56 protein-coding genes are annotated in these 53,636 nt (G+C 61.1%); 33 read left to right on the top strand and 23 right to left on the bottom strand.

Going from position 1 to position 53,636, the window contains the following annotated elements:
• Nucleotides 1-71: 71 nt before the first annotated feature.
• On the bottom strand, nucleotides 72-1,229 hold the full coding sequence (locus tag B348_RS0125115; RefSeq protein ID WP_017738785.1) for a hypothetical protein: 1,158 nt from the start codon (nucleotides 1,227-1,229) through the stop codon (nucleotides 72-74).
• A gap of 235 nt (nucleotides 1,230-1,464) precedes the next feature.
• Here B348_RS0125115 and kdgD point away from each other — a divergent pair, with 235 nt between their 5' ends.
• The 5 genes from kdgD (at nucleotide 1,465) to B348_RS0125090 (ending at nucleotide 8,083) form a co-directional block, all read left to right on the top strand.
• The gene (gene kdgD / locus B348_RS0125110) at nucleotides 1,465-2,376 is read left to right on the top strand and encodes a 5-dehydro-4-deoxyglucarate dehydratase (protein WP_017738784.1); all 912 of its coding nucleotides are present in this window, start codon (nucleotides 1,465-1,467) and stop codon (nucleotides 2,374-2,376) included.
• Nucleotides 2,377-2,430: 54 nt separating this feature from the next.
• Nucleotides 2,431-3,876 (top strand): aldehyde dehydrogenase family protein, encoded by a 1,446-nt coding sequence (locus B348_RS0125105; protein ID WP_017738783.1) that lies wholly within the window; start codon nucleotides 2,431-2,433, stop codon nucleotides 3,874-3,876.
• 166 nt (nucleotides 3,877-4,042) lie between these two features.
• Nucleotides 4,043-5,407 (top strand): MFS transporter, encoded by a 1,365-nt coding sequence (locus B348_RS0125100; RefSeq protein WP_017738782.1) that lies wholly within the window; start codon nucleotides 4,043-4,045, stop codon nucleotides 5,405-5,407.
• 11 nt (nucleotides 5,408-5,418) lie between these two features.
• Complete coding sequence (gene garD, locus B348_RS0125095) at nucleotides 5,419-6,972, top strand: galactarate dehydratase (RefSeq protein WP_017738781.1); 1,554 nt, start codon at nucleotides 5,419-5,421, stop codon at nucleotides 6,970-6,972.
• 169 nt (nucleotides 6,973-7,141) lie between these two features.
• Nucleotides 7,142-8,083, top strand: a complete 942-nt coding sequence (locus B348_RS0125090; protein ID WP_017738780.1) for an AEC family transporter — start codon at nucleotides 7,142-7,144, stop codon at nucleotides 8,081-8,083.
• Between the two features lie 109 nt (nucleotides 8,084-8,192).
• Here the strand turns inward: B348_RS0125090 and B348_RS0125085 are convergent, their stop codons facing one another.
• The 6 genes from B348_RS0125085 to gatC all read right to left on the bottom strand — a co-directional run bounded on the left by B348_RS0125085 (nucleotide 8,193) and on the right by gatC (nucleotide 13,391).
• A complete protein-coding gene (locus B348_RS0125085; RefSeq protein ID WP_017738779.1) occupies nucleotides 8,193-8,576 on the bottom strand; it encodes a carboxymuconolactone decarboxylase family protein in 384 nt (127 codons plus the stop codon).
• Entirely contained in the window at nucleotides 8,573-9,619 is a 1,047-nt protein-coding gene (locus B348_RS0125080; RefSeq protein WP_026137051.1) for a calcium/sodium antiporter, read from the bottom strand. Before B348_RS0125080 ends, B348_RS0125085 begins: the two co-directional genes overlap by 4 nt.
• 57 nt (nucleotides 9,620-9,676) lie before the next feature.
• A complete protein-coding gene (locus tag B348_RS0125075) occupies nucleotides 9,677-10,048 on the bottom strand; it encodes a septal ring lytic transglycosylase RlpA family protein (protein WP_026137050.1) in 372 nt (123 codons plus the stop codon).
• A gap of 131 nt (nucleotides 10,049-10,179) precedes the next feature.
• Nucleotides 10,180-11,625 (bottom strand): Asp-tRNA(Asn)/Glu-tRNA(Gln) amidotransferase subunit GatB, encoded by a 1,446-nt coding sequence (gene gatB, locus B348_RS0125070; RefSeq protein ID WP_017738776.1) that lies wholly within the window; start codon nucleotides 11,623-11,625, stop codon nucleotides 10,180-10,182.
• A 10-nt stretch (nucleotides 11,626-11,635) separates the two neighbouring features.
• Nucleotides 11,636-13,087 carry an Asp-tRNA(Asn)/Glu-tRNA(Gln) amidotransferase subunit GatA gene (gene gatA, locus B348_RS0125065; RefSeq protein WP_017738775.1) on the bottom strand — a complete coding sequence of 484 codons (1,452 nt, stop codon included), beginning with the start codon at nucleotides 13,085-13,087 and terminating at the stop codon, nucleotides 11,636-11,638.
• Nucleotides 13,088-13,103: 16 nt separating this feature from the next.
• Complete coding sequence (gatC, locus tag B348_RS0125060) at nucleotides 13,104-13,391, bottom strand: Asp-tRNA(Asn)/Glu-tRNA(Gln) amidotransferase subunit GatC (protein WP_017738774.1); 288 nt, start codon at nucleotides 13,389-13,391, stop codon at nucleotides 13,104-13,106.
• A gap of 210 nt (nucleotides 13,392-13,601) precedes the next feature.
• Here gatC and mreB point away from each other — a divergent pair, with 210 nt between their 5' ends.
• The 8 genes from mreB (at nucleotide 13,602) to tldD (ending at nucleotide 24,786) form a co-directional block, all read left to right on the top strand.
• Nucleotides 13,602-14,639, top strand: a complete 1,038-nt coding sequence (gene mreB / locus B348_RS0125055; protein WP_002555108.1) for a rod shape-determining protein MreB — start codon at nucleotides 13,602-13,604, stop codon at nucleotides 14,637-14,639.
• A 139-nt stretch (nucleotides 14,640-14,778) separates the two neighbouring features.
• Nucleotides 14,779-15,909: a rod shape-determining protein MreC gene (mreC, locus tag B348_RS0125050; protein ID WP_081609286.1), complete on the top strand. Its 1,131-nt coding sequence runs from the start codon at nucleotides 14,779-14,781 to the stop codon at nucleotides 15,907-15,909.
• Nucleotides 15,909-16,397, top strand: coding sequence for a rod shape-determining protein MreD (gene mreD / locus B348_RS0125045; protein WP_017738772.1), 489 nt, complete (start codon nucleotides 15,909-15,911; stop codon nucleotides 16,395-16,397). The genes mreC and mreD overlap by 1 nt, the downstream gene beginning before the upstream one ends.
• A 50-nt stretch (nucleotides 16,398-16,447) precedes the next feature.
• On the top strand, nucleotides 16,448-17,044 hold the full coding sequence (locus B348_RS0125040) for a nucleoside triphosphate pyrophosphatase (RefSeq protein ID WP_017738771.1): 597 nt from the start codon (nucleotides 16,448-16,450) through the stop codon (nucleotides 17,042-17,044).
• A 70-nt stretch (nucleotides 17,045-17,114) separates the two neighbouring features.
• Entirely contained in the window at nucleotides 17,115-18,572 is a 1,458-nt protein-coding gene (rng, locus tag B348_RS0125035) for a ribonuclease G (RefSeq protein ID WP_017738770.1), read from the top strand.
• A gap of 42 nt (nucleotides 18,573-18,614) precedes the next feature.
• A complete protein-coding gene (locus B348_RS0125030) occupies nucleotides 18,615-22,430 on the top strand; it encodes a YhdP family protein (RefSeq protein WP_017738769.1) in 3,816 nt (1,271 codons plus the stop codon).
• A gap of 48 nt (nucleotides 22,431-22,478) precedes the next feature.
• Nucleotides 22,479-23,327, top strand: a complete 849-nt coding sequence (locus B348_RS0125025) for a carbon-nitrogen hydrolase family protein (RefSeq protein WP_017738768.1) — start codon at nucleotides 22,479-22,481, stop codon at nucleotides 23,325-23,327.
• A gap of 16 nt (nucleotides 23,328-23,343) precedes the next feature.
• Nucleotides 23,344-24,786 carry a metalloprotease TldD gene (tldD, locus tag B348_RS0125020; protein WP_017738767.1) on the top strand — a complete coding sequence of 481 codons (1,443 nt, stop codon included), beginning with the start codon at nucleotides 23,344-23,346 and terminating at the stop codon, nucleotides 24,784-24,786.
• Nucleotides 24,787-24,833: 47 nt separating this feature from the next.
• Here tldD and yjgA read toward each other — a convergent pair whose 3' ends face one another.
• Nucleotides 24,834-25,355, bottom strand: coding sequence for a ribosome biogenesis factor YjgA (yjgA, locus tag B348_RS0125015; RefSeq protein ID WP_017738766.1), 522 nt, complete (start codon nucleotides 25,353-25,355; stop codon nucleotides 24,834-24,836).
• Nucleotides 25,356-25,463: 108 nt separating this feature from the next.
• On the opposite strand from yjgA, the gene pmbA reads away from it, so the two are divergent.
• The 6 genes from pmbA (at nucleotide 25,464) to B348_RS0124985 (ending at nucleotide 30,736) form a co-directional block, all read left to right on the top strand.
• Nucleotides 25,464-26,810 carry a metalloprotease PmbA gene (gene pmbA, locus B348_RS0125010; protein ID WP_017738765.1) on the top strand — a complete coding sequence of 449 codons (1,347 nt, stop codon included), beginning with the start codon at nucleotides 25,464-25,466 and terminating at the stop codon, nucleotides 26,808-26,810.
• A 150-nt stretch (nucleotides 26,811-26,960) separates the two neighbouring features.
• Complete coding sequence (locus tag B348_RS0125005) at nucleotides 26,961-27,356, top strand: hypothetical protein (protein WP_017738764.1); 396 nt, start codon at nucleotides 26,961-26,963, stop codon at nucleotides 27,354-27,356.
• Nucleotides 27,349-28,725: an aspartate ammonia-lyase gene (locus tag B348_RS0125000; RefSeq protein WP_017738763.1), complete on the top strand. Its 1,377-nt coding sequence runs from the start codon at nucleotides 27,349-27,351 to the stop codon at nucleotides 28,723-28,725. The genes B348_RS0125005 and B348_RS0125000 overlap by 8 nt, the downstream gene beginning before the upstream one ends.
• A gap of 27 nt (nucleotides 28,726-28,752) precedes the next feature.
• Entirely contained in the window at nucleotides 28,753-29,196 is a 444-nt protein-coding gene (locus tag B348_RS0124995) for a hypothetical protein (protein WP_017738762.1), read from the top strand.
• Nucleotide 29,197: 1 nt separating this feature from the next.
• Nucleotides 29,198-29,809, top strand: coding sequence for a superoxide dismutase (locus B348_RS0124990; RefSeq protein WP_017738761.1), 612 nt, complete (start codon nucleotides 29,198-29,200; stop codon nucleotides 29,807-29,809).
• 33 nt (nucleotides 29,810-29,842) lie between these two features.
• Nucleotides 29,843-30,736 (top strand): ZIP family metal transporter, encoded by an 894-nt coding sequence (locus tag B348_RS0124985; RefSeq protein ID WP_017738760.1) that lies wholly within the window; start codon nucleotides 29,843-29,845, stop codon nucleotides 30,734-30,736.
• 37 nt (nucleotides 30,737-30,773) lie between these two features.
• Here B348_RS0124985 and B348_RS0124980 read toward each other — a convergent pair whose 3' ends face one another.
• The 10 genes from B348_RS0124980 to B348_RS0124935 form a co-directional block, all read right to left on the bottom strand.
• Nucleotides 30,774-31,046: an HPr family phosphocarrier protein gene (locus tag B348_RS0124980; RefSeq protein WP_017738759.1), complete on the bottom strand. Its 273-nt coding sequence runs from the start codon at nucleotides 31,044-31,046 to the stop codon at nucleotides 30,774-30,776.
• 16 nt (nucleotides 31,047-31,062) lie between these two features.
• Nucleotides 31,063-31,920: an RNase adapter RapZ gene (gene rapZ, locus B348_RS0124975; RefSeq protein ID WP_017738758.1), complete on the bottom strand. Its 858-nt coding sequence runs from the start codon at nucleotides 31,918-31,920 to the stop codon at nucleotides 31,063-31,065.
• 2 nt (nucleotides 31,921-31,922) lie between these two features.
• Nucleotides 31,923-32,387, bottom strand: coding sequence for a PTS IIA-like nitrogen regulatory protein PtsN (ptsN, locus tag B348_RS0124970; protein WP_017738757.1), 465 nt, complete (start codon nucleotides 32,385-32,387; stop codon nucleotides 31,923-31,925).
• Nucleotides 32,388-32,399: 12 nt separating this feature from the next.
• On the bottom strand, nucleotides 32,400-32,705 hold the full coding sequence (hpf, locus tag B348_RS0124965) for a ribosome hibernation-promoting factor, HPF/YfiA family (RefSeq protein WP_010170586.1): 306 nt from the start codon (nucleotides 32,703-32,705) through the stop codon (nucleotides 32,400-32,402).
• Nucleotides 32,706-32,780: 75 nt separating this feature from the next.
• Nucleotides 32,781-34,274 carry an RNA polymerase factor sigma-54 gene (locus tag B348_RS0124960; RefSeq protein WP_026137049.1) on the bottom strand — a complete coding sequence of 498 codons (1,494 nt, stop codon included), beginning with the start codon at nucleotides 34,272-34,274 and terminating at the stop codon, nucleotides 32,781-32,783.
• A 185-nt stretch (nucleotides 34,275-34,459) separates the two neighbouring features.
• On the bottom strand, nucleotides 34,460-35,185 hold the full coding sequence (lptB, locus tag B348_RS0124955) for an LPS export ABC transporter ATP-binding protein (protein ID WP_004372092.1): 726 nt from the start codon (nucleotides 35,183-35,185) through the stop codon (nucleotides 34,460-34,462).
• Nucleotides 35,185-35,718 (bottom strand): lipopolysaccharide transport periplasmic protein LptA, encoded by a 534-nt coding sequence (gene lptA, locus B348_RS0124950; RefSeq protein WP_026137048.1) that lies wholly within the window; start codon nucleotides 35,716-35,718, stop codon nucleotides 35,185-35,187. Before lptA ends, lptB begins: the two co-directional genes overlap by 1 nt.
• A complete protein-coding gene (gene lptC, locus B348_RS0124945; protein WP_017738754.1) occupies nucleotides 35,705-36,277 on the bottom strand; it encodes an LPS export ABC transporter periplasmic protein LptC in 573 nt (190 codons plus the stop codon). Before lptC ends, lptA begins: the two co-directional genes overlap by 14 nt.
• Before the next feature lie 8 nt (nucleotides 36,278-36,285).
• Entirely contained in the window at nucleotides 36,286-36,810 is a 525-nt protein-coding gene (locus tag B348_RS0124940; protein WP_017738753.1) for an HAD family hydrolase, read from the bottom strand.
• Nucleotides 36,811-37,785 (bottom strand): KpsF/GutQ family sugar-phosphate isomerase, encoded by a 975-nt coding sequence (locus tag B348_RS0124935; RefSeq protein ID WP_017738752.1) that lies wholly within the window; start codon nucleotides 37,783-37,785, stop codon nucleotides 36,811-36,813.
• A 298-nt stretch (nucleotides 37,786-38,083) separates the two neighbouring features.
• Here B348_RS0124935 and B348_RS0124930 point away from each other — a divergent pair, with 298 nt between their 5' ends.
• The 10 genes from B348_RS0124930 to hisC all read left to right on the top strand — a co-directional run bounded on the left by B348_RS0124930 (nucleotide 38,084) and on the right by hisC (nucleotide 46,043).
• Nucleotides 38,084-38,893, top strand: a complete 810-nt coding sequence (locus B348_RS0124930; RefSeq protein ID WP_017738751.1) for an ATP-binding cassette domain-containing protein — start codon at nucleotides 38,084-38,086, stop codon at nucleotides 38,891-38,893.
• Nucleotides 38,893-39,690: a lipid asymmetry maintenance ABC transporter permease subunit MlaE gene (mlaE, locus tag B348_RS0124925; protein WP_017738750.1), complete on the top strand. Its 798-nt coding sequence runs from the start codon at nucleotides 38,893-38,895 to the stop codon at nucleotides 39,688-39,690. Before B348_RS0124930 ends, mlaE begins: the two co-directional genes overlap by 1 nt.
• Nucleotides 39,690-40,157 carry an outer membrane lipid asymmetry maintenance protein MlaD gene (mlaD, locus tag B348_RS0124920; protein WP_003171814.1) on the top strand — a complete coding sequence of 156 codons (468 nt, stop codon included), beginning with the start codon at nucleotides 39,690-39,692 and terminating at the stop codon, nucleotides 40,155-40,157. The genes mlaE and mlaD overlap by 1 nt, the downstream gene beginning before the upstream one ends.
• Nucleotides 40,158-40,168: 11 nt before the next feature.
• Nucleotides 40,169-40,819: a phospholipid-binding protein MlaC gene (locus B348_RS0124915; RefSeq protein WP_017738749.1), complete on the top strand. Its 651-nt coding sequence runs from the start codon at nucleotides 40,169-40,171 to the stop codon at nucleotides 40,817-40,819.
• Complete coding sequence (locus B348_RS0124910; RefSeq protein WP_017738748.1) at nucleotides 40,816-41,121, top strand: lipid asymmetry maintenance protein MlaB; 306 nt, start codon at nucleotides 40,816-40,818, stop codon at nucleotides 41,119-41,121. Before B348_RS0124915 ends, B348_RS0124910 begins: the two co-directional genes overlap by 4 nt.
• 114 nt (nucleotides 41,122-41,235) lie before the next feature.
• Nucleotides 41,236-41,475 (top strand): BolA family protein, encoded by a 240-nt coding sequence (locus B348_RS0124905; RefSeq protein ID WP_003188597.1) that lies wholly within the window; start codon nucleotides 41,236-41,238, stop codon nucleotides 41,473-41,475.
• Nucleotides 41,476-41,498: 23 nt separating this feature from the next.
• Nucleotides 41,499-42,764, top strand: coding sequence for a UDP-N-acetylglucosamine 1-carboxyvinyltransferase (gene murA / locus B348_RS0124900; RefSeq protein ID WP_017738747.1), 1,266 nt, complete (start codon nucleotides 41,499-41,501; stop codon nucleotides 42,762-42,764).
• A 142-nt stretch (nucleotides 42,765-42,906) separates the two neighbouring features.
• Complete coding sequence (gene hisG, locus B348_RS0124895) at nucleotides 42,907-43,542, top strand: ATP phosphoribosyltransferase (RefSeq protein ID WP_010213102.1); 636 nt, start codon at nucleotides 42,907-42,909, stop codon at nucleotides 43,540-43,542.
• A 128-nt stretch (nucleotides 43,543-43,670) separates the two neighbouring features.
• Entirely contained in the window at nucleotides 43,671-44,987 is a 1,317-nt protein-coding gene (gene hisD, locus B348_RS0124890; RefSeq protein WP_017738746.1) for a histidinol dehydrogenase, read from the top strand.
• A gap of 3 nt (nucleotides 44,988-44,990) precedes the next feature.
• The gene (hisC, locus tag B348_RS0124885; protein WP_017738745.1) at nucleotides 44,991-46,043 is read left to right on the top strand and encodes a histidinol-phosphate transaminase; all 1,053 of its coding nucleotides are present in this window, start codon (nucleotides 44,991-44,993) and stop codon (nucleotides 46,041-46,043) included.
• Between the two features lie 113 nt (nucleotides 46,044-46,156).
• On the opposite strand, the gene B348_RS0124880 is transcribed toward hisC, so the two are convergent.
• Nucleotides 46,157-47,431 carry a uracil-xanthine permease family protein gene (locus B348_RS0124880; RefSeq protein WP_017738744.1) on the bottom strand — a complete coding sequence of 425 codons (1,275 nt, stop codon included), beginning with the start codon at nucleotides 47,429-47,431 and terminating at the stop codon, nucleotides 46,157-46,159.
• Between the two features lie 2 nt (nucleotides 47,432-47,433).
• On the bottom strand, nucleotides 47,434-48,072 hold the full coding sequence (upp, locus tag B348_RS0124875; RefSeq protein ID WP_017738743.1) for a uracil phosphoribosyltransferase: 639 nt from the start codon (nucleotides 48,070-48,072) through the stop codon (nucleotides 47,434-47,436).
• Between the two features lie 164 nt (nucleotides 48,073-48,236).
• Between upp and B348_RS0124870 the strand changes: the two genes are divergently transcribed.
• The 3 genes from B348_RS0124870 to B348_RS0124860 all read left to right on the top strand — a co-directional run bounded on the left by B348_RS0124870 (nucleotide 48,237) and on the right by B348_RS0124860 (nucleotide 49,833).
• A complete protein-coding gene (locus tag B348_RS0124870; RefSeq protein WP_017738742.1) occupies nucleotides 48,237-48,794 on the top strand; it encodes a hypoxanthine-guanine phosphoribosyltransferase in 558 nt (185 codons plus the stop codon).
• A gap of 63 nt (nucleotides 48,795-48,857) precedes the next feature.
• Entirely contained in the window at nucleotides 48,858-49,337 is a 480-nt protein-coding gene (locus B348_RS0124865; RefSeq protein WP_017738741.1) for a hypothetical protein, read from the top strand.
• A 208-nt stretch (nucleotides 49,338-49,545) separates the two neighbouring features.
• Entirely contained in the window at nucleotides 49,546-49,833 is a 288-nt protein-coding gene (locus tag B348_RS0124860; RefSeq protein ID WP_017738740.1) for a PA4642 family protein, read from the top strand.
• A gap of 102 nt (nucleotides 49,834-49,935) precedes the next feature.
• Here the strand turns inward: B348_RS0124860 and mqo are convergent, their stop codons facing one another.
• Both mqo and B348_RS0124845 read right to left on the bottom strand, forming a co-directional pair.
• On the bottom strand, nucleotides 49,936-51,444 hold the full coding sequence (gene mqo / locus B348_RS0124855) for a malate dehydrogenase (quinone) (protein WP_017738739.1): 1,509 nt from the start codon (nucleotides 51,442-51,444) through the stop codon (nucleotides 49,936-49,938).
• A gap of 727 nt (nucleotides 51,445-52,171) precedes the next feature.
• Entirely contained in the window at nucleotides 52,172-52,405 is a 234-nt protein-coding gene (locus tag B348_RS0124845) for a hypothetical protein (RefSeq protein ID WP_017738738.1), read from the bottom strand.
• A 193-nt stretch (nucleotides 52,406-52,598) separates the two neighbouring features.
• Between B348_RS0124845 and B348_RS0124840 the strand changes: the two genes are divergently transcribed.
• On the top strand, nucleotides 52,599-53,186 hold the full coding sequence (locus B348_RS0124840; RefSeq protein WP_017738737.1) for a YajG family lipoprotein: 588 nt from the start codon (nucleotides 52,599-52,601) through the stop codon (nucleotides 53,184-53,186).
• A gap of 57 nt (nucleotides 53,187-53,243) precedes the next feature.
• On the opposite strand, the gene B348_RS0124835 is transcribed toward B348_RS0124840, so the two are convergent.
• The gene (locus B348_RS0124835) at nucleotides 53,244-53,453 is read right to left on the bottom strand and encodes a hypothetical protein (RefSeq protein WP_017738736.1); all 210 of its coding nucleotides are present in this window, start codon (nucleotides 53,451-53,453) and stop codon (nucleotides 53,244-53,246) included.
• Nucleotides 53,454-53,636: the final 183 nt, after the last annotated feature.

The following is a 53,636-nucleotide window of genomic DNA, read 5'->3' as shown; positions in this document are numbered from 1 at the left end:
GCATCAGCCAGCAACTATTGAGCTGACCCGCCGCCATCGCAGGCAAGCCAGCTCCCACATTTGATCTGCGTTTAAGCAGCTGGCTGATTCGGCTTGTAGTCCTTGAGCAGCAGATACGTACTCCACCCCCACCAATCATCCGTCCAGCGCTTGTCGTTCAAGTCATTCACGTCCTTGCGCCGCAGCACCTTGTCGCCTTCCATCTTGAACAACGGTGAGAAGTTGTTCGCCGGGTTTTGCGCGGCGTTCAAGTCCGGGACATGCAACGGCGCCTTGAAGTTGGCCGGGGAGGGCGCCACGCCGCTGATAAAGGTTTCGAAGATTTCATCCGCCGAAGCCTGTACCGCACGCTTGACCTGCACCCGATTGTCCGCATCGATGGCATCGAAGTAGCGTTTATCCCCATAGGCATGCCATTGATCCCCCAGGGCGTTGCGCACCTTGAGCCCGAACTTGCTGTCCTCATCGTGCATGAAGCGGCTGATCAGCGAGCCCAGTTCCCCCGGCGTCACCACCGCTGCCAACTGTTTGCGTGGCACCCGCAAGTGTCCGGCGGAAAACAGGTCGGTCAAAAAGTGATCAGCAAAGCTATTCATGGCATACGCCAGTTCCAGCGCTTGGTCGGTACCGGTTTGATGCGCCACCACGGCCTGTTGCAGGGCCGCCGTATGCCCGGCCAGGTACGCCGACAGTGCCCATTCACCAAAGTGGTCGGCATTGTCCGCCGCCAGTTTCAAGTAGCGCCCCAATGGCACCAGCGCCGAAACCGCACTGCCGCCACCGGTGATGCGGTTCCACTCCTCGGACAACGTATCACCCAGCGCGTCGTAGGCTTCGTGGGCCTGCTTGCCGTCCCTGATCGCCTGGTTGACCGCGTTGATCTCCTTTTGCATCACCGCGAGGATCTTGCGCGCTTCTTCCCGCGACGCCGGCAGAACCGCCAGCGAATTGAACGCGGCAGTAAAACGTTGCACACGGTCGGCAGGCGACGCGCCATCGCTGATGGGTTGGCCGGGAACGCCGTAGAAATCGCCGCCCAGGGCAATCACCTGGCCGTAGGTCAGCGCCAGGCCGTTGGGCAGGTGCAGCTCGACTTGGCGGGCGGGGATTGCGGGGGCGTCGTTGGCGAAACGCAACAGGGTGTCGTCGCCGATGGCGGTGTGCTCGCCGCCTTCGAAGCGCAGGATCGGTTGGTTTTTTGCGGGTGCTGCGAGTTCAAGACCTGGCATGTTAGCTCCTTGCTATGTCGTAGGAATCTTCCTTAATAACTGTATGTTTATACAGTTATTGACAGCATAGAGGAATAATTTCCTACGTCAAGAAGCCAGGTCATACAGCGAACCCTGGACGCACCTCGACGAATTGCAGTTGACGAATCTTTTTATAGTTGTACGATGACGTACGACATCACCAAAACCAACAACAACCTTTCGACAGAAAGTCTTCGCCCAGGGTGTTCGAATAATGAATCCACAAGAACTGAAGTCCATCCTCTCCCACGGTTTGCTGTCTTTCCCCGTGACCGATTTCAATGCGCAGGGTGACTTCCACCAGGCGGGCTACATCAAGCGCCTGGAATGGCTGGCTCCTTACGGCGCCAGCGCCTTGTTCGCCGCCGGCGGTACCGGTGAGTTTTTCTCCCTTGCCGCCAGCGAATATTCCCAAGTGGTGAAGACCGCTGTTGATACCTGCGCCACCAGCGTGCCCATCCTCGCCGGTGTGGGCGGTTCGACCCGCCAGGCCATCGAGTACGCCCAAGAAGCCGAGCGCCTGGGTGCCAAAGGCCTGTTGCTGCTGCCGCACTACCTCACCGAAGCCAGCCAGGACGGGGTTGCCGCCCACGTTGAAGCGGTGTGCAAGTCGGTGAAGATCGGTGTGGTGGTGTACAACCGCAACGTCTGCCGCCTCACCGCGCCACTGCTGGAACGCCTGGCCGAGCGCTGCCCGAACCTGATCGGCTACAAGGATGGCTTGGGCGATATCGAGCTGATGGTCTCGATCCGCCGTCGCCTCGGTGACCGTTTCAGCTACCTCGGCGGCCTGCCGACTGCAGAGGTTTACGCCGCTGCCTACAAGGCCCTGGGCGTGCCGGTGTACTCCTCGGCGGTGTTCAACTTCATCCCGAAAACCGCGATGGATTTCTACCACGCCATTGCCCGCGAAGATCACGCCACCGTCGACAAGATCATCGACGACTTCTTCCTGCCGTACCTGGACATCCGCAACCGCAAGGCCGGCTATGCCGTGAGCATCGTCAAGGCGGGTGCCAAAATCGTCGGCTACGACGCAGGCCCGGTGCGCACTCCGCTGACCGACCTGCTGCCGGAAGAATACGAAGCCCTGGCCGCGCTGATCGACAAGCAAGGCGCGCAATAACTTATCTACAAGGCCGCTGAGAGATCAGCGGCCTTTTGCGTCAGGAGAAGATTCGTGTCCCAAGCCCAGCGTTTTGAAAACTACATCAACGGCCAATGGGTGGCCGGTGCCGACTATTGCGTCAACCTCAATCCGTCGGACTTGTCCGATGTGATTGGCGAATACGCCAAGGCCGATGTCGGCCAAGTCAACGCCGCCATCGAGGCGGCACGCGCCGCGTTCCCGGCCTGGTCCACCTCCGGGATTCAGGCGCGCCACGATGCCCTGGATAAAGTCGGCAGCGAAATCCTCGCCCGCCGCGAAGAGCTCGGCACCTTGCTGGCCCGGGAAGAGGGCAAGACCCTGCCCGAAGCCATCGGCGAAGTGACCCGCGCCGGCAATATCTTCAAGTTCTTTGCCGGTGAATGCCTGCGCTTGTCCGGCGACTACGTGCCGTCGGTGCGCCCGGGCGTCAATGTGGAAGTGACCCGCGAAGCCCTCGGCGTGGTCGGCCTGATCACCCCGTGGAACTTCCCGATTGCGATCCCCGCGTGGAAAATCGCCCCGGCCCTGGCCTACGGCAACTGTGTGGTGATCAAACCGGCCGAACTCGTGCCGGGCTGCGCCTGGGCGCTGGCGGAAATCATCTCTCGCGCCGGCTTCCCGGCTGGCGTGTTCAACCTGGTGATGGGCAGCGGTCGTGTGGTCGGCGATGTGCTGGTCAACAGCCCGAAAGTCGATGGCATCAGCTTCACCGGCTCCGTTGGCGTCGGTCGTCAGATCGCCGTCAGCTGTGTGTCGCGCCAGGCCAAAGTGCAGTTGGAAATGGGCGGCAAGAACCCGCAGATCATCCTCGACGACGCCGACCTCAAGCAGGCCGTCGAGCTGTCGGTACAGAGCGCGTTCTACTCCACCGGCCAGCGTTGCACCGCCTCCAGTCGCCTGATCGTCACCGCCGGGATTCACGACCAGTTCGTCGCGGCGATGGCTGAGCGCATGAAATCGATCAAGGTCGGCCATGCGTTGCACAGCGGCACCGACATCGGGCCGGTGGTTTCCCAGGCCCAGTTGGATCAGGACTTGAAGTACATCGACATCGGCCAAAGCGAAGGCGCGCGGCTGGTGAGCGGTGGTGGCCTGGTGACCTGCGACACCGAAGGTTACTTCCTGGCGCCGACGCTGTTTGCCGACAGCGAAGCCGCCATGCGTATCAGCCGCGAGGAGATCTTCGGGCCGGTGGCCAACGTGGTGCGCGTGGCGGACTACGAAGCGGCACTGGCCATGGCCAACGACACCGAGTTCGGTTTGTCGGCGGGCATTGCCACTACGTCGCTGAAATACGCCAACCACTTCAAGCGCCACTCCCAGGCCGGGATGGTGATGGTCAATCTGCCGACCGCCGGTGTGGATTATCACGTTCCATTCGGTGGCCGTAAGGGCTCATCCTACGGTTCGCGTGAGCAAGGTCGCTATGCGCAAGAGTTCTACACCGTGGTGAAGACCAGCTACATCGGTTCGTAACACGCAACACCTGTAGGCACCGGTTCCTGTGTGGGAGCTGGCTTGCCTGCGATGCAAGCACCTCGGTGATGCTATCGCAGGCAAGCCAGCTCCCACATAGAGCGGTCCTCAGTGGCAACAACAAATAATTACCCGCAAAAAAAATAATTAGTGGGAGTACTTCTTTATGCAAGCGACCAAGCCAACCCACGTCCGCTATTTGATATTGCTCATGCTGTTCCTGGTGACCACGATCAACTACGCCGACCGGGCCACCATCGCCATCGCGGGCTCCAGCCTGCAAAAAGACCTCGGCATCGACGCGGTCACCCTCGGTTACATCTTCTCTGCATTCGGTTGGGCCTACGTGGCCGGGCAAATTCCCGGCGGCTGGTTGCTGGACCGGTTCGGCTCGAAAAAAGTCTATGCCCTGAGCATCTTCACCTGGTCACTGTTCACCGTGCTGCAAGGCTATGTCGGTGAGTTCGGTGTCTCCACCGCTGTGGTTGCGCTGTTTATGCTGCGCTTCATGGTGGGCCTGGCCGAAGCGCCGTCGTTTCCCGGAAACGCCCGTATTGTCGCGGCGTGGTTTCCTACGGCCGAGCGCGGCACGGCTTCGGCGATCTTCAACTCGGCGCAATACTTCGCCACGGTGTTGTTTGCACCGCTGATGGGCTGGATCGTCTACAGCTTCGGCTGGCAGCACGTGTTTATCGTGATGGGCGTGATCGGCATCATCTTCTCGCTGATCTGGCTGAAAGTTATCCACAGCCCGCGCCAGCACCCGCTGATCAACGAAGCCGAGTTCAACCACATTGCCGCCAATGGCGCGATGGTGGACATGGACCAGGACAAGGGCAAAGGTAAAAAAACTGACGGTCCGAAGTGGGATTACATCCGCCAGTTGCTGACCAACCGCATGATGCTCGGCGTGTACCTGGGCCAGTACTGCATCAATGGCATCACCTACTTCTTCCTGACCTGGTTCCCGGTGTACCTGGTGCAGGACCGTGGCATGACCATCCTCAAGGCCGGTTTCATCGCCTCGTTGCCGGCGATCTGCGGCTTTATCGGCGGCGTGCTCGGCGGGGTGATTTCCGACTACCTGCTGCGCAAGGGCCATTCGCTGACCTTCGCCCGCAAGGCGCCGATCATCGGTGGCCTGCTGATTTCCAGCAGCATCGTGGCCTGCAACTACGTGGATATCGAATGGATGGTAGTGGGCTTCATGGCCCTGGCCTTCTTCGGTAAAGGCGTTGGCGCACTGGGTTGGGCGGTGGTGTCCGACACGTCGCCGAAACAAATCGCCGGCCTCAGTGGCGGCTTGTTCAACACCTTCGGTAACCTCGCGTCGATCACCACGCCGATCGTCATCGGCTACATCATCAGCACCACCGGCTCGTTCAAATGGGCCTTGGTGTTCGTCGGCGCCAACGCGCTGGTGGCGGTGTTCAGCTACCTGGTCATCGTTGGCCCGATCAAGCGCGTGGTGCTCAAAGAGCCGCCAACCAAGGGCCCAGAGCTGACCCAACTTACCGAAGCGCACTCCTGAGGGGCGATGTAATGCAGTTGATTGAACATGCCGACTCGCCGCGCTCCATTCGTTTGCACGAGCGCGACAACGTAGTGATCGTGGTGAACGACCAGGGCGTTCCGGCCGGGACCGAGTTCCCGGACGGTCTGGTGACCGTGGATTTCATCCCCCAGAGCCACAAGGTGACCCTCGAAGATATCCCCGAGGGCGGTCAGATTATTCGCTACGGCCAGACCATCGGTTACGCCTTGGCGCCGATTCCGCGCGGCAGTTGGGTCCAGGAAGATCAACTGCGCATGCCCACTGCGCCACCGCTGGACAGCTTGCCGCTGTCCACCGAGGTGCCGCAAACCCAGGCGCCGTTGGAGGGGTTTACCTTCGAGGGTTATCGCAATGCCGACGGCACCGTGGGCACGCGCAATATCCTCGGCATCACCACCACGGTGCAGTGCGTCACGGGGGTGCTGGACCATGCCGTCAAGCGTATCAAGGACGAACTGCTGCCCAAGTACCCCCATGTCGATGACGTGGTGGCGCTGACCCACAGTTACGGCTGCGGCGTGGCCATTACCGCGACGGATGCCTACATCCCGATCCGCACGGTGCGCAACCTGGCACGCAACCCGAACCTGGGCGGCGAAGCCCTGGTGATCAGCCTGGGCTGCGAGAAATTGCAGGCCGGGCAGGTGATGCACGACAACGACAGCTCGGTGGACCTGAGCGAGCCGTGGTTGTATCGATTGCAGGACTCCAGCCACGGCTTCACCGAGATGATCGAACAGATCATGGAACTGGCCGAGACGCGCTTGAAGAAGCTCGACCAGCGCCGTCGCGAAACCGTGCCGGCGTCGGAGCTGATCCTGGGCATGCAGTGCGGCGGCAGTGATGCGTTTTCCGGCATCACCGCCAACCCGGCGCTGGGTTATGCCTCGGATTTGCTGCTGCGGGCCGGGGCGACGGTGATGTTTTCCGAAGTGACTGAAGTCCGCGATGCGATCTACCTGCTGACTTCACGCGCCGAGAGCAAGGAAGTCGCCCAAGAGCTTGTCAGGGAAATGGACTGGTACGACCGTTACCTGGCCAAGGGCGAGGCCGATCGCAGTGCCAACACTACGCCGGGCAACAAGAAGGGCGGGTTGTCGAACATTGTCGAGAAGTCCTTGGGCTCCATCGTCAAGTCCGGCAGCAGCGCGATCAACGGCGTGCTCGGCCCGGGCGAGCGTTTCAAGGGCAAGGGCCTGATCTTTTGCGCCACGCCGGCCAGTGACTTTGTGTGCGGCACCTTGCAGTTGGCGGCGGGGATGAACCTGCATGTGTTCACCACCGGGCGTGGCACGCCGTATGGGCTGGCGATGGCGCCGGTGGTGAAGGTGTCGACGCGTACGGAGTTGGCGCAGCGCTGGCCGGATTTGATCGACATCGATGCCGGCAGGATTGCCACCGGACGTGCGAGCATTGAGGAGTTGGGGTGGGAGTTGTTCCACTTCTACCTGGATGTGGCCAGTGGCAAGAAGCAGACCTGGGCGGAGCGGCATAAGCTGCATAACGACATCACCCTGTTCAACCCGGCGCCCATCACCTGAAGTGGACGCGGACTCTGTGGGAGCAGGCAAGCCAGCTCCCACATTTGAAGGCATTCACAAATCAAAAATGTGGGAGCGGGCTTGCCCGCGAAGGCGTCTTGACAGGCGCTACAGGTCAGCATGGCTTATCATTAGCCACCTAACGACGCTCACCAAGGTTCTCCCCGGCATGCTGGCAATCTTCCTCACCACCCTGTCCATCACCGCGCCGGTGTTTGCCATGCTGTTTCTTGGTGTGCTGCTCAAGCGCATCGATTGGATCAACGACAACTTCATCCACACGGCGTCGTCCCTGGTGTTCAACGTCACCATGCCGGCGCTGCTGTTCCTGGGCATCCTGCATGCCGACCTGCACTCGGCGCTCAAGCCAGGCTTGCTGATCTACTTCGCCGTCGCCACCTTGCTCAGCTTCGCGTTGGCCTGGGGCTGGGCGATCTGGCGTTGCCCGCGTGAAGACCGCGGCATCTACACCCAAGGCGCGTTTCGCGGCAACAACGGCGTGATCGGCCTGGCACTGGCGGCGAGCATGTACGGTGATTACGGCATCTCCCTCGGCGCGATCCTCGCCGCGCTGGTGATCCTGTTCTACAACACCCTCTCGACCATCGTGCTGGCGGTGTACAGCCCGGTGATCAAGTCCGATCCGTGGAGCATCTGCAAAAGCGTGGTGGCCAACCCGTTGATCATCAGCGTGATCGCTGCCACGCCGTTCGCGGTGTTCCAGATCGGCTTGCCCGGTTGGCTGGAGTCGTCGGGGCGCTACCTGGCGGACATGACCTTGCCGCTGGCGCTGATCTGCATTGGTGGCACCTTGTCGCTGGCGGCATTGCGCAAAAGCGGCGGCATGGCCTTGAGTGCGAGCCTGGTGAAGATGATCGGGTTGCCCCTGGTGGCCACGCTGGGCGCCTGGCTGCTGGGGTTCCGCGGGCCGGAGTTGGGGATTCTGTTCCTGTACTTCGGCGCACCGACGGCGGCGGCGAGTTTTGTGATGGCCAGGGCGGCCGAGGGCAATCATGAGCTGGCGGCGGCGATTATTGTGATCACGACGCTGATGGCGGCGGTGACCACCAATATCGGGATTTTTGTGTTGCAGGCAGGTGGGTGGATCTGAGTTTTGTGGTGTCTGTGAGGGCCAATCGCAGGCAAGCCAGCTCCCACATTTTGAAAGTGTTCACAATTCAAGTGTGGGAGCTGGCTTGCCTGCGATAGCTATCTGACAGTCACTGCTGATCCGCCTGATACGCCTCAATCACTTCCTGCGCCGCGCGAAACGCATCAATCGCCGCCGGCACACCGGCATACACCGCACAATGCAGCAGCGCCTCGCGAATTTCCTCCACGGTACAGCCATTGTTCAACGCGCCGCGCACGTGGCCCTTGAGTTCCTGCGGGCACTTGAGTGCAGTGAGGGCGGCGAGGGTGATCAGGCTGCGGGTCTTCAGCGGCAGGCCTTCGCGATTCCATACGCCGCCCCACGCGTGTTCATTGACGAAATCCTGCAACGGCTGGGTGAACGCGGTGGCATTGCCCAGGGCGCGGTCAACGAACACATCGCCCATGACCTGGCGACGCATCTCAACCCCGGACTTCTTCTGATCGGTCATTGCGATTCCCTCTTCTGTTGGCGGCGCCAGGCTCGCAGCGTGCTGAACAACAGAAAAGCCACCAGCACTGGCAGGACGTAATAGAGCATCAGGTGTTCAAGCTTGGTGGCCAGGGGCATGCCGGTGGTGAACGACATCACATGCAGCCCGTACGCCAGATAAAGTCCCAGCAGCACCAGACCTTCGGCGCGGGTCACGCGGTAGCCGGTGTAGAACACCGGCAGGCACAACACCAAGGCGGCGAGCATCACCGGCAGGTCGAAGTCCAGGGCGTTGGGCGAGACCGACAGCGGCGTCGGCGCCACCAGCGCGGTAAATCCCAGCACGCCGAGCAGGTTGAACAGGTTGCTGCCGATCACGTTGCCCACGGCGATGTCCCGTTCGCCGCGCAGGGCGGCGATCAGCGAGGTGGCCAGGCACGGCAGGGAAGTGCCGACGCCGATCAGCGTCAGGCCGATCACGCGCTCCGACAGCCCCAGATCGCCGGCCACATCCACCGCCGCGCCCAGCAGCAAGTGCCCGGCCAGCACCAGCACCAGGAACCCGCCGAGTAACAGCAGCACACTGCTCAGCCAGGGTGCCTTGGCCACCGTGTCCAGGGTGCGCGGGCGGCGGGAGTGGCGGGTCTGGTAGTGCAACACGCCGAGGTAAGCGAGCAGGGCCACCAGCAGCAGCAAGCCGTCGGCGGGCGTGAGCGCTTCATTGGCGGCCAGGGTAAACACCAGCAAGCCCGCGATGATCATCACCGGGATATCCAGGCGCACCAGCTGGCGCGAGACCCGCAGCGGAATGATCAGCGCCGACAGGCCCAGGGTCACCAGGACGTTGAAGATGCTGCTGCCGATCACGCTGCCCACGGCGATATCGGTGTTGCCGGCCAGGGTGGCTTGCAGGCTGACGGTCATCTGCGGTGCGCTGCTGCCGAAGGCGACGATGGTCAAGCCGATGATCAACGGCCGCACCTTGAGGCTGGCGGCCAGGCGCACGGCGGCACGCACCAGGATTTCCGCGCCGGTGATCAGCAACAGCAAGCCGCTGACCAGTTCCAGCAGGCTCCAGGGCGAGAGGGCAGTTAATCCGAAAATGGCCAGGGCTCCGTGTCAGTTGCTCAGCGCTTGCACGCGCACCCGCGCGGTGCCGCTGCTGAGCATGCCGAGCTGCTCGGCAGCCTTGCGGGAAAGGTCGATCAAGCGCCCACGGGTATGCGGGCCGCGATCATTGATGCGCACCACTACGGATTTGTCGTTGGCGAGGTTGGTCACCTTGACCTGGGTGCCGAACGGCAATTGCCGGTGGGCGGCGGTCAGGGCGTTCTGGTTGAAGGGTTCACCGCTGGCGGTTTTTTTGCCGTGGTGCTTGGCGCCGTAATAGGAAGCGGTGCCGGTTTCGTCGTAGCCGTTGGGGTTGACGAGGCCGCTGGCGCAGCCGGTCAACAGGGAAAAAAGAGCCAGGAGGCCGAGTAGACGCTTCATGCAAGGTATCCCCGTATCAAATGTGGGAACTGGCTAATGTGGGAGCTGGCTTGCCTGCGATGGCGGTGGTGGCTGACACACCGCTATCGCGGGCAAGCCCGGCTCCCACAGAAGCCGGGTCCTACATGTGCTCAGCCTTCGAGCTTGCTTTTCAGCAATTCGTTCACCTGTTGCGGGTTGGCCTTGCCTTTGGAGGCTTTCATCGCCTGGCCCACAAAGAAGCCGAACATCTTGCCGCGCTTGGCTTCGTCGGCCGCGCGGTATTGCTCGACCTGCTCGGCGTTGGCCGCGAGCATTTCATCCAGCACGGCCGAGATCGCGCCGCTGTCGGTGACTTGCTTGAGGCCGCGCTTGTCGATGATCTCGTCAGCGTTGCCTTCGCCTGCGGCCATGGCTTCGAACACGGTCTTGGCGATCTTGCCGGAGATGGTGTTGTCCTTGATACGCAGCAGCATGCCGCCCAGTTGCTCGGCCGTGACCGGGGCTTCGTCGATTTCCAGGCCCTGTTTATTCAACAGGCTGCCCAGCTCAACCATCACCCAGTTGGCCGCCAGCTTGGCGTCACCGGCAATGCTCACGACTTTTTCGAAGTAGTTGGCTTGTTCGCGGCTGGAGGCCAGGACGCTGGCATCGTAGACCGACAGGCCGAACTGCTCCTGGAAGCGCTCGCGTTTCTGCTGCGGCAATTCCGGCAGGGTGGCGCGCACGTCATTGAGGAACGAGTCCTCGATAACCACCGGCAACAGGTCCGGGTCGGGGAAGTAACGGTAGTCGTTGGCTTCCTCCTTGCTGCGCATGGCGCGGGTTTCGTCTTTGTTCGGGTCGTACAGGCGGGTCTGCTGGATGACCTTGCCGCCGTCTTCGATCAGTTCGATCTGGCGACGCACTTCGCTGTTGATCGCCTTCTCGATGAAGCGGAACGAGTTGACGTTCTTGATCTCGCAGCGGGTGCCGTACTCGGCCTGGCCCTTTGGACGGATCGACACGTTGCAGTCGCAACGCAGCGAACCTTCGGCCATGTTGCCGTCGCAGATGCCCAGGTAGCGCACCAGCGCGTGGATGGTCTTGACGTAGGCCACGGCTTCCTTGGCGCTGCGCATGTCCGGCTCGGAAACGATTTCCAGCAGCGGCGTGCCGGCACGGTTGAGGTCGATACCGGTGGCGCCCGGGAATTCTTCATGCAGGCTCTTGCCGGCATCTTCTTCCAGGTGCGCGCGGGTCACGCCGACGCGCTTGATGGTGCCGTCTTCCAGGGGGATGTCCAGGTGGCCCTTGCCGACGATCGGCAGTTCCATCTGGCTGATCTGGTAGCCCTTGGGCAGGTCCGGGTAGAAGTAGTTCTTGCGCGCGAACACGTTGTGCTGGCCGATCTCGGCGTCAATCGCCAGGCCGAACATCACCGCCATGCGCACCGCTTCCTGGTTCAGCACCGGCAAGACGCCGGGCATGCCCAGGTCGACCAGGCTGGCCTGGGTGTTGGGCTCGGAGCCGAACGTGGTGGCGCTACCGGAGAAAATCTTCGATTGGGTGGCGAGCTGGGTATGAATCTCCAGCCCGATCACGACTTCCCATTGCATAGTGTTCTCCTCAGAAGCCGGTAGGGGTGCGGGTGTGCCAGTCGGTGTGCAACTGGTACTGGTGCGCCACATTGAGCAGGCGGCCTTCCTGGAAATACGGGGCGAGCAATTGCACGCCCACCGGCAGGCCATCGACGAAACCGGCAGGCATGGACAAGCCCGGCAGGCCCGCGAGGTTGGCGGTGATGGTGTACAGGTCTTCGAGGTACGCAGCCACCGGGTCGCCATTCTTGGCGCCAAGCTTCCAGGCCGGGTTTGGCGTGGTTGGGCCGAGGATCACGTCGACTTCTTCAAAGGCCGCCATGAAGTCGTTCTTCACCAGGCGACGGATTTTTTGCGCCTTGAGGTAGTACGCGTCGTAGTAGCCGGCCGACAGGGCGTAGGCACCGACCATGATGCGGCGTTGTACTTCGGCACCGAAGCCTTCGCCACGGGAGCGCTTGTACAGGTCGGTGAGGTCTTTCGGGTTTTCGCAGCGGTAGCCGAAACGCACGCCGTCGAAACGCGACAGGTTGGAGGAGGCCTCTGCCGGCGCGATCACGTAGTAGGCCGGAATCGCGTGCTGATTGTTCGGCAGGCTGATTTCCTTGATCACGGCGCCGAGCTTTTCCAGCTCCTTGACGCTGTTGTGCACCAGTTCGGCGATGCGTGGGTCGAGACCGGCGCTGAAGTATTCCTTCGGCACGCCGATGCGCAGGCCCTTGATCGAGGTGTTGAGGCTGGCGCTGTAGTCCGGCACCGGCTCATCGATGCTGGTGGAGTCCTGTTTGTCGAACCCGGCCATGCCTTGTAACAGAATCGCGCAGTCTTCCGCAGTGCGTGCCAACGGGCCGCCCTGATCGAGGCTGGACGCGTAGGCGATCATGCCCCAACGGGAAACGCGACCGTAGGTCGGCTTCAGGCCGGTGAGGTTGGTGAACGCCGCTGGCTGGCGGATCGAGCCGCCAGTGTCGGTGGCGGTGGCCGCCGGCAGGAAGCGCGCCGCCACGGCTGCAGCCGAACCACCGGACGAACCGCCCGGTACGTGCTCCAGGTTCCATGGGTTTTTCACCGCGCCGTAGTAGCTCGATTCGTTGGCCGAACCCATGGCGAATTCGTCCATGTTGGTCTTGCCCAGGGTCACGGCCCCGGCGGCAGCCAGCTTGGACACCACGGTGGCGTCGTAGGGCGCCTTGAAGTTGTCGAGCATCTTCGAGCCGCAGCTGGTGCGAATGCCCTGGGTGCAGAACAAATCCTTGTGGGCAATGGGAGCACCCAGCAACGCGCCTTTTTCACCGTTGGCGCGACGTACGTCGGCGGCCTTGGCCTGGCTCAGGGCCAGTTCTTCGGTGAGGCTGATGAAGCTGTTGACCTTGGGATCGTGCTCGGCGATACGCGCCAGCAGGGTCTTGGTCAGCTCTTCGGAAGAAAACTTTTTGTCGGCGAGACCGCGGGCGATCTCGGCCAGAGTCATGTGATGCATGAAAGGCTCTTTCCCTTTAGTCGATGACTTTCGGAACCAGGTACAGGCCGTTTTCGACCGCTGGCGCGATGGACTGGTAGGCCTCGCGATTATTACTTTCTGTTACGACGTCTGCGCGCAGGCGCTGGCTGGCTTCCAGCGGGTGCGCCAGGGGCTCGATGCCGTCGGTATTCACGGCCTGCATTTGGTCAACCAGCCCGAGAATGCTGTTCAGGGCTGCGGTAATCGGTGGAAGATCGGCTTCAGCCAGGCCCAGGTGGGCGAGGTGAGCGATTTTTTCCACGTCGGAGCGGTCAAGCGCCATGGGATTCTCCAGTGGAAAACAGAACGGAGGGCGTCCGTGTGTTAGATTGTCGGAACACTACCGCATTTCTACGGTCATATGGCCGCGATTGTGGGGGTTGGTGCGTAGAAAGTCGGCCAATTTAGCACATTGGCGCCTTGCCCAAAATCCCTGTCGTTGTTAGAGTTTGCCGCACTTTTTTACCCACGCGTTGCCTAGGGTCCTTTCCCCATGTTCAAGAAACTGCGTGGCATGTTTTCCAGCGATCTTTCCATTGACCTGGGCACTGCCAACACCCTTATTTACGTGCGCGAGCGCGGTATCGTTCTGAATGAGCCATCGGTTGTGGCCATTCGGACCCATGGTAATCAGAAAAGTGTCGTTGCCGTCGGCACCGAGGCCAAGCGCATGCTCGGCCGTACACCAGGCAATATTGCTGCCATTCGTCCGATGAAAGACGGCGTGATCGCCGACTTCAGCGTCTGCGAGAAGATGCTGCAGTACTTCATCAACAAGGTTCACGAAAACAGTTTCCTGCAGCCCAGCCCTCGTGTGCTGATCTGCGTTCCATGCAAATCCACCCAGGTGGAGCGTCGTGCCATCCGTGAATCGGCCCTTGGCGCCGGTGCCCGTGAAGTGTTCCTGATCGAAGAGCCAATGGCTGCTGCGATCGGTGCCGGTCTGCCAGTTGAAGAAGCGCGCGGTTCGATGGTGGTGGATATCGGTGGTGGTACCACTGAAATCGCCCTGATCTCCCTGAACGGTGTGGTGTATGCCGAATCCGTACGCGTGGGCGGCGACCGTTTCGACGAAGCGATCATCACTTATGTGCGTCGCAACTACGGCAGCCTGATCGGTGAATCCACCGCAGAGCGCATCAAGCAGGAAATCGGTACCGCTTACCCAGGCGGCGAAGTGCGCGAAGTCGATGTTCGCGGTCGCAACCTGGCCGAAGGCGTTCCACGTGCCTTCACCCTGAACTCCAATGAAGTGCTGGAAGCTCTGCAAGAGTCCCTGGCTACTATCGTTCAGGCTGTGAAGAGCGCCCTGGAGCAATCGCCGCCGGAACTGGCGTCCGACATCGCCGAGCGTGGCCTGGTGCTGACCGGTGGTGGCGCCTTGCTGCGCGACCTCGACAAGCTGCTGGCCCAAGAGACTGGCCTGCCGGTGATCGTCGCCGAAGACCCGCTGACCTGCGTAGCCCGTGGCGGTGGTCGTGCACTGGAAATGATGGATAAACACACCATGGACCTGCTCTCCAGCGAATAAGCTGGGTTGAGCGGTACAGGCTTGGCCAACAGGCAGCACTTTGCAGTGCTGCCTGTTGGCGTTTATCTTCTTCAATCTGCATCCAGGCCGGTTAGAAGCCGTATGAATAAAGAAAACATTTGCCTGGGAGGAGCGGCTTATTAAACCGCTTTTTGCCAAAGGCCCCTCATTGGGCGTGCGCCTGCTGGTGCTGGTCGTGCTTTCGGTCGCGCTGATGGTGGTCGATGCCCGCTTTGCACTGCTCAAGCCCGTGCGCAGCCAGATGTCGCTGGTGTTGATGCAGACCTACTGGATCACCGACCTGCCGCAACGTCTCTACCAGGGCGTGGCCAGCCAATTTGGCAGCCGCACCGAACTGGTCGCCGAGAACGAAAAACTCAAGACTGAAAACCTGCTGTTGCAGGGGCGCATGCAAAAGCTCGCGGCCCTCACCGAGCAGAACGTTCGGCTGCGCGAGTTGCTCAACTCTTCTGCGCTGGTCAACGAGAAGGTCGAAGTCGCCGAGTTGATCGGCATGGACCCCAACCCCTTCACCCATCGCATCATCATCAACAAGGGTGAGCGCGACGGTGTGGTCCTTGGCCAGCCGGTGCTCGACGCCCGCGGCCTTATGGGCCAGGTGGTCGAGTTGATGCCCTACACGTCGCGGGTATTGTTGCTGACGGACACGACCCACAGCATTCCGGTGCAGGTCAACCGTAACGGCTTGCGTGCGATTGCCAGTGGTACCGGCAACCCTGAGCGCCTGGAATTGCGCCATGTGGCCGATACCGCGGATATCAAGGAGGGCGACCTGCTGGTCAGCTCCGGCCTGGGTCAGCGGTTCCCGGCGGGTTATCCGGTCGCGACGGTCAAGGAAGTGATCCACGATTCCGGCCAGCCGTTTGCCATCGTTCGCGCCGTGCCGACGGCCGCCCTGAACCGCAGCCGCTACCTGCTGCTGGTGTTCAGCGACAATCGCACGCCGGAAGAGCGCGCCAATGAGGCCGCCCAGGCCCAGGAAGCAGAAGACAAGCAGAACGGCGCCGCGCCGATTGTCCCGGCAACCGTGCCCAAGCCTGCCGCTGCCACACCAGCCACACCTGCGCCCGTTCCCGCGCCTGTTGCGACGCCAGTCAAGCCGGCTGCGCATCCGGTCAAACCAGCGGCCACCAAGCCACCGGCTTCAACGCCTGCCACAGCAACACCGGCGACTAAACCGCCTGCTGCTGCCCCGGTTGCCCGCCCAGCGGCAACGGCTCCGGCAACCACGCGGCAGAGGGAGGAATAATGGCCGGTACTCATTCGCGCAATGGCTGGATCGTCTGGCTGACCTTCGCGGTCGGCTTGCTGCTCAGCGTTTCACCCTTGCCGCAATTCATGGAAATCCTGCGCCCGTTGTGGCTGGCATTGCTGCTGGCCTTCTGGGCGTTGAACCTGCCGCATAAGATCGGCATGGTCACCGCGCTGTTTCTGGGCTTGGCGGAAGATGTGCTGTATGGCACCTTGCTGGGCCAGAACGCGTTGATTCTCACGCTGATCACGTTCCTGGTGCTGTCGTTGCAGCAACGTTTGCGTATGTTCCCGATGTGGCAGCAGTGCCTGGTGATCCTGGTGATCTTTGGCCTGGCGCAGCTTGTTCAACTGTGGCTCAGTGCCTTGACCGGCAATCGCCAGCCAACCCTGGCGCTGGTGTTGCCGGCGTTGGTGAGTGCCCTGCTGTGGCCATGGATCAGTTTTGGCCTGCGTGGGTTACGTCGTCGCTATAAAATCAATTGAATGGATTGCGAGGCTCTGCCTGGTTATCGAGCCCTACAGGGAGAGTCTGCATGAATTCGCTATATCTGGCCTCGGGCTCTCCGAGGCGGCGTGAACTGCTGAGCCAGATCGGGGTGCCTTTCACCCCTGTCAGCGCCGCCATTGATGAAACCCCTCTTATAAATGAATCCGCCGTTTCCTACGTCGAGCGCCTTGCGAGCGGCAAGGCAGCGGCGGGTTTGGCTGCGCTCGAAACTACCACCGGCGCCTGCGTGCTGGGCGCCGACACGGCGGTGATCGTGGACGGCAATATCCTCGGCAAACCGGTGGATCAGGCGGACGCCCTGGCGATGTTGATGGCCCTGGCGGGGCGCGAACATGAAGTCCTCACCGCCATTGCGCTCACCGACGGCGCGCGTTGTGAAACCGTTTGTGTAAGCAGTCGTGTACGTTTTCGCGCTATTACTGTCGAGGAAGCTACAACCTACTGGCACAGTGGCGAACCCCAGGACAAGGCGGGCGGCTATGCTATTCAAGGGCTTGGATCGGTGTTTGTCGCCGGGCTCAATGGCAGCTATTCCGCCGTGGTAGGCCTGCCGGTGTGCGAAACCGCGCAACTGCTCGACCAATTCGGCATACCCTGTTGGCAAAACCTTACCGCGCGCTGAACGCCCGACTCCAGCGCCCAGCCATAAGCGATCGGTCACTATTGTGAAAACGCCTGAACGAGACCCAGCCATGAGTGAAGAGATTCTGATCAATATCACGCCGATGGAATCGCGCGTGGCGGTGGTAGAGAACGGTGTTCTGCAAGAAGTGCACGTCGAGCGCACCCAGAAGCGCGGGATCGTCGGCAATATCTACAAGGGCAAGGTGGTACGCGTACTGCCGGGGATGCAGGCGGCATTCGTCGATATCGGCCTGGATCGCGCTGCGTTTATCCATGCCTCGGAAATTTCCCTGCGCGAAGGCCCTGCGGTGGAAAGCATCAGCGCGTTGGTGCATGAAGGGCAGAGCCTGGTGGTGCAAGTCACCAAGGACCCCATCGGCTCCAAAGGCGCACGCCTGACCACGCAGCTGTCGATTCCATCGCGTTACCTGGTGTACATGCCGCGTACCGCCCATGTCGGCATTTCCCTGAAGATCGAAGACGAAGGCGAGCGTGAGCGCCTGAAGAAGGTGGTCAGCGACTGCGTGGCCGCCGAAGGCATCAAGGAAGCCGGCGGTTTTATCCTGCGCACGGCAGCCGAAGGTGCCGGCGGCGATGAAATCCTCATGGACATTCGCTACCTGCGACGCCTGTGGGACCAGATCGGCGCCCAGATCAAGACCATCGGCGCGCCGAGTGTGATCTATGAAGACCTCGGCCTGGCCCTGCGTACGCTGCGTGACCTCGTCAGCCCGAAGATTGAGAAAATTCGCATCGACTCGCGGGAAACCTTCCAGCGCACCACGCAATTTGTTGCCGAGCTGATGCCGGAAATTGCTGATCGCCTGGAACACTACCCTGGTGAGCGGCCGATCTTCGACCTGTATGGCGTCGAAGATGAAATCCAGAAAGCCCTGGAGCGCAAGGTGCCACTCAAGTCCGGTGGTTACCTGGTGGTCGACCCGGCAGAAGCCATGACCACTATCGACGTCAACACCGGCGCGTTCGTCGGGCATCGCAACCTCGAAGAAACCATCTTCAAGACCAACCTCGAAGCCGCCACCGCGATTGCCCGCCAGCTGCGCCTGCGCAACCTGGGCGGCATCATCATCATCGACTTCATCGACATGGAAGATGAAGAGCACCAGCGCCAGGTGCTGCGCACCCTGGAGAAGCAGCTGGAGCGTGATCACGCCAAGACCAATATCATCGGCATCACCGAACTGGGCCTGGTGCAGATGACCCGCAAGCGCACCCGTGAAAGCCTTGAGCAAGTGCTGTGCGAGCCGTGCAGCAGTTGCCAGGGGCGCGGCAAGTTGAAGACCCCGGAAACGGTTTGCTACGAGATTTTCCGGGAAATCTTACGAGAGGCGCGAGCCTACCAGGCTGAAGGTTATAGAGTGCTTGCCAACCAGAAAGTGGTCGACCGACTGTTGGATGAAGAGTCCGGCAACGTCGCGGAATTGGAGGGGTTTATCGGGCGCACGATTCGTTTCCAGGTTGAAACCATGTATTCCCAGGAACAATACGACGTGGTGCTGCTCTGATCCCCATTCGCTTTCTTTTTACTGCCTTGAGGGTCGCCTGACATGGAGCGTCTGATACGCTTTTTTGCCGCTTTGACCCGTTGGGGCCTGGGCCTCTGTGCGCTGTTGCTGGTCCTGGCGGCGGTGTATGTGAGCCTGGGTCGCGAATTGACCCCGCTGGTGGCCGAATACCGTGCCGAAGTCGAAGCCAAGGCCCAGGCCGCGGTGGATATGCCCCTGCACATTGGCAGCCTTGAAGGCCGCTGGAGCGGCTTTGCCCCTGTGCTGTTGGCCCACGACGTGATGGTGGGCGAGGGCAGCAGTGCCTTGCGCCTGGACCAGGTCGAAGTGGTGCCGGATGTCTGGGCCAGCCTGATGGCCCGTGAAGTGCGCATTGCCCACCTGGAAGTCAGCGGCCTGCAACTGAGCGTCAAGGAAGACAAGGACGGCCACTGGGCGCTGCAAGGCCTGCCGGTGCAGGATGAGCAACCGCTGGACCCGCAGCAAGTGCTGCAGCGCATGCAGATGGTCAAGCGCGTGTCGTTGCTCGATAGCCAGGTCACCCTGCAACCTTTCGACCAGCCACCGTTGACCCTGACCTACGTCGGCCTGAGCCTGCACACCGGCATCACCCGCCAGCGCCTCGACGCGCGCCTGACCCTGCCCGACGGCCAACCCCTGGCGTTGAGCTTGCGTACACGCATTCGCGCCAGCCAGTGGCAGGACGGTGAAGTCCAGGCTTACTTGAGCCTGCCGCAGAGCGACTGGGCCAAGTGGATTCCGGCCCGGTTGACGCAGCAGTGGAAACTCAGCCAATTCAAAGCCGGCGGCGAATTCTGGCTGACCTGGGCCAAGGGCGCGGTGCAAAACGCGGTGGTGCGCCTCAACTCGCCACAGGTGAAGGGCAGCTATGCCGAGCGCAAGCCGGTGCACATTGAAAACCTTGCGCTCAACGCCTACCTGCAACGCAGTGATACGGGCCTCAAGGTGGTGTTCGATTCGCTGGCGATGAACCTCGGGGAGACCCGCTGGGAATCACGCCTGCAATTGCAGCAGAGCCTGGCGACCGACAAGGATCAGGAAACCTGGAAGCTGCAAGCCGACCGCCTGGACCTGACCCCCATCACGCCGCTGTTGAATGCCCTGGCACCGTTACCGGAGGGGTTTGCCAAGACCATCGAACACCTGAAGGCCACGGGGCTGCTGCGCAATGTGCTGGTGGATTTCCGTCCCCAGGACACTACGGATCAGAAAGTCAGTTTTGCCGCCAACCTGGAGCGCGTCGGTTTTGACGCTTACTTCGGTGCGCCGGCCGCGCGCAACGTGTCCGGCAGTATCAGCGGTGATATGGGCCATGGCGAACTGCGCATGGACAGCAAGGATTTCTCCCTGCACCTCGATCCGATCTTCGCCAAGCCCTGGCAGTACATCCAGGCCAATGCGCGCCTGACATGGAAACTGGATAAAGAAGGCTTCACCCTGATCGCGCCGTATATCAAGGTGCTGGGCGAAGAAGGCAAGGTCGCCGCCGATTTCCTGATCCGCCTGCATTTTGACCACAGCCAGGAAGACTACATGGACCTGCGGGTCGGCATGGTCGATGGTGATGGGCGCTTCACCCCCAAATACCTGCCGGCGGTGTTGAGCCCGGCGCTGGATGAATGGCTGCGCACGGCGATTCTCAAGGGCGCGGTCGACGAGGGCTTCTTCCAATACCAGGGTTCACTGAACCACGATGCATTGCCGGCCTCGCGCAATATCAGCCTGTTCTTCAAGGTGCATGACGCCGAGCTGGCGTTCCAGCCAGGCTGGCCCCACGTGAGCAAGGTCAAGGGTGAGGTGTTTGTCGAGGAAAGCGGCGTGCGCATCCTCGCCAGCAAGGGCCAGTTGCTCGACACCAAGGTCAAGGATATCTACGTCAATATTCCCCATGCGCCGGCTGGCAAGGACAGCCATCTGCTGCTCACCGGTGGTTTCGCCGGTGGCTTGGGTGATGGCCTGAAGATCCTGCAGGAAGCGCCGATTGGTACGGCTGCAACCTTTGCCGGCTGGAAGGGCGAGGGCGACCTGCAAGGCAGCCTGGACCTGGATGTGCCGCTGGCCAAGGGCACCGAGCCGAAAATCGTGGTGGACTTCAAGACCGACAAGGCACGCCTGCAACTTGCCGAGCCGACGCTGGACCTGACCCAGCTCAAGGGCGATTTCCGTTTCGACAGTGCCAAGGGCCTCAGCGGCCAGAACATCACGGCCCAGGCGTTTGACCGGCCCATCACCGCGCAGATTTTTGCCGACGGCAAGCCGGGCAATATCAGCACGCGCGTGACTGCCAAGGGCCAGGTCACGGTCAAGCGGCTGACAGACTGGTTGAAAGTCGGCCAGCCGTTGCCAGTGTCCGGCGACATTCCCTACCAGTTGCAACTGAACCTGGATGGGGCCGACAGCCAGTTGATGGTCAGCTCCAACCTCAAGGGTGTGGCAGTGGACTTGCCGGCCCCTTTCGGCATGCCCGCCAGCCAGGGGCGTGACAGCGTGTTCCGGATGACCTTGCAGGGTAACGAGCGGCGGTATTGGTTCGATTATGGCGAGTTGGCGAATTTCACCTTTGCCGCCCCGCCGGACAAGTTCAACGAAGGCCGTGGCGAGTTGTTTCTCGGTGATGGTGATGCGCTGTTGCCCACGGTCAAAGGCTTGCGTATTCGCGGGGTCTTGTCGGAACTCGACATCGACCCGTGGAAAAAACTCGTCGACCGTTATGCCGGCAATGACCCGGGCGGTAGCGCCAAACAGTTGCTCAGTGGCGCCGACTTCAAGGTCGGCAAGCTGACGGGTTTCGGCACCCGGTTCGACCAGGTCAAATTGCAGCTGGACCGCAAGCCCGCCGCCTGGGCCTTGCAGCTCGACAGCCAGCAGGCCAAGGGCAGCGTCAACCTGCCGGATGCCAAGGCCGCGCCGATTGCGATCAACCTGCAATACGTGAAATTGCCGGCGGTGGACCCGAGCGTCCAGGCCGACGAAAACGCGCCGGACCCCTTGGCCGACATCGACCCCAAGGACATTCCCGCGCTGGATATCGCCATTGATCAACTGTTCCAGGGGCCGGACCTGATCGGTGCCTGGTCGCTGAAGATCCGCCCGACGACCAAGGGCCTGACCTTCAACAACCTGGACCTGGGCCTCAAGGGCATGCAGCTCAAGGGCGACGGCGGCTGGGAAGGCGCACCGGGGACCAGCAGCAGTTGGTACAAGGGGCGTCTGGACGGCAAGAATATCGGCGATGTGCTCAAAGGCTGGGGTTACGCGCCGACCGTGACGAGCAAGGACTTCCATCTGGACGTGGACGGCCGCTGGCCAGGTTCGCCGGCCTATGTGGGGCCTAAGCGTTTCTCCGGCAGCCTGGATGCGACATTCCGCAGCGGCCAGTTTGTTGAAGTGGAAGGCGGTGCCCAGGCGCTGCGTGTATTTGGCCTGCTCAATTTCAACTCCATCGGGCGCCGGCTGCGTCTGGACTTTTCCGACTTGCTCGGCAAGGGCTTGAGTTACGACAAGGTCAAGGGTTTGCTGGCGGCGAGTAACGGCGTGTTTGTCACCCGCGAGCCGATCACCATGACCGGACCATCGACCAACCTGGAGCTTAACGGCACCCTGGACCTGGTGGCTGACCGTGTCGACGCCAAGCTGCTGGTGACGTTGCCGGTCACCAACAACCTGCCGATTGCCGCGCTGATCGTGGGCGCGCCGGCGATTGGCGGCGCGTTGTTCCTGATCGACAAGCTGATCGGTGACCGTGTGTCGCGTTTTGCCAGCGTGCAATACAAAGTGGAAGGGCCCTGGAAGGACCCTAAAATCACCTTCGACAAGCCATTTGAAAAGCCAAACTGAGAGGCTGTGGAGTAGCATGGCCGCACGCCCATTACGGAGAGTCGGCCCATGTCCTTTGCGGTAATTCAAATGGTCAGCCAGAGCGATGTGCTGGCCAATCTGGCCCAGGCCCGGCGCCTGCTGGAGCAAGCGGCGGCGGGCGGTGCGAAGCTGGCCGTGCTGCCGGAAAACTTCGCCGCCATGGGCCGCCGTGATGTGGCCGATATCGGCCGCGCCGAGGCGTTGGGCGAAGGGCCGATCCTGCCGTGGTTGAAACAGACCGCCCGCGACCTCACCTTATGGATAGTGGCCGGCACCTTGCCGTTGCCGCCCAAGGATCAGCCGAACGCCAAGTCCAACGCCTGCTCGCTGCTGGTCGATGACCGGGGCGAAATCGTTGCCCGTTACGACAAGCTGCACCTGTTCGATGTGGATGTTGCCGATGCGCGCGGTCGTTATCGCGAATCCGACGACTATGCTTTCGGGAGCAATGTGGTGGTGGCGGACACGCCGGTGGGGCGCTTGGGCCTGACCGTGTGTTACGACCTGCGCTTCCCCGAGCTGTACAGTGAATTACGGGCGGCGGGGGCTGAATTGATTACCGCGCCTTCGGCTTTTACGGCGGTGACTGGCGCCGCGCATTGGGACGTGCTGATTCGCGCGCGCGCCATCGAAACCCAGTGCTATCTGCTGGCGGCGGCCCAGGGCGGCGTGCACCCGGGACCGCGGGAGACCCATGGTCATGCGGCGATTGTCGACCCGTGGGGGCGCGTGCTGACACAACAGGATCAAGGCGAAGCGGTGTTGTTGGCCGAACGCGACAGCAGTGAACAAGCGTCGATACGGGCGCGCATGCCGGTGGTCAACCATCGGCGCTTTTTCTCGCAGGGCGCACAGCGGCCTGCTTCGGAACGATGAATTTAAGGCCAAACCTATGAGCGAGTTGTTGTCCTCAGTCAGTGAACATCTCCTGGCACCCGGTGGCGTGACCATCGAAAGCTTGCAAACCGTGCTCGGCGATCTGGCCGGGCCGGGTATCGACGCGGCCGACCTGTATTTCCAGGGGCAGATTTCCGAGTCCTGGGCCCTCGAAGACGGCATCGTCAAGGAAGGCAGCTTCAACCTGGACCAGGGTGTAGGCGTGCGCGCGCAATCCGGTGAAAAAACCGGTTTTGCCTACAGCAATGCCATCACGCTGGAAGCCTTGGGCCTGGCGGCGCGTGCGGCGCGTTCGATCTCCCGCGCGGGCCAGAATGGCACGGTGCAGGCGTTTACCACCCAGGACGTGGCGCAGTTGTATGGGCCGGATAACCCGCTGGAAGTGATCAGCCGTGCAGAGAAAGTCGATTTGCTCAAGCGTGTCGACGCTGCAACCCGCGCCCTTGACCCGCGTATCCAGCAAGTCACCGTGAGCATGGCCGGTGTGTGGGAGCGCATCCTGGTGGCCTCCACCGACGGTAGCCTGGCGGCAGATGTGCGGCCGCTGGTGCGTTTCAATGTCAGTGTGATCGTCGAGCAGAACGGCCGCCGTGAGCGCGGCGGACATGGCGGCGGCGGGCGTACCGACTACCGTTATTTCCTCAGCGATGACCGCGCCATGGGTTATGCCCGTGAAGCGCTGCGCCAGGCCCTGGTCAACCTGGAGGCCATTCCGGCGCCGGCCGGTACGTTGCCGGTGGTGTTGGGCTCGGGTTGGTCCGGCGTCTTGCTGCACGAAGCCGTGGGCCATGGCCTGGAAGGCGACTTCAACCGCAAGGGCAGTTCCGCCTACAGCGGGCGCATGGGCGAGAGGGTTGCGTCCAAGTTGTGCACCATTGTCGATGACGGCACGTTGGCTGGCCGTCGTGGTTCGCTGAGTGTGGACGACGAAGGTACGCCGACCGAGTGCACCACGCTGATCGAAAACGGCGTGCTCAAGGGCTATATGCAAGACAAGCTCAACGCTCGCCTGATGGGCGTGGCACGTACCGGTAATGGTCGTCGCGAGTCCTACGCGCACTTGCCGATGCCGCGTATGACCAATACCTACATGCTCGCCGGCGAAAGCGACCCGGCGGAGATCATCGCCTCGGTAAAACGCGGGATCTACTGCGCCAACCTCGGCGGCGGCCAGGTGGACATCACCAGCGGCAAGTTCGTGTTCTCCACCAGCGAGGCGTACCTGATCGAAGACGGCAAGATTACCGCGCCGGTCAAAGGGGCAACGTTGATCGGTAACGGGCCGGAAGCCATGAGCAAGGTGTCGATGGTCGGTAACGACCTGTCGCTGGACAGCGGCGTGGGCACGTGCGGCAAGGATGGGCAGTCGGTGCCGGTGGGTGTCGGCCAGCCAACGCTGAAAATTGATGCGATCACCGTGGGTGGCACGGGCTCGTAGGAAAGGTGGAGCTTCGGGTGGCGAAGATCGCCACCCGGGGAAGAGGATCAGCGCAGACCGCGTTGAGTCTCGTCCAGCTCTCGGATGTACTTGAAGATTTTACGGCTGGTGGCCGGCGCCTTGTTATGCGCCTGCTCGTGCTGGGCCTGACGGATCAGGGAGCGCAATTGCTGGCGGTCCGCGTCCGGGTAGTCCAGCACGAATTTCTCCAGCACGGCGTCATCGCCCGCGATCAGGCGGTCACGCCAACGTTCCAGGTTATGGAAACGTTCGTTGTACTGGCGAGTGGAGGCATCGGTTTGATCGAGCAAGGCGAGAATGGCGTCAGTGTCCTGATCGCGCATCAGCTTGCCGATAAACATGATGTGCCGTTTACGCGCGATATTCGCGGTGTGCTTGGGTGCATCCGCCAGCGCCCGGCGCATTTCGTCGGTCAGGGGCAGTTTTGCAATCAAGTCTTTCTTGAGCGTTGTAAGGCGCTCGCCAAGGTCAACCAGAGCATGCAGCTCACGTTTGACCTGGGTTTTGCTTTTCTCCCCATCGAGGGAGTCGTCGTAAGAATCAACCATGGTGGCAGTCCGCAAAGAAACGCCGCCATGATAACCAGTCGGGGGCCGCTTGTCCGGCCCGGTCGCTCGATGGCCTTAACCGAAAGCAGAATTTGAGTGGAGAAAACCATGAGTGCAGCCCAAAGCGTCGGTCCGCAAGCGTTACCGGCACTGCAGGAACAAGTCGAGCAGATCCTTGCCGAGGCCAAGCGCCAGGGGGCCAGTGCCTGTGAAGTGGCGGTGTCGCTGGAGCAGGGGCTGTCGACGTCGGTACGTCAGCGCGAAGTGGAAACCGTTGAGTTCAACCGTGACCAGGGCTTTGGCATCACCCTTTACGTGGGGCAGCGCAAAGGCTCGGCCAGCACCTCGGCCAGCGGCCCGGAAGCGATTCGCGAGACCGTCGCGGCCGCGTTGGCGATTGCCAAGCATACTTCCGAGGACGAAAGCTCGGGCTTGGCTGACAAAGCGCTGATGGCCAAGGATTTGAAGGACTTCGATCTGTTCCATGAATGGGACATCACCCCGGAGCAGGCCATTGAGTTGGCGCTGACCTGCGAAGCCGCTGCGTTCGATGCAGATCCCCGCATCAAGAACGCCGATGGCACCACGTTGAGCACGCATCAAGGTTGCCGTGTGTACGGCAACAGCCACGGTTTTGTCGGCGGTTATGCCTCCACCCGCCATAGCTTGAGCTGCGTGATGATCGCCGAAGCCAACGGCCAGATGCAGCGCGACTACTGGTACGACGTGAGCCGCCAGGGCGAGTTGCTGGCTGACCCGGCCAGCATCGGCCAGCGTGCCGCGCAACGTGCCGCCAGCCGCTTGGGCGCGCGCCCGGTGCCAACGTGCGAAGTGCCGGTGCTGTTTTCGGCGGAACTGGCCGGTGGTTTGTTCGGCAGTTTCCTTAGCGCGATTTCTGGCGGCAACCTGTACCGCAAGTCGTCGTTCCTTGAGGGTGCAATCGGGCAAAAGCTGTTCCCGGAGTGGCTGACCCTCGATGAGCGTCCGCACCTGATGCGCGCCATGGGCAGCTCGGCGTTCGATGGCGATGGCCTGGCGACCTATGCCAAGCCGTTCGTCGAAAACGGCGAGTTGGTGTCCTATGTGCTAGGGACTTACTCCGGCCGCAAGCTCGGCCTGCCAAGCACGGCCAACTCCGGTGGCGTGCACAACCTGTTTGTCACCCATGGCGATGAAGACCAGGCGGCGCTGTTGCGTCGCATGGGGCGTGGCCTGCTGGTGACGGAGTTGATGGGCCATGGCCTGAACATGGTAACCGGCGATTACTCCCGGGGTGCGGCGGGCTTCTGGGTGGAAAACGGCGAGATCCAGTTCGCCGTCCAGGAAGTGACCATCGCCGGCAATATGCGCGACATGTTCAAGCAAATTGTCGCGGTGGGTAACGATCTGGAGCTACGCAGCAACATTCGCACAGGCTCGGTATTGATCGAGCGGATGACGGTCGCCGGCAGCTGATCCTCCCGACGCTTCATCTAAAAAGGCGCGCCATCTCAACGATGGCGCGCCTTTTTTTATGGCTGCGTTACAGGCAGATTAATCGGCCACTCTTGTTTTGATTCTCAATATCATTTAATAATAAATATCATTACCGGATGAGTGTGGATCATGAGTTCAGTCCTGCATGAGGATCCTTACCTGGAGAGCTGGCGCTGGATGAGTCGCCAGATCCGTTGCGGCCTCAACCCCAACGAGCCGCGCCTGATCGAGCATTACCTCAACGAGGGTCGCTACCTGGCGTGCTGCACCGCGACCCATCCGTGGACGATCGCTGAAACCTCATTCCGCCTGCTGCTCGACACCGCCAGCGATATCGCGCTGCCCTGGCATTGGCGCTCCATGTGCCTGGACCAGGCCTGGCGCCCCCTGCGTGACCTGGAAAAACTCTCTCACTGTGCCTGCCGCCTCAAGCGTTGGCAGAGCTTTGCGTGGCGATTGGCGACTTGCGAATTGCTGCCGTCTATTTCTCACTCCGACCTGGTGCAAGGATCTAACGATGAGTAACACCCGTATCGAACGCGACAGCATGGGCGAACTGCAAGTGCCGGCCGAGGCCTTGTATGGCGCACAAACCCAGCGCGCGGTGAACAACTTCCCGATCAGCCATCAGCGTATGCCCGCGCAATTCATTCGCGCCCTGATCCTCGCCAAGGCCGCTGCGGCCAAGGCCAACGTCGATCTCAAGCAAATCACCGAAGGGCAGGGCAAGGCTATCGTCGATGCCGCCCAGGGCTTGCTCGAAGGCGACTTCATGCAGCACTTCCCGGTGGATATTTTCCAGACCGGCTCCGGCACCAGTTCCAACATGAACGCCAACGAAGTGATCGCGACCCTGGCCAGCCGTTTGTTGGGCGAGGCGGTCAACCCCAATGACCACGTGAACTGCGGCCAAAGCAGCAACGACATCATCCCAACCACTATCCACGTCAGCGCCGCGCTGGTCCTGCATGAGCAAACCCTGCCGGCTTTGCTGCACCTGGTGCAGGTGATCGAGCGCAAGGCGGAGGAAGTCCACCCGTTCATCAAGACCGGCCGCACGCACCTGATGGACGCCATGCCGGTGCGCATGAGCCAGGTGCTCAATGGCTGGGCACAACAACTCAAGGCCAACATCGGTCACTTGCAGGATTTGCTCCCGAGCTTGCAGGCCCTGGCCCAAGGCGGCACGGCGGTCGGCACCGGGATCAACGCCCACCCGGAATTCGCCGCACGTTTCAGCCAGCAATTGAGCAGCCTGACCGACGTGACCTTCACGCCGGGCAAGAACCTGTTTGCGCTGATTGGCTCCCAGGACACTGCCGTCGCCGTCTCCGGCCAGTTGAAAGCCACCGCCGTGTCACTGATGAAAATCGCCAACGATCTGCGCTGGATGAACTCCGGCCCACTCGCCGGCCTCGGTGAAATCGAGCTGGAAGGCCTGCAGCCGGGCTCTTCGATCATGCCGGGCAAGGTCAATCCGGTGATCCCGGAAGCCACCGCCATGGTCGCCGCCCAAGTGATCGGCAATGACACGGTGATTACCGTCGCGGGCCAATCCGGCAACTTCGAGCTGAACGTGATGCTGCCGATCATTGCCCAGAACCTGCTCAGCAGCCTCGAACTGCTGGCCAATTCCAGCCGTTTGCTGGCGGACAAGGCCATCGCCACCTTCAAGGTCAACGAAGCCAAGCTCAAGGAAGCGCTGTCGCGCAATCCGATCCTGGTCACGGCACTCAACCCGATCATTGGCTACCAGAAGGCCGCTGAAATCGCCAAGAAAGCCTATCAACAAGGCCGTCCGGTGATTGATGTGGCGCTTGAGCACACCGACTTGCCCCGCAGCCAACTGGAAGTCCTGCTGGACCCGGAAAAGCTCACGGCCGGCGGCGTGTAATCACCGACCCTGCTTTGGAGGCTCACCATGGAGCACTGGAAACGCACGATCGAACGGGCCAATCGCTGCTTTATGCAGGGCGAACTGGTTGACGCTCGCGAGGCCTATTTGCAAGCCCTGGCCCTGGCCCAAGTGTTGTTCGAACGCTGGGCGGATGCCGACGAAGCAGTGGCGGCTTGCGTCATTTCCCATCACAACCTGGCGGACCTGCATCTGCGCCTGAACCAGCCGGAGGAAAGCGCGGAATACCTCTGCGCTATCCACCAGCGCCTGCTGCAGACCATGCAGGACCCGCGCCTGACCCCGCAATTGCGTGAGGCGGCGCTGCGCCAGAGCAGCAAGACCTACGTCGAACTGTTGAACTTCATCAGCGATCACGGCGAGTACCCGCGTACCCATCGCCTGCTGGGCAGCACTGCGGCGCAACCGGATGCGTCGACTCGCAACAGTCCTTATTACGGAGCACATTGAAATGTCCTACACCTTGCCTGCCTTGCCTTACGCCTACGACGCCCTGGAACCGCACATCGATGCGCAAACCATGGAGATTCACTACACCAAGCATCACCAGACCTACATCAACAACCTCAACGCCGCTGTCGAGGGCACCGAGTTTGCGGGCTGGCCGGTCGAGAAACTGGTGGCCAGCGTGCAGCAACTGCCGGAAAAACTGCGTGCCGCCGTGATCAACCAAGGTGGCGGCCATGCCAACCACTCGTTGTTCTGGGCGGTGATGTCGCCCAAAGGTGGCGGCAAGCCTGAAGGTGCGCTGGCCAAGGCTATCGATGAACAAGTGGGTGGTTTCGACAGCTTCAAGGAAGCCTTCACCAAGGCCGCGTTGACCCGTTTCGGCAGCGGTTGGGCCTGGCTCAGCGTGACCCCGCAAAAGACCCTGGTAGTGGAAAGCAGCGGTAACCAGGACAGCCCGCTGATGAGCGGCAATACGCCGATCCTCGGCCTGGACGTCTGGGAGCACGCTTATTACCTGCTCTATCAGAACCGTCGCCCGGAATACATCAACGCCTTCTACAGCGTGATCAACTGGCCGGAAGTCGCTGCACGCTATCAGGCCGCCTTGGCCTGACATTGACCACCATAACAAGATCTAAGGCCGACTATGGGCACTGAAACACTGGCGATCAGCAGCGGGCGGATGTTTCGTTATGCGTTTGGCTCGCTGCTGCTATTGGCAGGTACTGCATTGCTGGTGGCCCACGGGCTCGACTGGCTGAACCTGGAGCCGCGCATCCTGCGTGCCCTGCAAGGTGGATCGATTTGCGCGCTGGGTACGGCGCTTGGCGCGGTGCCGGTACTGGTCATTCGCCGGATGCCGGTGGCGCTGAGCGACACGTTGCTGGGTTTTGGCGCCGGGGTGATGCTGGCGGCGACCGCGTTTTCGCTGATCGTGCCAGGGATCGCCGCCGCTGAAAGCCTGGGGCTCACGCCCTGGGGCGCCAGTGGGTTGATCAGCTTTGGCATCATGCTGGGCGCGTTCGGGCTGTATCTGGTTGATCGCAAGGTCTCCGGGGCGAGCCCGGAAATGTTGGTGGGCACACCGGATCACCCGGTGATACCGCCGCGCATCTGGCTGTTCGTGTTTGCCATCATTGCCCATAACATCCCGGAAGGCATGGCGGTGGGGGGTTCGGCAGGCGGCGGTATGCCGGATGCCGACAGCCTGGCCATGGGCATCGCCTTGCAGGATGTGCCCGAAGGCCTGGTGATTGCCTTGGTGTTGGCCGGGGCAGGGATGTCGCGGGTCAAGGCGTTCCTGATCGGTGCGGCCTCAGGTTTGGTCGAGCCGGTATTTGCCGTGCTGTGTGCCTGGTTGGTGAGTCTGGCAGAGGTGCTGTTGCCACTCGGGCTGGCGCTGGCGGCAGGGGCGATGTTGCTGGTGGTGACTCACGAGGTGATCCCCGAATCGCGGCGCAACGGTCACGAAAAGCTTGCCAGCCTGGGGTTGTGCATCGGTTTTTGCTTGATGATGGTGATGGATACCGCATTGGGCTGAAGTCGTTGCGACTTCACGCCCATCTCAAAGGGTGAGTTTACTCACCCTCATCAAAGAAATTGTTGATCAACGCCACCAGGGCGTCCATCGCTTCCTGCTCTTGCTCGCCCTCTGTCTTCAGGTGAATCCTGGTGCCCTTGCCGGCGGCCAGCATCATCATGGCCATGATGCTTTTGCCATCGACCATGGATTCCGGGGTGCGCCCCGCACGGATCTGGCAGGGGAACTGCCCGGCAACGCCGACGAACTTCGCAGAAGCCCGGGCATGCAAGCCCAGCTTGTTGATGATTTCAATTTCCAGAGCGGGCATCGCGGGGGTGATCCTTTCAGCTAAGGTCGCGGTGGCGAACCTGGACGTTCTTGAGGGTTTGTTGCAGCACCTGGCCCAGGCGTTCGGTCAGGTAGACCGAGCGGTGGTGGCCGCCAGTGCAGCCAATGGCAATGGTGACATAGGCCCGGTTGCTTGCGGCAAAGCGCGGCAGCCATTTGAGCAGGTAGCTGGAGATATCCTGGAACATCTCTTCGACATCCGGCTGCGCTGCCAGGTACTCGGCCACGGGCTGGTCAAGCCCGGACTGCTCACGCAGCTCGGGTTTCCAATAGGGGTTCGGCAGGCAACGCACATCGAACACCAGGTCGGCATCCACCGGCATGCCGCGCTTGAAGCCAAACGACTCAACGAGAAACGCGGTGCCAGGCTCCGGCTGGTTCAGCAGGCGCAGCTTGATGGCGTCGCGCAGCTGGTACAGGTTGAGGCTGGTGGTGTTGATCTTGAGGTCGGCGAGGTCGATGATCGGCCCCAGCAACTTGGTTTCGTCTTCGATGGCTTCCGCCAGGGAACGATGCGGGCTGCTGAGGGGGTGGCGCCGGCGGGTTTCGGAAAAACGCTTGAGTAGCGTCTCTTCGTCGGCGTCCAGGTACAACACATCGCAATGTATGTGCTTGGCGCGAACTTCCTCAAGCAATTGCGGGAACCGCTCAAGGTGGCTGGGCAGGTTGCGGGCATCGATCGACACGGCCACCAGGGGTTGCGCCAGTTCGGTATGGATCAGTGCACGTTCGGCCAGCTCCGGCAGCAAGCCGGCGGGCAAATTGTCGATGCAGTAGAAACCGTTGTCCTCAAGCACGTTGAGGGCGGTGCTTTTACCCGAGCCGGAGCGGCCGCTGACGATGATCAAACGCATGATTACTGCCCGTTCTGTTCATCCAGGACAACCTGGTACAGCGCCTCGTTGCTGCTGGCACTGCGCAGTTTGTCGCGTACTTCCTTGCGGTCGAGCATGCTGGCGATCTGACGGAGCAGTTCCAGGTGTGCATCGGTGGCGGCTTGCGGGACCAGCAGAACGAACAGCAGGTCAACCGGTGCGCCGTCGATGGCGTCGAAATCGATGGGGGCGTCCAGGTGCAACAGGGCGCTGACAGGTGCCTCACAGCTTTTGAGGCGGCAATGGGGAATGGCGATGCCGTTGCCAAAACCGGTGGAACCGAGTTTTTCACGGGCAATCAGAGCCTCGTACACATCTTGCATCTCCAGGTCAGGCACTTCGCGGCTGATCAGGTTGGCAATTTGTTCGAGAGCTTTCTTTTTGCTGCCGCCCGGCGCGTTCACGAGGGAACGGCCGGGGGTCAGGATGGTTTCAAGTCGAATCATGGGTGGGGAGTGTTAGCGGCCTGTGCCCTGGAGAAGGCTCTGCTGCTTTTCCTTATGCTTTTTGATTTGGCGATCCAGCTTGTCGGTCAGGTCGTCAATGGCGGCATACATATCTGAATGCTCGGCATTGGCGACGACTTCCCCGCCGGGTATACGCAAGGTGGCTTCGATTTTCTGCTTCAGCTTTTCGACAGTCATGATGACTTGCACGTTGGTGATCTTGTCGAAATGCCCCTCAATTCTTTTGAGTTTTTCGCCGATATAGGCGCGCAGCGGTTCGGTCACTTCCAGTTGGTGTCCACTGATGTTGACTTGCATACAGCTTCTCCTTCGTTGCCAGTGCATAAAGCGGTGGGCAGGAATACCCACCACTGGAACGCTGTGGCCCGCCCGTCACATCAAACGCTTACGCTCGCTGGAAGGCGCGATCCCGAGGGACTCGCGGTACTTGGCGACGGTTCGACGGGCGACCTGAATGCCTTGTGCCTCCAGTAAACCAGCGATCTTACTGTCACTCAATGGCTTTTTCTGATTTTCCGCGGCAACCAGTTTTTTGATGATCGCGCGAATCGCCGTGGACGAGCATTCGCCGCCTTCGGAGGTGCTGACGTGGCTGGAGAAAAAGTATTTCAGCTCATAAATACCCCGTGGGGTATGCATGAATTTTTGCGTGGTCACCCGGGAAATCGTCGATTCGTGCATGCCGACCGCTTCGGCGATGTCATGCAGCACCAGCGGTTTCATCGCTTCATCGCCATATTCCAGGAAGCCGCGCTGGTGCTCGACGATCTGGGTGGCGACTTTCATCAGGGTTTCGTTGCGGCTCTGCAGGCTCTTGATGAACCAGCGGGCCTCCTGCAACTGGTTGCGCATGAAGGTGTTGTCGGCGCTGGTGTCGGCGCGGCGCACGAAGCCGGCGTATTGCGGGTTGACCCGCAGGCGTGGAACCGATTCCTGGTTCAGCTCCACCAGCCAGCGCTCGTTGTCCTTGCGCACGATCACGTCAGGGACCACGTACTCAGCTTCGCTGGACTCGATCTGCGAGCCCGGACGCGGGTTGAGGCTCTGCACCAGCTCGATGACCTGGCGCAGGTCGTCTTCCTTGAGCTTCATGCGGCGCATCAACTGGCTGTAGTCGCGGCTGCCCAGCAGGTCGATGTAGTCAGTGACCAGGCGCTGGGCTTCAGCGAGCCAAAGGGTCTTGGCGGGCAGTTGGCGCAATTGCAGCAGCAGGCATTCGCTGAGGGTGCGGGCGCCAATACCGGCGGGCTCGAACTGTTGGATGCGGTGCAGGACGGCTTCGATCTCGTCCAGTTCGATGTCCAGTTCCGGGTCGAACGCTTCGAGGATTTCCTCCAGCGTCTCGTCCAGGTAGCCCTGGTTGTTGATGCAGTCGATCAGGGTCACGGCGATCAAGCGATCGGTGTCCGACATCGGCGCGAGGTTCAGTTGCCACAGCAGATGGCTCTGCAGGCTCTCGCCGGCGGAGGTGCGGGTGGTGAAGTCCCACTCGTCGTCATCGTTGCTGGGCAGGCTGCTGGCGCTGGTCTGGTAGACGTCTTCCCAGGCGGTGTCCACGGGAAGCTCGTTGGGAATGCGTTCGTTCCATTCGCCTTCTTCCAGGTTGTCCACCGTCGGGGCGGTTTCCTGGTAGGAGGGTTCCTGCACGTCGGAGTTGGGTTTTTGCTCGATGTTGTCGGCCAGTGGGTCTGCATTGTCGAAGTCGTCGCCTTCTTCCTGGCGTTCGAGCATCGGATTGGACTCCAGGGCCTCCTGGATTTCCTGTTGCAGGTCCAGGGTCGACAATTGGAGCAGGCGGATGGCCTGTTGCAGCTGCGGTGTCATCGTCAGCTGCTGGCCCATTCTCAGGACTAGCGATGGTTTCATGGCAGGGGCTTAACACCTTATTCGCCGGCGCAATGCGCCATCCACGACAGGGCGCGTGAGCGCCAAACATAAGCAAATTATATGCCTGATATCGCGGGCTTTGCCTAGAGCGCGGTAACAATAAAAATCCGGAGGTTCCTATTGATTTCCGCGCACCTTGGCAAACGGCCGTGACACCACGGTGTTTACAGGCGGAACTCGTGACCCAGGTACACTTCCTTCACCAGTTCGTTGGCCAGGATAGTGGCTGAATCGCCTTCGGCGATCAGTTGGCCATCGTTGACGATATACGCGGTTTCGCAGATATCGAGGGTTTCACGCACGTTGTGGTCGGTGATCAGTACGCCGATGCCCTTCGCCTTGAGGTGGTGGATGATCTGCTTGATATCGCCGACCGAAATCGGGTCGACGCCGGCAAACGGTTCGTCCAGCAGGATGAACTTCGGCGCGGTGGCCAGGGCGCGGGCGATTTCCACACGACGACGCTCACCACCGGACAAGCTCATGCCGAGGTTGTCGCGGATGTGGTTGATGTGGAATTCCTGCAACAGGCTTTCCAGCTCCTGGCGACGGCCGTCACGGTCGAGTTCCTTGCGGGTCTCGAGGATCGCCATGATGTTGTCGGCTACCGACAGTTTGCGGAAGATCGACGCCTCCTGTGGGAGATAGCCGATACCGGCCCGTGCACGACCGTGCATCGGCTGGTGGCTCACGTCCAGGTCGTCGATCAGTACACGACCCTGATCCGCCTGGACCAGGCCGACGATCATATAGAAGCAGGTCGTCTTGCCGGCGCCGTTGGGGCCGAGCAAGCCGACGATCTGGCCGCTGTCGATCGACAGGCTGACGTCACGCACGACCTGACGGCTTTTGTAGGCCTTGGCCAGATGCTGGGCTTTCAGGGTTGCCATTACTCGGCCTTCTTCTTCGGCTGGATAACCATGTCGATGCGCGGACGTGGTGCGGTCACCTTGGAGCCATTGGCGCGACCCGCCTGTGCGACTTGGGTCTGCGTGTTATAGACGATCTTCTCGCCCTCGGTAGAGTTGCCATTGGGGCTGAGCACCTTGGCCTGGTCGATCAGGACAATGCGGTTCTGCTGGGCGTGGTACTGGATGGTCTTGCCGTAGCCCTTCATCGGGCCGGTGTCGGTAGGCGACTGCTTCTGTTCGAAGTAGGCCAGGTTGCCCACCGAAGTCACCACGTCGATGTCGCCGGACTGGGTGCGAGTCAGTGTCACCGTATTGCCGGTGATCTTCATCGAGCCCTGGGTGATGATCACGCCGCCGGTGTAGGTGGCGACGCCTTGCTTGTCGTCCAGTTGCGCATCGTCAGCCGAAATGTGGATCGGTTGCTGGCTATCGTTCGGCAGAGCCCAGGCGCTCACGCTTCCCAGTGCTGCGCCCAGACTGAGCAAAATAGGGAGAGTTTTAACGAGCCTCATACTGTCCTCTTACGTTCGATAGCAGGTGTATCCTGCTTTCTTTCAAATACGCTTTCATTCCCTTGCCAGTCGATACCCCGCCAGCGCCGTCGATTCTAACGTCTTGCTCGGTCTGCGCATATTGCTTCTGCGGGAATACGGTCATGCGACTGCTGGTAATCACGGTGTCACGGTTTTTATCATCGGTGCGCGCAACGCGTACCGAATCGATCAGTTCCACTTCGGTGCCGTCCGGGTTGACCTCGCCACGCTTGCTGGTGACGTGCCACGGAAACTCGGTGCCGCGGTAGATGTTCATGTCCGGGTTGGTCAGCAGGGTCACTTCGCTGGTCTTCACGTGCTCGACCTTGTCCGAGGTGATCTCGTACTGCACCTTGCCGTCCGGCAGGTACTGGATGCTGTACGCATTGGTGGCGTAATAGTCGATAGCGCCTTGATCAACCTGCGCGACAGGCTGGTCGAGAAAGCGCTCCGGGCTGATATTCCAGTAGCCCACCGCCAGGAACAGCGCGGCGATGACCCCGAATAACAGGAAGTTGCGAATCTTTTTGCTCAGCATAAAACGCTCTATAGGTAGGCGGCGTGGGCCGCTTCAAGGCTGCCTTGGGCACGCAGGATCAGCTCGCAGAATTCGCGGGCGGCACCTTCACCGCCACGGGCGGTGGTGATGCCGTGGGCGTGTTCGCGAACAAACGCCGCCGCATTGGCGACGGCCATGCCCAGGCCGACCCGGCGGATCACCGGCAGGTCAGGCAAGTCGTCGCCCAAGTAGGCGACCTGCTCATAGCTTAGGTTGAGTTGGCCAAGAAGCTCGTCCAGGACCACCAGTTTATCCTCGCGGCCCTGATACAGGTGAGGAATCCCCAGGTTTTGTGCGCGGCGTTCCACAACCGGGGTTTTTCTGCCGCTGATAATTGCCGTTTGCACGCCCGCCGCCATCAGCATCTTGATGCCTTGGCCGTCGAGGGTGTTGAAGGTTTTGAATTCGCTGCCATCTTCGAGGAAGTACAGGCGGCCGTCAGTCAGCACGCCGTCCACGTCGAAAATCGCCAATTTGATGTGTTTGCCGCGTTGCAGCAGGTCGCTGGTCATTTACATCACTCCCGCACGCAGCAAGTCGTGCATGTTCAGGGCGCCGATTGGGCAGTCGTTGCTGTCAACGACCACCAGCGCACCGATCTTGTGGTCTTCCATGATTTTCAAGGCTTCGGCCGCCAGCATATCGGGGCGGGCAGTCTTGCCGTGGGGCGTCATCACCGCGTCGATGGTCGCGGTGTGGATGTCGATGGTGCGGTCCAGGGTGCGGCGCAGGTCGCCGTCCGTGAAGACGCCGGCCAGTTTGCCGTCGGCTTCCAGGATCACGGTCATGCCCAGGCCCTTGCGGGTCATTTCCATCAGCGCGTCCTTCAGCAGCGTGCCGCGCTGAACGTGGGGCAATTCATCGCCCGAATGCATGACGTTTTCCACTTTCAGCAGCAGGCGACGGCCCAGGGCACCGCCCGGGTGGGAAAACGCGAAGTCTTCTGCAGTAAAGCCGCGAGCCTCCAGCAACGCTACCGCCAAGGCGTCGCCCATGACCAGTGCGGCGGTGGTGGACGAGGTCGGCGCCAGGTTCAGCGGGCAGGCTTCGTGGGCCACGTGAACATTGAGGTTCACTTCGGCAGCCTTGGCCAGCGTCGAATCGGGGTTGCCGGTGATGCTGATCATCTTGATGCCCAGGCGCTTGATCAGCGGCAGCAGGGTGACGATCTCGTTGGTGGTGCCCGAATTGGACAATGCCAGGATGATGTCATCCTTGGTGATCATGCCCATGTCGCCGTGGCTGGCTTCGGCCGGGTGTACGAAAAAGGCGGTGGTTCCGGTGCTGGCCAGGGTGGCGGCAATCTTGTTGCCGACATGGCCGGATTTGCCCATGCCGACCACGACAACGCGGCCTTTGCTGGCCAGAATCATCTCGCAGGCGCGTACGAAATCCGCGTCGATATGGGCCAGCAAGCCTTCTACGGCTTCAAGCTCAAGGCGGATGGTACGTTGTGCGGATTGAATAAGGTCGCTGGATTGGCTCATGTCTGAAATCGTATAGCCTGACGAAAAGTCGGCGATTATAGCGGCAATGCGCAATTCCCTCACGCAAGTTCGTCAGGGTTTATTCGCAATGCCCGTGAGATTCATCTTAAGCAACCCTTTTTCCCTGTCCTCTGTCTGAACAAGCGCGGTTCCGGCCTTGGGCGCGTTGTACCAGCGGTGATATAGTTCGCCGCCAGTTCGGTCCGCCCAGCCCATGGGGCTAACTATTGCGCGAACGTTGCAAACGTTTGTCGCAAACGTGGTGTCTGAGTGAGAGGCTGCATCCCAAGGAGTTTAGATGAGTGCCGATAACGCCTACGCGGTCGAGCTGAAGGGTCTTACCTTCAAGCGCGGGACGCGCAGCATCTTCAATAACGTCGATATCCGCATTCCCCGCGGCAAGGTCACGGGCATCATGGGGCCTTCCGGTTGCGGCAAGACCACCCTGCTGCGCCTGATGGGCATGCAATTGCGCCCGACTGCCGGCGAAGTGTGGGTCAACGGCCAGAACCTGCCGACGTTGTCGCGCAGCGATCTGTTCGATGCACGCAAGCACATGGGTGTGCTGTTTCAGAGCGGTGCGCTGTTCACCGACCTCGATGTTTTCGAAAACGTAGCGTTCCCGCTGCGGGTGCATACCCAGCTGTCCGATGAAATGATTCGTGACATCGTGTTGCTGAAACTGCAGGCCGTAGGGCTGCGTGGTGCCATCGACCTGATGCCCGACGAGCTGTCCGGCGGCATGAAGCGCCGGGTGGCCCTGGCCCGCGCCATCGCCCTCGACCCACAGATCCTCATGTACGACGAGCCTTTCGTGGGCCAGGACCCGATCGCCATGGGCGTGCTGGTGCGCCTGATCCGCCTGCTCAACGATGCGCTGGGCATTACCAGTATCGTGGTGTCCCACGACCTGGCAGAAACCGCGAGCATCGCTGACTACCTTTATGTAGTCGGCGATGGCCAGGTGCTGGGGCAGGGCACGCCTGAAGAGCTGATGAACGCCGACAACCCGCGCATTCGCCAATTCATGACGGGCGACCCCGATGGCCCGGTGCCTTTTCATTTTCCGGCAGCGGACTACCGCTCAGATCTTCTGGGGAAGCGTTGATGCGCAAGACTTCACTTATCGAGAAGGTCCGCCTTTTCGGTCGCTCCGGCATCGACATCATCGAAGTGCTCGGCCGTTCGACGATTTTCCTCTTCCACGCCTTGCTCGGTCGCGGCGGCATTGGCGGCGGGTTTGGCCTGCTGATCAAGCAACTGCATGCCGTGGGCGTGATGTCCCTGGTGATCATCGTGGTCTCCGGGGTCTTTATCGGCATGGTGCTGGCGTTGCAGGGCTTCAATATTCTCTCCAGCTACGGTTCGGAGCAGGCGGTAGGGCAGATGGTTGCCCTGACGCTGCTGCGTGAGCTGGGGCCGGTGGTCACCGCCTTGCTGTTTGCCGGGCGCGCAGGTTCTGCGCTGACCGCCGAGATCGGCAACATGAAGTCCACCGAGCAGTTGTCCAGCCTGGAAATGATCGGCGTGGACCCACTCAAGTACATTGTTGCCCCGCGCCTGTGGGCCGGCTTCATTTCCCTGCCTCTGCTGGCGATGATCTTCAGCGTGGTGGGTATCTGGGGCGGTTCGTGGGTGGCGGTGGACTGGCTGGGGGTCTACGACGGCTCCTACTGGGCCAACATGCAAAACAGCGTGACCTTCAGCGGTGACGTGCTCAATGGCATCATAAAGAGCATCGTCTTCGCCTTTGTAGTGACCTGGATCGCCGTATTCCAAGGCTACGACTGTGAGCCCACCTCAGAAGGGATCAGTCGCGCCACCACCAAGACCGTTGTGTACGCCTCGCTGGCGGTACTGGGCCTTGACTTCATTTTGACCGCCTTGATGTTTGGAGATTTCTGATGCAAAACCGCACTGTGGAAATCGGTGTCGGCCTTTTCTTGCTGGCTGGCATCCTGGCTTTACTGTTGCTGGCCCTGCGAGTCAGCGGCCTTTCGGCCAGCCCGACCGCCGATACTTATAAACTTTACGCGTACTTCGACAATATCGCCGGTTTGACTGTCAGAGCTAAAGTGACCATGGCCGGTGTCACCATCGGCAAGGTCACGGCAATCGATCTGGATCGCGACAGCTTCACCGGTCGAGTGACGATGCAGTTGGACAAGAAGGTAGATAATCTGCCGACTGACTCCACGGCATCTATCCTCACTGCGGGTCTGCTGGGCGAGAAGTACATCGGTGTCAGCGTGGGTGGGGAGACAGCCCTGCTCAAGGATGGCTCGACCATCCACGACACGCAGTCGTCGCTGGTGCTTGAGGACCTGATCGGTAAATTCCTGCTCAATACGGTCAATAAAGACGCCAAATGAGGAATCTGTTCATGATCTCTACCTTGCGACGTGGCCTGCTGGTACTGCTTGCAGCGCTGCCGCTGATGGCCAACGCGGCAGGTTCTGCGCACGAGCTGGTGCAGGACACGACCAACAAGATGTTGGCTGACCTGACGGCCAACAAAGAACAGTACAAGCAAGACCCGACCAGGTTCTACGACGCGCTGAACACCATTGTCGGCCCGGTGGTCGATGCCGAAGGCATCTCCCGCAGCATCATGACGGTCAAGTACTCGCGCAAGGCCACGCCTGCACAGATGCAGACCTTCCAGGAAAACTTCAAGAAGGGCCTGTTCCAGTTCTACGGCAACGCGCTGCTTGAGTACAACAACCAGGGCATTACCGTGGCGCCGCCAGGCGATGAGTCGGGCGATCGCACCAGCGTCAACATGACCGTCAAGGGCACCAACGGCGCGGTCTACCCCGTGCAGTACACCCTGGAGAAGATCAACGGCGAGTGGAAACTGCGCAACGTGATCATCAACGGCATCAACATCGGCAAGCTGTTCCGTGACCAGTTCGCCGACGCCATGCAGCGCAATGGCAACGACCTGGACAAGACCATCAATGGTTGGGCCGGTGAAGTCGCCAAGGCCAAGGAAGAAACCGACAAGCAAGCTGCCGGGAAGCCAGCGCAATGACCGAATCGGCCGTTCGTCTCGGCGATGCCGGCGAGTTGTTCATCAGTGGCGTGCTGGACTATCGCTCCGGGCCGGGCCTGCGCAAGCAGGGCCAGGCACTGATCAATAGCAGCAGCGCGTCCGCGCTGGTGGTGGATTGCTCGCAAGTGACCAAATCCAGCAGCGTGGGTTTGTCCTTGCTGCTGTGCTTCATGCGTGATGCCGAGGCGGCTGATAAAACGGTCAGCATCCGTGCCATGCCCGAAGACATGCGCGAAATTGCCGAAGTTTCCGGCCTGACCGAACTGTTGGCACATCCTTAATACACATTATTGGAGAAGCCCCCCGTCAGAGTCCTGCTATGCGGGGTTCGCAGGCGCGGGGCTTTTTTGTATGATGTGCGACCCGTGCGCACTGGGCGCCGATAGAGGTTGAGCATGCAGGCCCTAGAAGTTAAGAGCTTTCTTGAAGGAAAGCTGCCGGAAACGACCGTAGAAGTTGAAGGCGAAGGCTGCAACTTCCAGCTGAACGTGATTAGCGATGAACTGGCGGCACTGAGCCCAGTCAAGCGTCAGCAGCAGATCTATGCCCATTTGAACCCGTGGATCACCGATGGCAGCATCCATGCGGTCACTATGAAATTTTTCAGCCGCGCGGCCTGGGCCGAGCGCACCTGAGCCCCCAAGGCGTCGAGATTCTTATGGATAAATTGATTATTACCGGTGGTGCCCGCCTTGATGGCGAGATCCGCATCTCCGGCGCGAAAAACTCCGCCTTGCCGATCCTGGCAGCGACCCTGCTGTGCGATGGCCCGGTGACTGTGGCCAACCTGCCGCACCTGCACGACATCACCACCATGATCGAGCTGTTCGGTCGCATGGGCATCGAGCCTGTGATCGACGAGAAACTCTCGGTCGAAATCGACCCGCGCACCATCAAGACCCTGATCGCCCCGTACGAACTGGTGAAAACCATGCGTGCGTCGATCCTGGTACTGGGCCCGATGGTTGCCCGTTTCGGCGAAGCCGAAGTCGCACTGCCTGGCGGTTGCGCCATTGGCTCGCGTCCGGTGGACCTGCACATCCGTGGCCTTGAAGCCATGGGCGCAGTGATCGACGTCGAAGGCGGCTACATCAAGGCCAAGGCGCCGGAAGGCGGCCTGCGTGGCGCCAACTTCTTCTTTGATACCGTCAGCGTGACCGGTACCGAGAACATCATGATGGCCGCTGCCCTGGCCAAGGGCCGCAGCGTCCTGCAGAACGCCGCGCGCGAGCCGGAAGTGGTCGACCTGGCCAACTTCCTGAACGCCATGGGCGCCAAGGTTTCCGGCGCTGGCACCGACACCATCACCATCGATGGTGTCGAGCGTCTGCACACCGCGACCTACAAGGTCATGCCCGACCGTATCGAGACCGGCACCTACCTGGTTGCCGCTGCCGTTACCGGTGGCCGCGTCAAGGTCAAGGACACCGATCCGACCATCCTGGAAGCCGTCCTCGAAAAACTGCGTGAAGCTGGCGCAGACATCACCACCGGCGAAGACTGGATCGAGCTGAACATGCACGGCAAGCGGCCAAAAGCCGTGAACGTGCGTACCGCTCCGTACCCGGCCTTCCCGACCGACATGCAAGCGCAGTTCATCTCCCTGAACGCGATTGCCGAAGGCACCGGTGCCGTGATCGAGACCATCTTCGAAAACCGCTTCATGCACGTGTACGAACTGCACCGCATGGGCGCGAAGATCCAGGTCGAGGGCAACACGGCCATCGTCACCGGTATCGAAAAGCTCAAGGGCGCGCCAGTCATGGCCACCGACCTGCGTGCTTCGGCCAGCCTGGTGATTTCGGCACTGTGCGCCGACGGCGACACGCTGATCGACCGCATCTACCACATCGACCGTGGCTACGAGTGCATCGAAGAGAAACTGCAGATGCTCGGCGCGAAAATCCGCCGCGTACCGGGCTAGTTCCCGAGGCTGCAATGCTGGTGAGGGAGCGTGCTCTCTCACCACAGGATTTGTTTCAAGTCGAGGCTGTCATGGCCTCGATCTGTGTCCGGCGCCGTTTGCGACCGGACCGCAATAGCCTGATGAAGGACTGACGTTTCCCATGTTGACCATCGCACTGTCCAAGGGCCGCATCCTTGACGACACTTTGCCGCTTCTGGCTGAAGCGGGCATCGTGCCGACCGAGAATCCGGACAAGAGCCGCAAGCTGATCATCCCCACGACCCAGGACGACGTTCGCCTGTTGATCGTGCGGGCTACCGACGTGCCGACCTACGTTGAACATGGCGCAGCCGACCTCGGTGTCGCCGGTAAAGATGTGCTGATGGAATACGGCGGCCAGGGCCTGTACGAGCCCCTGGACCTGCGTATCGCCCTGTGCAAGCTGATGACCGCCGGCCGTGTCGGTGACGTCGAGCCCAAGGGCCGCCTGCGCGTGGCCACCAAGTTCGTCAATGTCGCCAAGCGTTACTACGCCGAGCAAGGTCGTCAGGTCGATATCATCAAGCTCTATGGTTCGATGGAACTGGCGCCGCTGATCGGCCTGGCCGACAAGATCATCGACGTGGTCGACACCGGCAACACCCTGCGTGCCAACGGTCTTGAACCGCAAGAATTCATTGCCGACATCAGCTCCCGCCTGATCGTCAACAAGGCTTCGATGAAGATGCAGCACGCCCGTATCCAGGCGTTGATCGACACCCTGCGCAAGGCAGTGGAGTCGCGACACCGCGGTTGACTTACCTGCGTAGCCGCAAGGCTGCGCCCGTCTATCCGCCTCATAGCCAGAATTCTCAGGTGCCCAAGCGGAAACGACTGCTAGTTTAGGGCGCCTGAGTTTTTGCCAATTCTATTGAGGCCCTCGCTATGACCACGTCCACTGCAATTGCCCGACTCAACGCTGCCGACCCGGATTTCGCCCATCATCTGGATCATCTGCTGAGCTGGGAAAGTGTGTCCGACGAGTCGGTCAACGGGCGAGTACTCGACATTATCAAGGCCGTGCGCGAGCGCGGTGATGCGGCGCTGGTGGATTTCACCCGCCAGTTCGACGGCCTCGATGTGGCGTCGATGTCCGACCTGATCCTGCCCCGCGAACGCCTGGAACTGGCGCTCACGCGCATCACTGCCCCGCAGCGCAAAGCGTTGGAAGTGGCGGCAACGCGAGTACGCAGCTACCACGAAAAGCAGAAGCAGGATTCCTGGAGCTACACCGAGGCCGACGGCACTGTGCTGGGCCAGAAGGTCACACCGCTGGACCGTGCCGGCCTGTACGTGCCGGGCGGCAAGGCGTCATACCCGTCGTCGGTGCTGATGAACGCGATTCCGGCCAAAGTGGCGGGCGTGACCGAAGTGGTCATGGTCGTGCCGACCCCGCGCGGTGAAATCAACGAGCTGGTGCTGGCCGCTGCGTGCATCGCCGGTGTCGACCGCGTGTTCACCATCGGCGGCGCCCAAGCGGTTGCCGCCCTGGCCTATGGCACCGAAAGCGTGCCGAAAGTGGACAAGGTGGTCGGCCCCGGCAACATCTATGTCGCCACTGCCAAGCGCCACGTGTTTGGCCAGGTCGGTATCGACATGATCGCCGGCCCCTCGGAAATCCTCGTGGTGTGTGACGGCCAGACCGATCCGGACTGGATCGCCATGGACCTGTTCTCCCAGGCCGAGCACGACGAAGACGCCCAGGCGATCCTGGTCAGCCCTGACGCCGCGTTCCTCGACAAGGTCGCCGCGAGCATCGACAAGCTGCTGCCGACCATGGACCGCGCCGAGATCATCGAGAAGTCGATCAACGGCCGTGGCGCGCTGATCCTGGTGCGTGACATGGAGCAGGCCATCGAAGTGGCCAACCGCATCGCGCCGGAGCACTTGGAGCTGTCGGTCGCCGACCCACAAGCCTGGCTGCCGTCGATTCGCCATGCCGGTGCGATCTTCATGGGCCGCCACACCAGCGAAGCCCTGGGTGACTACTGCGCAGGCCCCAACCACGTGTTGCCGACCTCTGGCACCGCACGCTTCTCGTCGCCGCTGGGGGTGTATGACTTCCAGAAGCGTTCGTCGATCATCTTCTGCTCGCCACAAGGCGCGTCCGAGCTGGGCAAGACCGCCTCGGTGCTGGCCCGTGGTGAATCGCTGAGCGCACACGCACGTAGCGCCGAATACCGCATCGTCAAGGGAGAGTGAGGCATGAGCAAATTCTGGAGCCCCTTCGTCAAGGACCTCGTGCCTTACGTGCCGGGTGAACAACCGAAGCTGACCAAGCTGGTCAAGCTCAACACCAATGAAAACCCCTACGGCCCATCGCCCAAGGCGTTGGCGGCGATGCAGGCCGAGTTGAACGACAACCTGCGCCTGTACCCGGACCCCAACAGCGACCTGCTCAAGCAGGCGGTGGCCAAGTATTACGGGGTGGATGCGGGCAAAGTATTCCTCGGCAACGGTTCCGACGAAGTCCTCGCGCACATCTTCCACGGCCTGTTCCAGCACGATTTGCCGCTGCTGTTCCCGGACATCAGCTACAGCTTCTATCCCGTGTACTGCGGCCTGTACGGCATCCAGTCCGATCCGGTGCCGCTGGACGAGCAATTCCAGATCCGCGTGGCGGACTACGCCAAGCCGAACGGCGGGATCATCTTCCCCAACCCGAACGCGCCGACCGGCTGCGTGCTGGCGCTGGATGCGGTGGAGCAGATCCTCAAGGCCAGCCCGGATTCGGTGGTGGTGGTCGATGAAGCCTATATCGACTTCGGCGGCGAAACCGCCATCAGCCTGGTGGACCGCTACCCGAACCTGCTGGTGACGCAGACCCTGTCCAAATCGCGCTCACTGGCCGGTTTGCGCGTGGGCCTGGCCGTGGGCCACCCGGACCTGATCGAGGCGCTGGAGCGCGTCAAGAACAGCTTCAACTCCTATCCGCTGGATCGCCTGGCGATTGTCGGCGCGGCGGCGGCGTTTGAAGACCGTGAGTACTTCGAGAAGACGTGTCAGTTGGTGATCGACAGCCGCAACGCGGTGGTTGCACAGTTGGAAGGGAAGGGCTTTGAAGTGTTGCCGTCGGCGGCCAACTTCATCTTTGCCCGTCACCCCAGGCACGACGCTGCCGGCCTGGCGGCCAAGTTGCGTGAGCAGGGTGTGATCGTGCGGCACTTCAAGCAGGAGCGGATTGCCCAGTTCCTGCGGATCAGCATTGGTACGCCGGAGCAGAACCAGGCGTTGATCGATGGGCTCGGCGAGCTTTAAATCTTTATTGGCTTGGCTGGCCCCATCGCGGGCAAGCCCGGCTCCCACAGGGAAATGCATTCCATTGTGGGAGCGGGCTTGCCCGCGATGAGGCAATCAGCCTCACCGAATGGTTAAAGCAGTGGCTCGTCAGGCTTCTTGTTCTTCCAGCCATCATTGCCCGGCAGCAGCAGGTTCAAGGCAATCGCCACCACCGCACACAGGGCGATGCCCTTCAGGCCGAAATCATTCGGGCCCGTACCGGTGCCGACCAGCACACCGCCAATCCCGAACACCAGGGTCACCGAGACAATCACCAGGTTGCGCGCCTCGCCCAGGTCGATCTTGTGGCGAATCAGCGTGTTCATCCCCACCGCAGCAATCGAGCCGAACAGCAGGCACAGGATCCCGCCCATCACCGGCACCGGGATGCTTTGCAGCAGTGCGCCGAACTTGCCGATAAACGCCAGGCTGATGGCAAACACCGCCGCCCAGGTCATGATCTTCGGGTTGTAGTTCTTGGTCAGCATCACCGCGCCAGTCACTTCGGCGTAGGTGGTGTTCGGCGGGCCGCCAAACATGCCGGCGGCTGTGGTGGCGATGCCGTCACCCAGCAGGGTGCGATGCAGGCCCGGCTTCTTCAGGTAGTCGCGACCGGTCACGCTGCCCACCGCAATCACACCACCGATATGTTCGATCGCCGGGGCCAGGGCCACGGGGACGATGAACAGGATCGCCTGCCAGTTGAACTCCGGCGCGGTGAAGTGGGGCAGGGCGAACCAGGGCGCGGCGGCGATCTTCGCCGTGTCGACCACGTCAAAGTAGAACGCCATCGCAAAGCCCACCAGCACGCCGGAGATGATCGGCACCAGGCGGAAAATGCCCTTGCCGAACACCGCCACGATCAACGTGGTCAGCAGCGCCGGCATCGAGATCATCATCGCCGTCTGGTAGTGAATCAGCTCGCTGCCATCACCGGCTTTGCCCATGGCCATATTGGCGGCAATCGGCGCCATGGCCAGGCCGATGGAGATGATCACCGGACCGATCACCACGGGTGGCAGCAAGCGGTCGATGAAGCCGGTGCCCTTGATCTTCACGGCAGCGCCGAGGAAGGTGTAGACGAAACCGGCCGCCATCACCCCACCCATGGTCGCCGCCAGGCCGAATTGCTGCTTGGCGAGAATGATCGGGGTGATAAAGGCAAAGCTCGATGCCAGGAACACCGGCACCTGCCGCCCCGTCACGACCTGGAACAACAACGTGCCCAAGCCTGCGGTAAACAGTGCAACGTTTGGATCAAGACCTGTGATCAGCGGCATCAACACCAGCGCGCCAAATGCCACGAAGAGCATTTGTGCGCCAGACAGGATCTGGCGCCAAAGCGGGTCGTTGAATTCATCCTGCATGCTCACGCGTCCTTCTGCTTGGTGCCGAAGATCTTGTCACCGGCATCGCCCAGGCCGGGGATGATGTAGCCGTGTTCGTTCAGGCACTGATCGATGGATGCGGTATAGATCTGCACGTCCGGGTGGGCTTTCTCGACGGCGGCGATGCCTTCGGGAGCGGCCACCAGCACCATGGCGCGGATGTCCTTGCAGCCGGCTTTTTTCAGCAGGTCGATGGTGGCAACCATGGAGCTGCCGGTGGCGAGCATCGGGTCGATGATCATGGCCAGGCGCTCGTCGATTTCCGGGACGAGTTTTTCCAGGTAGGTGTGGGCTTCCAGGGTTTCCTCGTTGCGGGCGACGCCCACAGCGCTGACCTTGGCGCCCGGGATCAGGCTGAGCACGCCTTCGAGCATGCCGATACCGGCGCGCAGGATCGGCACCACGGTGATCTTCTTGCCGGCGATTTTCTCGACCTGCACGGGACCGGCCCAACCTGGGATCTCGTAGGTCTCCAGGGGCAGATCCTTGGTGGCTTCGTAAGTGAGCAACGCTCCGACTTCCTGAGCAAGCTCACGGAAATTCTTCGTGCTGATGTCGGCGCGGCGCATAAGGCCGAGTTTATGTTGGATCAGCGGGTGGCGGATCTCGCGAGTGGGCATGGGAAAGGCTCCGGCGGCGGGCAAAAAAACCGGCCTAGATTAATCTATCCGAGGGTGTTGTCCTATAGACATCTAGTACGTTAGTCCATTAAGGCTTGATCAGAGCGCACGAGAAGCGTACCTTCGCCCGCTTTTCTTGCCACAGCACCCCCTTGGAGAGCGCCATGTCCGCTGATCTCGAGCATATCCGTCAAATCATGCGCGAGGCTGACTGCCTGTACACCGAAGCGCAAGTCGAAGAGGCGATCGCCAAGGTCGGCGCCCATATCAGCCGCGAAATGGCCGACACCAACCCGGTGGTGTTCTGTGTGATGAACGGCGGCCTGATTTTCGCCGGCAAATTGCTCACGCACCTGCAGTTCCCGCTGGAAGCGTCCTACCTGCACGCCACCCGTTATCGCAACGAAACCAGCGGCGGCGACCTGTTCTGGAAAGCCAAGCCGGAAGTCTCGTTCATCGACCGCGACGTGCTGATCATCGACGACATCCTCGACGAAGGTCACACCCTGGGCGCGATCATCGATTTCTGCAAACACGCCGGCGCGCGCAAAGTGCACACCGCGGTGCTGATCGACAAAGACCACGACCGCAAGGCGCGGCCTGAGCTGAAAGCCGATTTCGTCGGCCTGCCGTGCGTTGACCGCTACATCTTCGGTTACGGCATGGACTACAAAGGCTACTGGCGCAACGCCAATGGCATCTACGCCGTCAAAGGCATGTAAACGCGCGTCATCAGGTGTGGGGCCGGCATGCTAGAGTGCCTGGCCCTGCGTCTGGAGCCTGTCATGAGCCTGTTGATCCGCACGTGCGCCGCCCTGGCGCTGACCCTCAGTTTGCCCCTGGCTGCAGCCCCCCTGCACAGCCAATTCCTGCCGCCCGACGACCTGACCCTGCGCGCCGAAGCGCCCGACCAGCAGCAATTGCTGCAAGTCACCGAGTACTCGGTGGTGGTGGGCAATCAGCGTCAATCCAGCCAGCAACCGATTCCGGTGACGTCGCCGCTGATGATCCGCCTCAAGGGCAAGTCCCTGAACAAGGGCGCGACCATCAATCAAGTGGTGCTCAATTTCGATGCGGAAAGCAAAAGCCTGAAAAAACCGGCGTATGACGACAAGAGCAAGACCCTGACCTTGTCGTATCCGGTGGCGCAGTACCGCGTCATCGTCGACTTGCTGCGCAACGACACCCTGTATGTGCAATTCCTCAGCTACGCCAACGGCCATATCTGGGCGGATCTGCACACCGGCGCCGTTCGCACCAAATAACCAAACGACACCGATACCGCTATGTGAACCCAATCAATGTGGGAGCCGGCTTGCCTGCGATAGCGGTGTGTCAGCGCAATAGTTTTCAACTGACAGGCCGCTATCGCAGGCAAGCCAGCTCCCACAGGCGTGTTTGGTTGTTTTCGAAGGTGGTGTCCGGCAGGTAGACTTCCAGTCCCGTGTAAATGTCTGCAGGCTGGAGTCGGTAATGCGTAAAGATAAGAAACAGGTGATTGGTGACGAGATCGGCGACGATCAAATCAAGTTGTTCCTGGACTTCGAGCCGGTCGACGCGACTTCCCCGTCCCTGCACAAACTGATCAAGGCCTACCGTGGCCTGCGTATCGACGACTTCGAGCGTTTCCTGGGCTTTTTCAAGGAAGCCGGCCTGGACCTCGACGGCAAGGACGAGCATGGCCAGACCTTTGTCGACCTGATCAAGGACCAGCGCAACGCGGACGAATACATCGAGTTGATCGAAAAAGCCCGCGGCTGATGTCCAAGGCATAAAAAAACGCCCCGCTCTCATCACGAGAGCGGGGCGCTCGTTCCCACGCTCTGCGTGGGAATGCATCCGGTGACGCTATGCGTCACACCCTCAAGCGTAGCTCTCGGTCTCGGCGGCAGGTTCAACCAGTTCCAGACTGATGTTGTTCTGCGTGTTGATCTTGCGGTACAGGTCGGCATCCGTTTCCAGAACCTTTTCCCGTGCCGGGAAGATCTCGTGCAGCTTGGCAGCCCATTCACCCGCCGCTTTTTGCGGGAAGCACTTCTCGATCAGTTCCAGCATGATCGAAACCGTCACCGAAGCGCCCGGGGACGCGCCCAGCAGCGCAGCCAGCGAACCATCTTTGGCCGCGACCAGCTCGGTGCCGAATTGCAGCACGCCGCCTTTCTTCGGGTCTTTCTTGATGATCTGCACCCGTTGGCCGGCCACTTCCAGGCGCCAGTCTTCGGCTTTCGCTTCAGGGTAGAAGCGGCGCAGGGATTCGAGGCGCTGCTCCATGGACTGGCGCACTTCGCTGACCAGGTATTTGGTCAGGTCCATGTTGTCGCGGGCCACGGCCAGCATCGGGCCGATGTTGCCGGCGCGGATCGACAGCGGCAGGTCAAGGAACGAGCCGTGCTTGAGGAACTTGGTGGTGAAGCCGGCGTATGGCCCGAACAGCAGGGATTTCTTGCCATCCACCACACGGGTGTCCAAGTGCGGCACGGACATCGGCGGCGAACCCACGGCGGCCTGGCTGTAGACCTTGGCCTGGTGGTGCTTGACCACGTCCGGGTTGTCGCAACGCAGCCACTGGCCGCTGACCGGGAAGCCGCCAAACCCTTTGCTTTCTTCGATGCCCGAGGCTTGCAGCAGCGGCAGGGCCGCGCCACCGGCGCCGAGGAAGACGAACTTGGCGTCCACTTCACGGCTGTTGCCGCTGTTGACGTCCTTGATGCTCACGGTCCAGCCGGCGCCGTTGCGCTTGAGGCCGGTAACGCGCTTGCAGTACTTGACCTGGGCATCCGCCGAGCTGGTCAGGTGACCCAGCAACTGGTTGGTCAGGGCGCCGAAGTTGACGTCGGTGCCGTTGAGCACACGGGTGGCGGCGATTTTTTCGTCGAGCGGGCGGCCCGGCATCATCAGCGGCATCCACTCGGCCATTTCGCTGCGGTCTTCGGTGTAGTGCATGTCCGAAAACGCGTGGTGCTGGCTGAGGGATTCAAAGCGCTTCTTGAGGAAGTCCACGCCTTTTTCGCCCTGCACGAAGCTCAGGTGCGGCACCGGGCTGATAAAGGACTTGGACGAGCCAAAGGTGCCCTTTTTAGTCAGGTACGCCCAGAACTGCTTCGACACCTCGAACTGGGTGTTGATGTGCACGGCTTTCTTGATGTCGATGGAGCCATCGGCGGCCTGCGGCGTGTAGTTCAGCTCACACAGCCCGGCGTGGCCGGTACCGGCGTTGTTCCACGGGTTGGAACTTTCCGCGGCACCCGAATCCATCAGCTCAACGACTTCCAGCTTGAGGCCGGGGTCGAGCTCCTTGAGCAGCACGGCCAGGGTGGCACTCATGATGCCGGCCCCTACCAGTACTACGTCGACTGCTTCGTTATGCGCCATTTAACGCGTCTCCAAAATCTGCAGCACCAAATTGACGGCATGGCTGCCAGGAGTGACGGGGCGGTTCACGTGTTGCCCCAGGTTACCCATGGCCAGGATCGCCATGTCCGTTTCGCAATTCTTTGCAACTTCAGCACACGCTTCCTGCCGGGCTAATCTGCCTATGAACGCATTCATGGGCGCCTGTGGCAATTCGACTTATGGTCAAAGCGTGCGATTCGTGCAACCAATCCGTAGCGGACAGGCTCAAGCTCCGGTTTTTGAGGAGTGCTCGGTCCTGTGTGGTTGGGCTGTTAAAGACGCTGATGGTGCTTGTACAAACGCCAAACTATTCATTTGCTCGCCACACTCTTGTGAAGTTGTGAAAACCCGTTTTTTTCACGCTCTTTTGAAGACGTGAACCTCAAAAAAGGGCTGCCTCAGCCTGGCACCTGGCCCGGATACCTTGCCGACACGCGGCAAAACGGGCAAACAACTCAAGTGGCCGAGCGCAATGGCAGCTCTGGCAGATGCGATATAAAGAGGGGTGGTTTGCAACGAAAACAGCAAGCACGCCAGCTCTATTCGATCTGTGTGGGCGGCTCTCTGTGGGCGATTGGGGGGTTAATACCGAGGCATTAACGATGCTGCGGGGCCCGATCAGGAGACGTCCTTATAATCGGGGGGAGATTGTAGCGAAGAACGCCAAGGAAATGGGCGTGTTTTATGACTTTTATTAGGCGTTCGGTCAGGCGGCCAACGGCTGGTGCCGGGACGACTGCGCTGGACGTGGGCTTACGCGGGCACGGGCCGGCAGCGGGCGGTGCATCCAGCTCAGGCGAATCTCGTCGATTTCCACCCAGCCATTGCCCACGGGCGGCTGGCTGCACTCTTTAAAGGCCTGGCAGCGGCCTTGTGCATCGAGCAGGGCGAACTGACGCAGGGCGGGTTTGCGCATGAACAGCGACCAGAGAAAATTCATGGTGATAGCCTCCTGAGATTGAGGCAAAGCTTGCCAGCCCGGGATGACGAGCGCATGTATCGGCTGTGACATCTCGGTGACATCGAACCGCTGCGAGCGGCGCCGGTCACAGGATGTAACTGATGCTAGTTCCCGGCAGTGGCGCACCGCTATACTGCCCGCCTGTCGGTACCTGATTTCTGGAGAGAAGCGCATGTTGCAACGCCTGTTGTTCGGTTTGATCACTGTGACCAGTTTGGCCCTGGCTGGCTGCGCCAACAGCCCGCAACAACTCAGCCCGCAACCGAAGCTCACCACGCAGCTGGCGCCAGTGGGCCACGGCCAGCCGGTGTCGGTGCGTGTGGTGGATGGCCGTCCGTCGCCAACCCTGGGTTCCCGTGGTGGCCTGTACCCGGAGACTGCGCTGATTTCGGTCACCGGCCAGGACGTGTTGCCCAAGCTGCAAGCCCAGGCCGAAGCCGCCGTGCGCCTGCTGGGCTTTACCCCAAGCCCGAATGCGCCGGGCGCACCGCAGTTGACCATCACTTTGGCTGAACTGAAATACCAGTCGCCCAAGGAAGGCCTGTATGTAACCGAAGCCTCGATCGGCGCGACGTTCAAGTCCGACGTCACGGCGGGCACCCGTCGCTACAGTGGCCGCTACGGCGCATCGCTGAACCAGCGCTTTGGCATGTCGCCGAACCAGGAAACCAACACCAAGCTGGTCAGCGACGTGTTGAGCGACGCCTTGACCCGCCTGTTCAAGGACCCAAGCATCGGTTCGTTGCTCAGCTCGCAATAACCGCTGCATAAAAAAACCGGGCTCAGTGATGAGCCCGGTTTTTTTGTGCCTTGAGTTTCACGCGGCGGTGTCGATACAGAAGTCCAGCAGGCTCACGCCGGTCAACAAATCCGCTTCCGGCAAGTCGGCATGCTGGTGCCCGCCGAGGGCGCAATACACCAGCCAGTGGCGGTCCTGCACGTTGAACGCGAGGCCGCCGACCAGCGCCTCTTGCTCGTCGCTGGGGGCGATCAGATACAGCCGATCCTGGTTGTGCGCGTGCAGCATGACAAGCTCCCGAACGTTCGAAGGGCAACAGAGTGGCTTGTTAAGGTGACGTTCAGGTGACGCCGTAAATTACTGGATACATTAGCCGTTCATGTTGGGATGCAATATTGGTGGCTGATGAGGCTGCTACGTCCAGCCATGTATCAGAACCGATACCCAGACACTGTGTTACCGAGGTTTGCG

Origin of the sequence: Pseudomonas sp. CBZ-4 (assembly GCF_000346755.1) — a bacterium.
GTDB lineage: Bacteria > Pseudomonadota > Gammaproteobacteria > Pseudomonadales > Pseudomonadaceae > Aquipseudomonas.
This window is presented reverse-complemented; position numbering and strand designations above follow the sequence as displayed.

Coding starts and splice junctions, on each gene's coding strand:
- B348_RS0124880 (WP_017738744.1), bottom strand. CDS start 47,431: ATGCAGGATGAATTCAACGACCCGCTTTGGCGCCAGATCCTGTCTGGC.
- hisC (WP_017738745.1), top strand. CDS start 44,991: ATGAGCAAATTCTGGAGCCCCTTCGTCAAGGACCTCGTGCCTTACGTG.
- B348_RS0124985 (WP_017738760.1), top strand. CDS start 29,843: ATGGGCACTGAAACACTGGCGATCAGCAGCGGGCGGATGTTTCGTTAT.
- B348_RS0124915 (WP_017738749.1), top strand. CDS start 40,169: ATGATCTCTACCTTGCGACGTGGCCTGCTGGTACTGCTTGCAGCGCTG.
- B348_RS0125090 (WP_017738780.1), top strand. CDS start 7,142: ATGCTGGCAATCTTCCTCACCACCCTGTCCATCACCGCGCCGGTGTTT.
- B348_RS0124865 (WP_017738741.1), top strand. CDS start 48,858: ATGAGCCTGTTGATCCGCACGTGCGCCGCCCTGGCGCTGACCCTCAGT.
- gatC (WP_017738774.1), bottom strand. CDS start 13,391: ATGGCGCTTGACCGCTCCGACGTGGAAAAAATCGCTCACCTCGCCCAC.
- upp (WP_017738743.1), bottom strand. CDS start 48,072: ATGCCCACTCGCGAGATCCGCCACCCGCTGATCCAACATAAACTCGGC.
- garD (WP_017738781.1), top strand. CDS start 5,419: ATGCAGTTGATTGAACATGCCGACTCGCCGCGCTCCATTCGTTTGCAC.
- tldD (WP_017738767.1), top strand. CDS start 23,344: ATGAGCGAGTTGTTGTCCTCAGTCAGTGAACATCTCCTGGCACCCGGT.
- lptA (WP_026137048.1), bottom strand. CDS start 35,718: ATGAGGCTCGTTAAAACTCTCCCTATTTTGCTCAGTCTGGGCGCAGCA.
- B348_RS0125000 (WP_017738763.1), top strand. CDS start 27,349: ATGAGTAACACCCGTATCGAACGCGACAGCATGGGCGAACTGCAAGTG.
- kdgD (WP_017738784.1), top strand. CDS start 1,465: ATGAATCCACAAGAACTGAAGTCCATCCTCTCCCACGGTTTGCTGTCT.
- hisD (WP_017738746.1), top strand. CDS start 43,671: ATGACCACGTCCACTGCAATTGCCCGACTCAACGCTGCCGACCCGGAT.
- B348_RS0124860 (WP_017738740.1), top strand. CDS start 49,546: ATGCGTAAAGATAAGAAACAGGTGATTGGTGACGAGATCGGCGACGAT.
- B348_RS0125025 (WP_017738768.1), top strand. CDS start 22,479: ATGTCCTTTGCGGTAATTCAAATGGTCAGCCAGAGCGATGTGCTGGCC.
- B348_RS0124905 (WP_003188597.1), top strand. CDS start 41,236: ATGCAGGCCCTAGAAGTTAAGAGCTTTCTTGAAGGAAAGCTGCCGGAA.
- mlaE (WP_017738750.1), top strand. CDS start 38,893: ATGCGCAAGACTTCACTTATCGAGAAGGTCCGCCTTTTCGGTCGCTCC.
- B348_RS0124835 (WP_017738736.1), bottom strand. CDS start 53,453: ATGCTGCACGCGCACAACCAGGATCGGCTGTATCTGATCGCCCCCAGC.
- pmbA (WP_017738765.1), top strand. CDS start 25,464: ATGAGTGCAGCCCAAAGCGTCGGTCCGCAAGCGTTACCGGCACTGCAG.
- ptsN (WP_017738757.1), bottom strand. CDS start 32,387: ATGATTCGACTTGAAACCATCCTGACCCCCGGCCGTTCCCTCGTGAAC.
- mreB (WP_002555108.1), top strand. CDS start 13,602: ATGTTCAAGAAACTGCGTGGCATGTTTTCCAGCGATCTTTCCATTGAC.
- B348_RS0124840 (WP_017738737.1), top strand. CDS start 52,599: ATGTTGCAACGCCTGTTGTTCGGTTTGATCACTGTGACCAGTTTGGCC.
- mlaD (WP_003171814.1), top strand. CDS start 39,690: ATGCAAAACCGCACTGTGGAAATCGGTGTCGGCCTTTTCTTGCTGGCT.
- B348_RS0124995 (WP_017738762.1), top strand. CDS start 28,753: ATGGAGCACTGGAAACGCACGATCGAACGGGCCAATCGCTGCTTTATG.
- gatA (WP_017738775.1), bottom strand. CDS start 13,087: ATGCATCACATGACTCTGGCCGAGATCGCCCGCGGTCTCGCCGACAAA.
- murA (WP_017738747.1), top strand. CDS start 41,499: ATGGATAAATTGATTATTACCGGTGGTGCCCGCCTTGATGGCGAGATC.
- B348_RS0124845 (WP_017738738.1), bottom strand. CDS start 52,405: ATGAATTTTCTCTGGTCGCTGTTCATGCGCAAACCCGCCCTGCGTCAG.
- B348_RS0124960 (WP_026137049.1), bottom strand. CDS start 34,274: ATGAAACCATCGCTAGTCCTGAGAATGGGCCAGCAGCTGACGATGACA.
- B348_RS0124870 (WP_017738742.1), top strand. CDS start 48,237: ATGTCCGCTGATCTCGAGCATATCCGTCAAATCATGCGCGAGGCTGAC.
- B348_RS0125085 (WP_017738779.1), bottom strand. CDS start 8,576: ATGACCGATCAGAAGAAGTCCGGGGTTGAGATGCGTCGCCAGGTCATG.
- hpf (WP_010170586.1), bottom strand. CDS start 32,705: ATGCAAGTCAACATCAGTGGACACCAACTGGAAGTGACCGAACCGCTG.
- lptB (WP_004372092.1), bottom strand. CDS start 35,185: ATGGCAACCCTGAAAGCCCAGCATCTGGCCAAGGCCTACAAAAGCCGT.
- lptC (WP_017738754.1), bottom strand. CDS start 36,277: ATGCTGAGCAAAAAGATTCGCAACTTCCTGTTATTCGGGGTCATCGCC.
- yjgA (WP_017738766.1), bottom strand. CDS start 25,355: ATGGTTGATTCTTACGACGACTCCCTCGATGGGGAGAAAAGCAAAACC.
- B348_RS0125040 (WP_017738771.1), top strand. CDS start 16,448: ATGAATTCGCTATATCTGGCCTCGGGCTCTCCGAGGCGGCGTGAACTG.
- gatB (WP_017738776.1), bottom strand. CDS start 11,625: ATGCAATGGGAAGTCGTGATCGGGCTGGAGATTCATACCCAGCTCGCC.
- B348_RS0124930 (WP_017738751.1), top strand. CDS start 38,084: ATGAGTGCCGATAACGCCTACGCGGTCGAGCTGAAGGGTCTTACCTTC.
- B348_RS0125005 (WP_017738764.1), top strand. CDS start 26,961: ATGAGTTCAGTCCTGCATGAGGATCCTTACCTGGAGAGCTGGCGCTGG.
- B348_RS0125030 (WP_017738769.1), top strand. CDS start 18,615: ATGGAGCGTCTGATACGCTTTTTTGCCGCTTTGACCCGTTGGGGCCTG.
- B348_RS0124990 (WP_017738761.1), top strand. CDS start 29,198: ATGTCCTACACCTTGCCTGCCTTGCCTTACGCCTACGACGCCCTGGAA.
- B348_RS0125115 (WP_017738785.1), bottom strand. CDS start 1,229: ATGCCAGGTCTTGAACTCGCAGCACCCGCAAAAAACCAACCGATCCTG.
- B348_RS0125075 (WP_026137050.1), bottom strand. CDS start 10,048: ATGAAGCGTCTACTCGGCCTCCTGGCTCTTTTTTCCCTGTTGACCGGC.
- mqo (WP_017738739.1), bottom strand. CDS start 51,444: ATGGCGCATAACGAAGCAGTCGACGTAGTACTGGTAGGGGCCGGCATC.
- B348_RS0125100 (WP_017738782.1), top strand. CDS start 4,043: ATGCAAGCGACCAAGCCAACCCACGTCCGCTATTTGATATTGCTCATG.
- rng (WP_017738770.1), top strand. CDS start 17,115: ATGAGTGAAGAGATTCTGATCAATATCACGCCGATGGAATCGCGCGTG.
- B348_RS0124980 (WP_017738759.1), bottom strand. CDS start 31,046: ATGCCCGCTCTGGAAATTGAAATCATCAACAAGCTGGGCTTGCATGCC.
- B348_RS0124940 (WP_017738753.1), bottom strand. CDS start 36,810: ATGACCAGCGACCTGCTGCAACGCGGCAAACACATCAAATTGGCGATT.
- hisG (WP_010213102.1), top strand. CDS start 42,907: ATGTTGACCATCGCACTGTCCAAGGGCCGCATCCTTGACGACACTTTG.
- B348_RS0124910 (WP_017738748.1), top strand. CDS start 40,816: ATGACCGAATCGGCCGTTCGTCTCGGCGATGCCGGCGAGTTGTTCATC.
- mreD (WP_017738772.1), top strand. CDS start 15,909: ATGGCCGGTACTCATTCGCGCAATGGCTGGATCGTCTGGCTGACCTTC.
- rapZ (WP_017738758.1), bottom strand. CDS start 31,920: ATGCGTTTGATCATCGTCAGCGGCCGCTCCGGCTCGGGTAAAAGCACC.
- B348_RS0124935 (WP_017738752.1), bottom strand. CDS start 37,785: ATGAGCCAATCCAGCGACCTTATTCAATCCGCACAACGTACCATCCGC.